Source organism: Bradyrhizobium uaiense, assembly GCF_010811875.1.
Taxonomy (GTDB): Bacteria; Pseudomonadota; Alphaproteobacteria; order Rhizobiales; family Xanthobacteraceae; genus Bradyrhizobium; species Bradyrhizobium uaiense.
Map to the genome: position 1 here is coordinate 1 of NZ_VKHP01000041.1, position 46,434 is coordinate 46,434.

The 46,434-nt window shown below is 64.5% G+C and carries 43 protein-coding genes, 1 tRNA gene and 1 pseudogene; 24 read left to right on the forward strand and 21 right to left on the reverse strand.

What is annotated here, in order from left to right:
• Positions 1-219: 219 nt before the first annotated feature.
• The 4 genes and pseudogenes from FNJ47_RS12780 to FNJ47_RS12795 all read left to right on the forward strand — a co-directional run.
• Positions 220-1,674: pseudogene (locus FNJ47_RS12780) on the forward strand (cisplatin damage response ATP-dependent DNA ligase); the annotation flags it as partial.
• A gap of 99 nt (positions 1,675-1,773) precedes the next feature.
• Positions 1,774-2,082, forward strand: a complete 309-nt coding sequence (locus FNJ47_RS12785; protein ID WP_163153500.1) for a DUF6460 domain-containing protein — start codon at positions 1,774-1,776, stop codon at positions 2,080-2,082.
• 22 nt (positions 2,083-2,104) lie between these two features.
• Positions 2,105-2,839 carry an MBL fold metallo-hydrolase gene (locus FNJ47_RS12790; RefSeq protein WP_163153502.1) on the forward strand — a complete coding sequence of 245 codons (735 nt, stop codon included), beginning with the start codon at positions 2,105-2,107 and terminating at the stop codon, positions 2,837-2,839.
• A 120-nt stretch (positions 2,840-2,959) separates the two neighbouring features.
• Positions 2,960-4,282, forward strand: coding sequence for an MATE family efflux transporter (locus FNJ47_RS12795; protein WP_163153504.1), 1,323 nt, complete (start codon positions 2,960-2,962; stop codon positions 4,280-4,282).
• A gap of 266 nt (positions 4,283-4,548) precedes the next feature.
• Here FNJ47_RS12795 and FNJ47_RS12800 read toward each other — a convergent pair whose 3' ends face one another.
• Positions 4,549-5,646, reverse strand: a complete 1,098-nt coding sequence (locus FNJ47_RS12800) for a quinone-dependent dihydroorotate dehydrogenase (RefSeq protein ID WP_163153506.1) — start codon at positions 5,644-5,646, stop codon at positions 4,549-4,551.
• Positions 5,643-5,987, reverse strand: coding sequence for a DUF952 domain-containing protein (locus tag FNJ47_RS12805; RefSeq protein ID WP_163153508.1), 345 nt, complete (start codon positions 5,985-5,987; stop codon positions 5,643-5,645). The genes FNJ47_RS12800 and FNJ47_RS12805 overlap by 4 nt, the downstream gene beginning before the upstream one ends.
• A 207-nt stretch (positions 5,988-6,194) precedes the next feature.
• On the opposite strand from FNJ47_RS12805, the gene FNJ47_RS12810 reads away from it, so the two are divergent.
• Positions 6,195-6,848: a S24 family peptidase gene (locus tag FNJ47_RS12810; protein WP_163153511.1), complete on the forward strand. Its 654-nt coding sequence runs from the start codon at positions 6,195-6,197 to the stop codon at positions 6,846-6,848.
• Positions 6,849-7,023: 175 nt separating this feature from the next.
• Here the strand turns inward: FNJ47_RS12810 and FNJ47_RS12815 are convergent, their stop codons facing one another.
• The 6 genes from FNJ47_RS12815 to FNJ47_RS12840 form a co-directional block, all read right to left on the reverse strand.
• Positions 7,024-7,809 carry a class II aldolase/adducin family protein gene (locus FNJ47_RS12815; RefSeq protein ID WP_235999851.1) on the reverse strand — a complete coding sequence of 262 codons (786 nt, stop codon included), beginning with the start codon at positions 7,807-7,809 and terminating at the stop codon, positions 7,024-7,026.
• Positions 7,810-7,966: 157 nt separating this feature from the next.
• Positions 7,967-9,607 carry a lysine--tRNA ligase gene (locus FNJ47_RS12820; RefSeq protein WP_163153514.1) on the reverse strand — a complete coding sequence of 547 codons (1,641 nt, stop codon included), beginning with the start codon at positions 9,605-9,607 and terminating at the stop codon, positions 7,967-7,969.
• A 239-nt stretch (positions 9,608-9,846) separates the two neighbouring features.
• The gene (locus FNJ47_RS12825) at positions 9,847-10,875 is read right to left on the reverse strand and encodes an ABC transporter substrate-binding protein (protein ID WP_163153516.1); all 1,029 of its coding nucleotides are present in this window, start codon (positions 10,873-10,875) and stop codon (positions 9,847-9,849) included.
• Between the two features lie 91 nt (positions 10,876-10,966).
• Positions 10,967-11,557: an SCO family protein gene (locus FNJ47_RS12830; protein WP_163153518.1), complete on the reverse strand. Its 591-nt coding sequence runs from the start codon at positions 11,555-11,557 to the stop codon at positions 10,967-10,969.
• Between the two features lie 18 nt (positions 11,558-11,575).
• Entirely contained in the window at positions 11,576-11,731 is a 156-nt protein-coding gene (locus FNJ47_RS12835) for a hypothetical protein (RefSeq protein WP_229186397.1), read from the reverse strand.
• Between the two features lie 182 nt (positions 11,732-11,913).
• Entirely contained in the window at positions 11,914-12,378 is a 465-nt protein-coding gene (locus FNJ47_RS12840; RefSeq protein ID WP_163153573.1) for a hypothetical protein, read from the reverse strand.
• 277 nt (positions 12,379-12,655) lie between these two features.
• Between FNJ47_RS12840 and FNJ47_RS12845 the strand changes: the two genes are divergently transcribed.
• The gene (locus FNJ47_RS12845; protein ID WP_163153522.1) at positions 12,656-14,314 is read left to right on the forward strand and encodes an FAD-binding dehydrogenase; all 1,659 of its coding nucleotides are present in this window, start codon (positions 12,656-12,658) and stop codon (positions 14,312-14,314) included.
• 77 nt (positions 14,315-14,391) lie between these two features.
• Here FNJ47_RS12845 and FNJ47_RS12850 read toward each other — a convergent pair whose 3' ends face one another.
• Positions 14,392-14,751: a hypothetical protein gene (locus tag FNJ47_RS12850; RefSeq protein WP_163153524.1), complete on the reverse strand. Its 360-nt coding sequence runs from the start codon at positions 14,749-14,751 to the stop codon at positions 14,392-14,394.
• Between the two features lie 1,316 nt (positions 14,752-16,067).
• On the opposite strand from FNJ47_RS12850, the gene FNJ47_RS12855 reads away from it, so the two are divergent.
• Together FNJ47_RS12855 and FNJ47_RS12860 are read left to right on the forward strand one after the other, a co-directional pair.
• Positions 16,068-17,189, forward strand: a complete 1,122-nt coding sequence (locus FNJ47_RS12855) for an efflux RND transporter periplasmic adaptor subunit (protein ID WP_163153526.1) — start codon at positions 16,068-16,070, stop codon at positions 17,187-17,189.
• Positions 17,190-17,191: 2 nt separating this feature from the next.
• Positions 17,192-20,341 (forward strand): efflux RND transporter permease subunit, encoded by a 3,150-nt coding sequence (locus FNJ47_RS12860; RefSeq protein WP_163153528.1) that lies wholly within the window; start codon positions 17,192-17,194, stop codon positions 20,339-20,341.
• On the opposite strand, the gene FNJ47_RS12865 is transcribed toward FNJ47_RS12860, so the two are convergent.
• The gene (locus FNJ47_RS12865) at positions 20,338-20,685 is read right to left on the reverse strand and encodes a winged helix-turn-helix transcriptional regulator (protein ID WP_163153530.1); all 348 of its coding nucleotides are present in this window, start codon (positions 20,683-20,685) and stop codon (positions 20,338-20,340) included. The genes FNJ47_RS12860 and FNJ47_RS12865 overlap by 4 nt on opposite strands.
• A 105-nt stretch (positions 20,686-20,790) precedes the next feature.
• On the opposite strand from FNJ47_RS12865, the gene FNJ47_RS12870 reads away from it, so the two are divergent.
• On the forward strand, positions 20,791-22,239 hold the full coding sequence (locus FNJ47_RS12870; protein ID WP_163153532.1) for a CDGSH iron-sulfur domain-containing protein: 1,449 nt from the start codon (positions 20,791-20,793) through the stop codon (positions 22,237-22,239).
• Positions 22,240-22,528: 289 nt separating this feature from the next.
• Complete coding sequence (locus FNJ47_RS12875) at positions 22,529-22,879, forward strand: RidA family protein (protein WP_163153534.1); 351 nt, start codon at positions 22,529-22,531, stop codon at positions 22,877-22,879.
• Positions 22,880-22,956: 77 nt separating this feature from the next.
• On the opposite strand, the gene FNJ47_RS12880 is transcribed toward FNJ47_RS12875, so the two are convergent.
• Both FNJ47_RS12880 and FNJ47_RS12885 read right to left on the reverse strand, forming a co-directional pair.
• Positions 22,957-23,952 (reverse strand): alpha/beta fold hydrolase, encoded by a 996-nt coding sequence (locus FNJ47_RS12880; RefSeq protein WP_163153575.1) that lies wholly within the window; start codon positions 23,950-23,952, stop codon positions 22,957-22,959.
• 350 nt (positions 23,953-24,302) lie between these two features.
• Positions 24,303-25,382: an aromatic ring-hydroxylating dioxygenase subunit alpha gene (locus FNJ47_RS12885; RefSeq protein ID WP_163153535.1), complete on the reverse strand. Its 1,080-nt coding sequence runs from the start codon at positions 25,380-25,382 to the stop codon at positions 24,303-24,305.
• A 67-nt stretch (positions 25,383-25,449) separates the two neighbouring features.
• On the opposite strand from FNJ47_RS12885, the gene FNJ47_RS12890 reads away from it, so the two are divergent.
• From FNJ47_RS12890 to FNJ47_RS12930, 9 genes are all read left to right on the forward strand, one after another.
• On the forward strand, positions 25,450-26,397 hold the full coding sequence (locus FNJ47_RS12890) for a LysR family transcriptional regulator (protein ID WP_235999853.1): 948 nt from the start codon (positions 25,450-25,452) through the stop codon (positions 26,395-26,397).
• A 109-nt stretch (positions 26,398-26,506) separates the two neighbouring features.
• Positions 26,507-26,869 (forward strand): nuclear transport factor 2 family protein, encoded by a 363-nt coding sequence (locus FNJ47_RS12895; RefSeq protein ID WP_163153537.1) that lies wholly within the window; start codon positions 26,507-26,509, stop codon positions 26,867-26,869.
• A 209-nt stretch (positions 26,870-27,078) separates the two neighbouring features.
• A complete protein-coding gene (locus FNJ47_RS12900; protein WP_163153539.1) occupies positions 27,079-27,876 on the forward strand; it encodes a helix-turn-helix transcriptional regulator in 798 nt (265 codons plus the stop codon).
• Positions 27,877-27,983: 107 nt separating this feature from the next.
• Positions 27,984-29,153 carry a cytochrome P450 gene (locus FNJ47_RS12905; protein ID WP_163153540.1) on the forward strand — a complete coding sequence of 390 codons (1,170 nt, stop codon included), beginning with the start codon at positions 27,984-27,986 and terminating at the stop codon, positions 29,151-29,153.
• Between the two features lie 269 nt (positions 29,154-29,422).
• Positions 29,423-29,818: a DUF5132 domain-containing protein gene (locus FNJ47_RS12910; RefSeq protein WP_163153541.1), complete on the forward strand. Its 396-nt coding sequence runs from the start codon at positions 29,423-29,425 to the stop codon at positions 29,816-29,818.
• A 148-nt stretch (positions 29,819-29,966) separates the two neighbouring features.
• Entirely contained in the window at positions 29,967-30,524 is a 558-nt protein-coding gene (locus tag FNJ47_RS12915; protein WP_163153542.1) for an HMA2 domain-containing protein, read from the forward strand.
• A gap of 26 nt (positions 30,525-30,550) precedes the next feature.
• Positions 30,551-32,668, forward strand: a complete 2,118-nt coding sequence (locus FNJ47_RS12920) for a heavy metal translocating P-type ATPase (protein ID WP_163153543.1) — start codon at positions 30,551-30,553, stop codon at positions 32,666-32,668.
• Positions 32,665-33,504: an EcsC family protein gene (locus FNJ47_RS12925; RefSeq protein WP_163153544.1), complete on the forward strand. Its 840-nt coding sequence runs from the start codon at positions 32,665-32,667 to the stop codon at positions 33,502-33,504. Before FNJ47_RS12920 ends, FNJ47_RS12925 begins: the two co-directional genes overlap by 4 nt.
• Positions 33,505-33,534: 30 nt before the next feature.
• Positions 33,535-34,767, forward strand: coding sequence for a DUF445 family protein (locus FNJ47_RS12930; protein ID WP_163153545.1), 1,233 nt, complete (start codon positions 33,535-33,537; stop codon positions 34,765-34,767).
• Between the two features lie 117 nt (positions 34,768-34,884).
• Here FNJ47_RS12930 and FNJ47_RS12935 read toward each other — a convergent pair whose 3' ends face one another.
• The 4 genes from FNJ47_RS12935 to FNJ47_RS12950 all read right to left on the reverse strand — a co-directional run bounded on the left by FNJ47_RS12935 (position 34,885) and on the right by FNJ47_RS12950 (position 37,546).
• Positions 34,885-35,085: a hypothetical protein gene (locus FNJ47_RS12935; protein WP_163153547.1), complete on the reverse strand. Its 201-nt coding sequence runs from the start codon at positions 35,083-35,085 to the stop codon at positions 34,885-34,887.
• Positions 35,085-35,300: a hypothetical protein gene (locus FNJ47_RS12940; RefSeq protein WP_163153549.1), complete on the reverse strand. Its 216-nt coding sequence runs from the start codon at positions 35,298-35,300 to the stop codon at positions 35,085-35,087. The genes FNJ47_RS12935 and FNJ47_RS12940 overlap by 1 nt, the downstream gene beginning before the upstream one ends.
• 113 nt (positions 35,301-35,413) lie before the next feature.
• Positions 35,414-36,343 carry a dihydrodipicolinate synthase family protein gene (locus tag FNJ47_RS12945; RefSeq protein WP_163153551.1) on the reverse strand — a complete coding sequence of 310 codons (930 nt, stop codon included), beginning with the start codon at positions 36,341-36,343 and terminating at the stop codon, positions 35,414-35,416.
• A gap of 36 nt (positions 36,344-36,379) precedes the next feature.
• The gene (locus FNJ47_RS12950; protein ID WP_163153553.1) at positions 36,380-37,546 is read right to left on the reverse strand and encodes an NADH:flavin oxidoreductase/NADH oxidase; all 1,167 of its coding nucleotides are present in this window, start codon (positions 37,544-37,546) and stop codon (positions 36,380-36,382) included.
• Between the two features lie 247 nt (positions 37,547-37,793).
• Here FNJ47_RS12950 and FNJ47_RS12955 point away from each other — a divergent pair, with 247 nt between their 5' ends.
• On the forward strand, positions 37,794-38,813 hold the full coding sequence (locus FNJ47_RS12955; protein WP_163153555.1) for an LLM class flavin-dependent oxidoreductase: 1,020 nt from the start codon (positions 37,794-37,796) through the stop codon (positions 38,811-38,813).
• A gap of 521 nt (positions 38,814-39,334) precedes the next feature.
• Here the strand turns inward: FNJ47_RS12955 and FNJ47_RS12960 are convergent.
• From FNJ47_RS12960 to FNJ47_RS12970, 3 genes are all read right to left on the reverse strand, one after another.
• On the reverse strand, positions 39,335-39,586 hold the full coding sequence (locus tag FNJ47_RS12960; RefSeq protein WP_163153557.1) for a DUF3551 domain-containing protein: 252 nt from the start codon (positions 39,584-39,586) through the stop codon (positions 39,335-39,337).
• A 44-nt stretch (positions 39,587-39,630) separates the two neighbouring features.
• A tRNA-Gly gene (locus FNJ47_RS12965) sits at positions 39,631-39,704 on the reverse strand.
• 109 nt (positions 39,705-39,813) lie between these two features.
• Positions 39,814-41,361 (reverse strand): glycosyltransferase family protein, encoded by a 1,548-nt coding sequence (locus FNJ47_RS12970; RefSeq protein ID WP_163153559.1) that lies wholly within the window; start codon positions 41,359-41,361, stop codon positions 39,814-39,816.
• 170 nt (positions 41,362-41,531) lie between these two features.
• Between FNJ47_RS12970 and FNJ47_RS12975 the strand changes: the two genes are divergently transcribed.
• The 4 genes from FNJ47_RS12975 to FNJ47_RS12990 all read left to right on the forward strand — a co-directional run bounded on the left by FNJ47_RS12975 (position 41,532) and on the right by FNJ47_RS12990 (position 43,957).
• Positions 41,532-42,110 carry a methylated-DNA--[protein]-cysteine S-methyltransferase gene (locus tag FNJ47_RS12975; protein WP_163153561.1) on the forward strand — a complete coding sequence of 193 codons (579 nt, stop codon included), beginning with the start codon at positions 41,532-41,534 and terminating at the stop codon, positions 42,108-42,110.
• Positions 42,111-42,120: 10 nt separating this feature from the next.
• Entirely contained in the window at positions 42,121-42,960 is an 840-nt protein-coding gene (locus tag FNJ47_RS12980) for a helix-turn-helix transcriptional regulator (protein ID WP_163153563.1), read from the forward strand.
• 57 nt (positions 42,961-43,017) lie between these two features.
• A complete protein-coding gene (locus tag FNJ47_RS12985; protein WP_163153565.1) occupies positions 43,018-43,377 on the forward strand; it encodes a VOC family protein in 360 nt (119 codons plus the stop codon).
• A gap of 163 nt (positions 43,378-43,540) precedes the next feature.
• On the forward strand, positions 43,541-43,957 hold the full coding sequence (locus tag FNJ47_RS12990) for an SRPBCC family protein (RefSeq protein WP_163153567.1): 417 nt from the start codon (positions 43,541-43,543) through the stop codon (positions 43,955-43,957).
• Between the two features lie 182 nt (positions 43,958-44,139).
• Here the strand turns inward: FNJ47_RS12990 and FNJ47_RS12995 are convergent, their stop codons facing one another.
• Both FNJ47_RS12995 and FNJ47_RS13000 read right to left on the reverse strand, forming a co-directional pair.
• The gene (locus FNJ47_RS12995) at positions 44,140-45,582 is read right to left on the reverse strand and encodes an MATE family efflux transporter (RefSeq protein WP_163153569.1); all 1,443 of its coding nucleotides are present in this window, start codon (positions 45,580-45,582) and stop codon (positions 44,140-44,142) included.
• Between the two features lie 130 nt (positions 45,583-45,712).
• Positions 45,713-46,434: hypothetical protein (locus tag FNJ47_RS13000; protein WP_163153571.1), on the reverse strand; the 722-nt coding region annotated here is incomplete at its 5' end.

The window sequence follows — 46,434 nt, forward strand, 5'->3', positions numbered from 1 at the left end:
CCGGGCTTTTGGCTTATGCTCTGTGCGCCGTCGGGCCGGGTCGGGGGCGTGGGTTGTGTGTGGAGAGTGTTGCGCTGTCGTGTGTTCTCACTTGCATCGCGCCCGCGGTACCCCTCTCCCTCACCCTCCCCCGCAAGGGGGGAGGGAACCCGTCCGCTTGTGCGTCCCTCACCGACATCAGTTACCTCAACATCGTTGTGAGGTGACCGCGGTGGTTGAGCTCCCTCCCCCCTTGCGGGGGAGGGTGAGGGAGAGGGGTACCGCGGGCGCGATGCAAGTGATGACCCACGCATGCGCAACACTCTCCACAACAACCCGCCTCCCCCGACCCTGACCGACGTCGTCACCACGCTGCGCACGCTCGGCAAGGCCGAGCTGCCGGCACAGCTGGCGCGCTGGCTGGACGAGCTCGACGAGACCGGACGCTGGGCGTTGCTGAAGCTCGTCACCGGCGCGATGCGGATCGGGATCTCGGCGCGGCTGGCGAAGACCGCAGCGGCCGCACTCGGCGACAAGGACCCGCACGAGATCGAGCTGATGTGGCCGGGGCTGTCGCCGCCCTATCTCGACCTGTTCGCCTGGCTCGAAGGCCGCGGCGACAAGCCTGTCAACAGCGACCCGACCCCATTCCGCCCGGTGATGCTGGCGCATGCGATCGAGGATGCGGACTTTGCCAATCTCGACGCCGCCGATTTCAGCGCGGAATGGAAATGGGACGGCATCCGCGTGCAGGCAGTCGCCGGTCGTGATGCGCGCGGCCACCTCCAGGCGCGGCTCTATTCGCGCACCGGCGAGGACATCACCGGCAGCTTCCCCGACCTGGTGCCGTCGCTGCATCTGCCCGGCGCGATCGACGGCGAATTGCTGGTGCTGCGCGACGGCCGCGTGCAGACCTTCAACGTCTTGCAGCAACGGCTGAACCGCAAAGTCGTCTCGCCGAAGCTGATCAAGGAATTCCCAATTCATCTGCGCGCCTACGACCTGCTCGGCGACGACGCGAACGATCTGCGCGAGCTGCCGTTCACCGAACGGCGTGCGCAGCTCGAAGCCTTCGTCGCCAGGCTGAACGATCCGCGCATCGACCTGTCGCCGACCGTGCCGTTCGCAAGCTGGGAAGAACTCGCCGCCGCGCGCGCCGATCCGAAGAGCGCAGGCGCCGGCGACGATGCGGACGCGGTCGAAGGCGTGATGCTGAAGCGGCGCGACGCACCCTATCTGCCTGGGAGGCCCAAAGGCCCGTGGTGGAAATGGAAGCGCGATCCGCAAATCATCGACGCGGTGCTCATGTATGCGCAGCGCGGCCACGGCAAGCGCTCGTCCTACTACTCCGACTATACGTTCGGGGTCTGGACCCGTGGCGAGGCCGGCGACGAGCTGGTGCCGGTCGGCAAGGCCTATTTCGGCTTCACCGACGAGGAGCTGCTGCAGATCGACCGCTTCGTCCGCCGCAACACCACCGAGAAGTTCGGGCCGGTGCGGCACGTCGTACATGAGCCGGATCAGGGGCTGGTGCTGGAAGTCGCCTTCGAGGGCCTGCAGCGCTCGCCGCGTCACAAATCCGGCGTCGCGATGCGCTTTCCCCGCATCAGCCGCCTGCGCTGGGACAAGCCTCCGCGCGAAGCCGACCGGCTGGAGACACTTGAACGGATGTTAATCTCCATGACAGGAAGTTAAACCCGCAAGCCGCATGGCAGCCATTGATCGCGCCCCGCGGGTTTCCCATGTGCACCGCCGTGACCTATAATGCGCGGGCGATTCCGCCAGGAGACAACGATGCCCAACGACGTCAGGGACTTGCCGGCCGGCGGCCAGAGCGACGGCCTGTACCGCTTTCTCGGCGGCTCGCCGCTCTCGGTGGCGTTCCGGTTGATCCTGCTCTCGATCCTGGTCGGCGTCGTGCTCGCCGCGATCGGCCTCGACCCGTGGAACATTCTCCATAGCATCCGCAGGCTGTTCCAGAGCCTTTGGGATTTCGGCTTCGACGCGATCAACTGGGCCTGGCGCTACTTCCTGCTCGGCGCCGTGATCGTGATCCCGATCTGGTTCCTGTCACGGCTGTTCGGCGCGCCACGCGGCCGCTGATCCCAGGGAAAGCTCGCAGCAGATGCAATTGCGATTTGTCGGCTGCGGCGATGCATTCGGCTCCGGCGGCCGCTTCAACACCTGCTTTCACGTCAGCGGCGCGCCGGCCAATTTCCTGATCGACTGCGGCGCTTCATCGCTTCCCGCGATGAAGCGGCTCGAGATCGACCGCGACGCCATCGACCTGATCCTGATCACGCATTTCCACGGCGACCATTTTGCCGGCCTGCCGTTCTTCCTGCTCGACGCGCAATTCTCGCGCCGCACCCGGCCGCTGGTGATCGCAGGTCCCGAAGGCATCGAGACGAAACTGCCCGAAGTGATGGAGGTGATGTTCGAGCACTCCTCCAAAACCAGACAGCGCTTCGATCTGTCCGTTGTCACGCTCACGCAGCGAGAGCGGCGCACCTTCGGCGAGGTGACCGTGACGCCCTACCCGGTGGTGCATGGCGAATCCGGCGGGCCGCACCTCGCCTATCGCGTCGAGGCGGAAGGCCGAATCGTCAGCTACAGCGCCGACACCGAGTGGACCGACGCGCTGATCCCGGCGGCGCGGGACGCCGATCTGTTCATCGCCGAAGCCTATACCTACGACAAGATGGTCAAGAACCATCTCAGCCTGAAAACACTGGAAGCGCATTTACCAGCGATCAACGCCAAACGCGTGGTGCTGACCCACATGAGCGACGACATGCTCGGCCGCGTCGACGAGCTGCCTTACACGGCAGCAAGCGACGGCATGGTCGTGGTGTTCTGACGATGCAATTGCTTCGCGGGCTGCCCAGCCCCCTCGCCACCGCATTGCTCTGAGAACAATTCGAGCATGGCCGCGCGGCGGACAAGGCGATAAAATTGGACGTTCCTCACAATTGTAGCCATGCACGCCCCCGTTCACCAGAAGATCACGAGCCGCCAGGTTTTCGCCATCGCCGGCCCCGCGATGGTCGCCAATTTGACCACGCCGCTGATCGGCATCGTCTCGACCACCGCGATCGGCCGGCTCGACGATGCCGCGCTGCTAGGCGGCGTGGCGATGGCCTCGGTGATCTTCGATTGCCTGTTCTGGCTGTTCGCCTTCCTGCGCATGAGCACGCTGGCCTTCACCGCGCAGGCGCAGGGTGCGGGCGAGCCACAGGAATATGCCGCGATCCTGGTGCGCGGCTTCATCGTCGCCGGCTTGATCGGCGCGGCGTTGATCGCGCTGCAGGTGCCGCTCGCCGCAGTCACATTCCAGCTGATGGGCGGCAGCGAGGGCGTCACGCGCGCGGCCAAGAGCTATTTCATGATCCGGATCTGGTCGGCGCCGCTGGCGCTCGCCAACTACGTCATCCTGGGCTGGCTGGTCGGCCAGGCGCGCGCCAATCTGGCGCTGGCGCTGCAGATCGTGATCAACATCATCAACATGATCGCAACCGTGCTGCTGGTGCAGGCCTATGGCGCCGGCATTGCCGGCGCCGCAATCGCCGCCGTGCTCGCCGAGACCACCGGTTTCGTTGCCGGCATCGTCGTGGCGTGGCGGATCTCGCAAGGCGGCTTTGCGGTTCCCGCGGCCACGCTGTTCGATCGCGCCAAGCTGACGCGCATGCTGGCGGTCAACCGCGACATCATGGTCCGCACCGCGGCGCTGATCGTCGTGTTCCTGTTCTTCACCGCAAAGGGCGCGCGCGAAGGCGACGTGACCCTGGCGGCGAATTCGGTGCTGAACAATTTCCTGCTGGTGAGTGCCTTCTTCCTCGACGGCCTCGCCAACGCCGCGCAGCAGCTGTGCGGCCGCGCTTTCGGCGCGCGCGACGGACGCGGCTTCGCCGATTCGACCCGGCTGGTACTGCTGTGGGGCACAGGCTTCGCGCTGGTGGTCTCGGTGCTGTTCGCGCTGTTCGGACCGGCGCTGATCAATTTGATGACGACCAGCGAGGACGTGCGCCGCTATGCGCGCGAGTTCCTGGTGTTCGTGATCCTGGCCCCTCTGCCCGGCGTGTTCGCGTTCGGCTTCGACGGCATCTATGTCGGCGCGACCTGGGCGCGCGAGATGCGCAATCTGATGCTGGCCTCGCTCGCGATCTTCCTCGCCGCCTGGTGGGTGCTGAGCGGATACGGCAACACCGGCCTGTGGATCGCGCTGCTCGGCTTCTACGTCGCGCGCGGCGGCTTGCAGGGCCTGCGCTATCCGGCGCTGCTGAAGAAGTCATTCAAATCGTAGATTCGTAGCCCGGATGGAGCGAAGCGAAATCCGGGGTCTCCGCCCTCGGCAAGACCTGGATTGCGCTGCGCTCCATCCGGGCTACGAAGTTCTCTTCCCCTTCCCCCTGAAAGGGGGAAGGTCGGGATGGGGGTCAGGCCACAGGCGACGCAGCTCATGGAGAGAGCTGATCCCCACCCGCTTTGCTCTGGCGAGCAAAGCGACCTCCCCTTTTCAAGGGGAGGTTAGGGCGCAGCCGGATTGCGCTCCATCCGGGCTACGGACACCTACCTCGCCGGCCAATCCTCGGCGGTGATGGTCGCAGCATCCGCGCCGACGATCTCCGACAGCGAGTCGCGCCCCGTCCGCAGCAAGGTCGAGGACAGATCGCGCTTGATGTCGTCGACCAGGCCGATGCCCTTGTAGACCAGCGAGGAATACAGCTGGATCAGGCTGGCCCCGGCGCGGATCTTGGTCAGCGCCGCACCGCCGGAATCGATACCACCGACGCCGATCAGCGGAAACGCGCCTTCGACGCGGACATAGGTCTCGGCCACCATCCGCGTCGACAGACGGTACAGCGGACGGCCCGACAGACCGCCCTGCTCCTTGGCGCGGTTGTCTTCGCGCAAGGTCGAGGGACGTGCCAGCGTGGTGTTGGCGACGATCATGCCGTCGACGCGCCGCGAGCGCGCGATGTGCACGACGTCGTCGAGCTCGGCGAGGCTCAGGTCCGGCGCGATCTTCAGCAGCACCGGGGAATCGCCGGCGTTCTTGCGCACGCGCTCGCGGGTATCGATCACCCGCGCCAGCAGATCGTCGAGCGCCGCCGATTGCTGCAGATTGCGCAGGCCCGGCGTATTCGGCGAGGAGACGTTGACGGTGAAATAGCTCGCGACCGGCGCGAACGTCTCGATCAGCTTCACATAGTCGGCGACGCGGTCGGCCGAATCCTTATTGGCCCCGACATTGACCCCGACGATGCCGGCGGCGCCGGCGCGCGCGGCAAGCCGGCGCAGCACGGCTTCCGCACCGTCATTGTTGAAGCCCATACGGTTGATGACGGCTTCGTCGCGCTCCAGGCGAAACAGCCGCGGCCGCGGATTGCCGGCCTGCGGCTTCGGCGTCACCGACCCGATCTCGACAAAGCCGAAGCCGAGCCGCAGCAGCGCGTCGGGCACCTCGGCGCTCTTGTCGAAACCCGCCGCCATGCCGATCGGGTTCGGGAAGTTCAGTCCGAAGGCGCGCACCGCGAGCTTGGGATCATCCACCCGTTGCCGGATCGGCGGCAACAGCTTGAGGCCCTGGATCGCCATGCGATGGGCATCTTCCGGATCGAACCAGCGCAGCAGCGGCAACGAGAAGGCGTCGAAGGCACGGATCACGGCTTGAGCTCCGGAACGTCGTGGCCACCGTCGGAGCGCGCGCGCAGGCTGAGGATTTCGGTGACCGCACCGAGGTCGAGTTCGCCATAGAGATGCGGGAACAGCTCGTCATTGCGCGACCGCTCCCAGCGCAGGGCGTCGCCCAGCGCATCGGCATCGACCGCGACCAGGAACAGGCCGGTTTGCCCGTGGTAGTGCTTGCGCGCGGTCTCGGCCACCTGGGCGGCGGTGGAAAAATGGATGAAGCCGTCGCGATTGTCGTCCGCACTGCCCCGGTACACGCCCTGCCGCTCGGCCTCGCGCCAGGCCGAAGCGGGGGTGATTTTGTAGATCATAGGCACGGCCCGGCCTTCCCTTTTGTCCTTGAGTCTCTTGGGGTTTTATCCGGATTTGAGGGGAAATGCCCCAGACGCCATGTGGCGAGCGAGGGACCGTATCGGCGGCAGCGGCGCAACTCAAGCCGTGCCGGGACAGATCCGGCGGCAGATTTGCGAAAATCCCAAGTTTCAGGCAATAATTCCTAGGATACCACCCGGGGGATGTCCTCGATGGCCAAGCAACCCAAAGCCGCCCGACCGCTGACCCACGCGCAGGTCTGGGCCGCACTCGATCGGCTCGCCGAACGCGCCGGCCTGTCACCGTCCGGTCTCGCCAAGCAGTCCGGTCTCGATCCCACCACCTTCAACAAGTCCAAGCGCGTGACCGGCGACGGCCGCGAGCGCTGGCCTTCGACCGAATCGCTCTCCAAGGCGCTGGCCGCGAGCAATGCCAGCATGGAGACGTTCGTGCAGCTGCTCGGCGACGGCCCGCGCGCCGGCCAATCAGTGCCGTTGCTCGGCTTCGCCCAAGCCGGCGCCGGCGGCTATTTCGACGACTCCGGCTTTCCCGCCGGCAAGGGCTGGGATGAAGTGGCGCTGCCGGCGACAACAGACGAGCACGCCTATGCGCTGGAGATCGAGGGCGACTCGATGAAGCCGGCCTATCGCGAAGGTGACATCATCGTGGTGTCACCGGCGACCGCGATCCGCCGCGGCGACCGCGTCGTGGTGCGCACCACCGGCGGCGAGGTGATGGTGAAGGAACTGAAGCGCCGCACCGGCAAGGTGCTGGAACTCGCCTCGCTCAATCCGGAGCATCCCGACCGCATGCTCGATGCCGAAGAGGTCACGTGGATCGCGCGCGTGGTGTGGGCGAGCCAGTAGCGATCATCGCAAGCCGCCACACCAACGGTGTCGTCCCGGCGAAGGCCGGGACCCATAACCACCACTCATTGCGCTTACGCACGCCGGGGCCGCGGCCTGTTCTAACAACCCAACCCTGTGGCAATAGGTCCCGGCCTTCGCCGGGACGACGATGAATTTGCCGCACTGGCTGCGCTTACGTCGCGTAGTCCGGCTCCTTGCGGTCCAGCATCCGCTTCAGCGCATCGAAATGCCGCTGCGCCGGGGACGGGCCGTTGTAGAGATGGTCGTCGCGGAAATCGCGCTTGGTCTTCTCCACCACATGCTGCGGCAATTGCTTCAGCGGCTGCCGGGTCCACATCGCATAGATCTGCACCTGCGCGGCGCGCTCGATGTAATAGAGCCGGTCATAGGCATCGGCGACGGTTTCGCCGACGGTCGAGATGCCGTGGTTGGCCATGAACAGGATGGTCTTGTTGCCGATCACCTTGGCGAGCCGTGCGCCTTCCTCGGGATCGAGCGCAGGGCCGGTGTAGAGATCGTCATAGGCGATCGCCTCCGACAGCCCGACCTCGGTCTGGCCGATCTCCTTGATGCGCGGATCCTCGAGCCGCGTCAGCGCGCTCGCATACGGCATGTGGGTGTGGAACACCGCCTTGGCCTGCGGCAACGCCTTGTGGATCGGCGCATGGATGCAGAAGCAGGAGCGCTCGACCTCACCCTCGCCGCGCTTCACCTCGGCATCGTCGATGCCGACCTCCATGAAGGACGACGCGGTTACTTCCGACCAGTGCATGCCGAACGGGATCTGGTAATAGCGATCGGTGCGGCCGGGCACCACGAAGGTGAGATGGTTGAAGATGCCTTCCGAAAAGCCGTGGATGTAGGCGAGCCGATGCGCCGCCGCGAGATCGACCCGCGCCTGCCATTCCTCGGCGCTCGAACTGTCCCGCAGCGATGTCGGCGAAACTCTGAACTGCATGCGCATGCTCCCATCTGTGCCGGCCTCTCTGCGGAGGCCGTGCTGATTTTATGGGAGCGAGTTTAGCGCAATCCCGCTCGAACCCTCGCTGAAATTGGGGCAGGACTGCCATCCGCTTTTGCGGCTCTTTGTCCCTCCCCTTGGGAGAGATCGAAGCCTACGACGAACGCGCCAGCGCGCCGTCGATCATGTTGACCGCATTCTGCACGCCGTAGACTGCGACGAAGGAGCCGAAGCGCGGGCCCTTCTCCTGACCGAGCAGCACCTGGTAGAGCATGTTGAACCAGTCGAGCGAGACACCGGGACGACCGTCCTTGCCCTTCTTGACCATGTCGAGGAACGGCTCGCGGCGGCCGATCTCGTAGACCACGTTCTGGATGTCTTCCGCGGTCGCACTTGCAGGCATGTTGGCGAGCGCATCGCGCAGATCCTGCAGCGCGGCACGCTCACCTTCGGTCGGCTCGCGGAACTGCTTGGTCGGCGCCACGAAGTCGCGATAGTAGTTGATGGCGTAGCCGACCATCGCGTCGAGCTTCGGATGGGTCTGTGGCGTCACGCCGGGCCGATAGCGGCCGATGAAGCCCCACAGCGTCTCGGCGTTCTCCGCGTTCGACGACGATACCAGCGTCAGCAAGAGCTGGAAGGTGACGGGCATGTCGGCCTGCGGCGGCTTGCCGGAATGGATGTGCCAGACCGGATTCTGCAGCTGCTGCCGCGCCTCCTGCCGCGTGAAGCCGTCGAGGAACTGCTGGTAGTCGTCGACATTGCGCGGGATGACGTCGAAATAGAGTCGCTTCGCCGCCTTCGGCTCGCGGTACATGAACAGCGACAGCGATTCCGGTGACGCGTAGCGCAGCCATTCATCGATGGTGAGCCCGTTGCCCTTCGACTTCGAAATCTTCTGGCCCTTCTCGTCGAGGAACAGCTCGTAGTTGAAGCCTTCGGGCGGCGTGCCGCCGAGCGCCGAGCAGATCTTGGCGGACAGCTTCACCGAGTCGATCAGGTCCTTGCCGGCCATTTCGTAGTCGACGCCGAGCGCGTACCAGCGCATCGCCCAATCCGGCTTCCATTGCAGCTTGCAGCGGCCGCCGGTGACGGGAACGGTGACGCTCTCCTTGGTGTCGGGATCCTCGTAAGAAATCGTACCGGCCTTGGCGTCGTGCGCCGTCACCGGCACGTAGAGCACGAGGCCGGTGCGCGGACAGATCGGCAGGAACGGCGAGTAGCTCGCCGCCCGCTCCTCGCGCAGCGACGGCAGCATGATCGCCATCACCTTCTCGATCCGCTCCAGCATGCGCAGCAGCGCGGCATCGAACCGGCCGGAGGTGTAATACTCGGTCGAGCTCGCGAATTCGTAGTCGAAGCCGAACTGATCGAGGAAGGCGCGCAGCCGCGCATTGTTGTGCTGGCCGAAGCTCGGATGGGTGCCGAACGGATCGGGCACCTTGGTCAGCGGCTTGCCGAGATGCTGCGCGAGCATCTCCTTGTTCGGCACGTTGTCCGGCACCTTGCGCAGACCGTCCATGTCGTCGGAGAAGGCGAGCAGGCGGGTCTTGATCTTGTCCTCGGTCAGCACGCGGAAGGCATGGCGCACCATCGTGGTGCGCGCGACCTCGCCGAACGTGCCGATATGCGGCAGGCCCGAGGGGCCGTAGCCGGTCTCGAACAGCACCTCGTCCTTCGGATTTTTCTTCAGCCGCGCCACAATCGCTTTCGCCTGCTCGAACGGCCAGGCGTTGGATTGTTCGGCGAGCGCCCGCAGGTCGCTCGGGCTGGCAGCAAGATCAATCACGGACATTCTTCAGGCTTTCTCCAAAAAGGCCGCGAAAACTAACGCTTTCGCGGCAAAATGCAAAACGACGGCAGCGGTGCCTGCTCCCTCGCCCCGCCCTTGCGGGGAGAGGGTTGGGGTGAGGGGCTCGATCCGCATCAACGGCAAGAGCCGGAATCGCGGTGAATCCCCCTCACCCGGAATTCAAGCTGCGCTTGAATTCCGACCTCTCCCCGCAGGCGGGGCGAGGTGAAGACACTCGTTCCTCAGAACGGGCTGATCGAGAAATAACGCAGCCACAGATCGGTGAAGCGGCCTTTTTCCCAGATCCGGAACAGCGCCCAGTTCAGCGACTGCCGAAGCAGGTCGTTGCCCTTGCGCACCGCGATGCCGACGCCCTCGCCGAAAAAGCGGCTCTCGACGAAGGGGCCGCCGGAAAACGCGCAGCATTCGGCGGAATCGGTGCCGTTGATCCAGAACGCGAGCGAGATCGCATCGCCGAAGATGAAGTCGACCTCGCCGCGGCGCAGTGCCGCGCGCAGCGCGTCGTTATCCGGATAGGAATGGATCTCGGCGTCGGTGAACATCGCCTTGAGGTAGGCCTCGTGCGAGGTGCCGGCGATGACACCGACCTTCTTGCCCTCGAGATACTCGGGACGGATTTCCGGCATCACGTTGTCGCGGCGCGACGCGAAGCGCGCCGGCGCACGGTAATAGGGATCGGTGAAATCGACCTTGGCGCGCAGCTGCGGCGTCACCGCCATCGAGGCGATGATGGCATCACCGCGGTTGGTGGCGAGCGCATCGATCAGGGTCTCGAAGCGCCGCATCTGGATGGTGCAGGTGACCTTGATCTCGTCGCAGAGCGCCCGCGCCAGGTCGACGTTGAAGCCGGCCGGATTGCCGTCCGGACCGGTGAAGTTGAAGGGCGGATAATCGGTCTCGGTCAGGAAGCGAATCACGGTAAGGCGCGACAGGTCGGGCCGGTCCGGTCGGCGCCGCGGGTCCCAGAAGCCGGGCACCGCCTGCGGCGCTGCTTCGGCAGCGGCCTTGGGCGGCAGGGTCGTGGCCGGCGGAGCGGCCGCCGCCGGGGGCGATGCGGGCACCGCCTGTGCAGGGGCCGCCTTGGTGGAGGGGGCCGGAGCCGGAGCGTTCTTTGCAGCCGGGGCCTGTGCCGGCGGCGTCTGCGCGACCGCAGGCCCCGCCATGACAAACACGACGGCCGCCATCATTCCCGCGGCCAGGCGAGACTGGCGCGAGCGGACGGCAAAGGGCTGGGCAGACAAATTTGGCATAACCGGCAATTTCAGGAAATTGAACGGCTTATAGACCATCCGGCGCCTGATGCGAGCGCCGATTGGGCTGTTTCTCAACCGGAAATAGCGATCAGAGATACCGTTTGAGATCGGTGGCCGCCTCTTCCGGCGTCCGTTTCAGATTGAACGGCGCGACGAAATGGCCGTCACGGTCCATCAAATAGATCAGCGCGGTGTGATCCATCGTGTAGTCGCCATCCTTCAGCGGCACTTTCTTGGCGTAGACGCGATAGCTCGACAGCACCTTGGCGATCGCGGCGGGATCGCCGGTCAGGCCCTTGAGGTGCGGATCGAAGCTCGAAAGGTAGTCCTTCATCGCCGTAGCGGTGTCGCGTTCCGGATCGACCGAGACGAAATAGGCATTCACGCGGTCGGCATCCTTACCCATCGCCTTCAGGACCTCGGAAATCTCGAACAGCGAGGTCGGGCAGATGTCCGGGCAATGGGTAAAGCCGAAGAAGATCAGCGTCGGCTTGCCCTGAAGGTTCTTGTCGGTGACGGTCTGGCCGACCTGGTCGGTCAGCTGGAACGGCCCGCCGATCGCGGCCGGCGCAGCGACGGTGCGCAAGCCGCCGACCGCCCACAGCATGAGGAACAGGCCGACCGCCAGACTGCCCGCGAAGGCAGCGAAGATCACCAATGGGCGCGTGGTCCGGGGCATGATGCGAGGGCGTCCTTGTCAGAAGCAGGCGGAGATGCCGGCCGTGATCATTTCGAAAAACACCGCGGTCCCGTAGTGGAACCAGAGCGCGGCAGCGGCAAGCAGGGCCAATCCGCCGATGCCGGCGGCGCCCCACAGGATCGCAGACGCCACCCGGCCCTGCGGAGCCGTCATGAGCTCGGATCGGGTGGAGATCGGCTGAACCATGGGGTTGAGATAGGCCGGGTTCCGGCAGGCAGCAAGCGCAATGGCGGTGGCAGACCGTCAAATGATAGCGAGGCGGTTTCCGGTGCTCGCCCCGCGATGCCGGGGTTGCCGGCCATGACGCGCGAGGACGCCAAACCGCGACCGGCAGATCAATGCACGGGCTTCGCCGAGGCCTGGGCGTTGAGATAACACGGCTTGTACAGCGCCTGCAGTTGTTTGCCCTGCAGGAAGATCATGCGCCGGGTCAGGCCACCGCGATTCGTGATCCATTTGCGTACCGCCGGCGGGTACATCAGGTACAGCATATGGGTGGCTTCGGGATTGGGGACCGGGCGGCCGTTGTCGCCGTAGTCCCAGGCCGCATGGAAGCCGAGACTGGCGTGTGAGGTCACACAGATCCGGTCGTGAGGAACCTTGCCGAGCACGATGGTGCAGGCCGAGGCGCACAGCCCGTCGATGATCACGGTCTCGCCCGACGTGCGCAGATCTTGATACCTGTCGACATAGACGCCGATCTTGCCGCCACGATCATCGGCGATCCTGACCACTGCTTGAGACGCCCCCATTCCCGCCAGCAGGAGAACCGCAGCGAGCAACCCCGTCATCAACTTCATTTTGGCCAGCCCCAGTCGAAACCGAATCTGTTTGGTCTGTGATGCAAGACAATCGTGAGCGTGTTGCGGCCGCGGAATTTTGTCCAGACGAGCGAAGCCGGTCAAAACAAATTCAAATTGGGTGTTGCGCCCACGCTGCAGTGGAGCGTGGAAAAGGTCCCAAACTGGAACAACTTGCCGCAACAACTTGGTGCCTCGCCGCCACAGGCAAGGTCCATTTGGCGTTGACCGCGCGCAACGACGCGGTCTTGAATTCCGGCGGACGGGGGAAATCAGAATGGCTGACGACGCAGATGTGATCGTGATTGGCGCCGGGCTTGCCGGTCTGGTCGCCGCAACCGAGATCGCCGACGCGGGCAAGCGCGTCATCGTGCTCGACCAGGAAGGGGAGCAGAGCATCGGCGGCCAGGCCTTCTGGTCGTTCGGCGGATTGTTCCTGGTCGATTCGCCGGAACAGCGCCGGCTCGGCATCAAGGATTCCGCCGAGCTCGCGCTGCAGGACTGGATGGGCACCGCGGGTTTCGATCGCGAAGAGGATCACTGGCCGCGCAAATGGGCCGAAGCCTATGTCGCCTTCGCCACCGGCGAGAAACGCGACTGGCTGCGCGCGATGGGCCATCGCATCTTCCCGGTGGTCGGCTGGGCCGAACGCGGCGGCTACGACGCCATGGGTCACGGCAATTCGGTGCCGCGCTTCCACGTCACCTGGGGTACCGGCCCCGGCATCGTCGAGCCGTTCGAACGGCGCGCGCGCGAGGCCGCGAAGAACGGACATCTGCTGTTCAAGTTCCGCCATCGCGTCGATGCGCTCAGCGTCACCAACGGTGCGGTCGACGGCGTGAGCGGCGCGATCCTCGAACCATCAGCCGTGGAGCGCGGCAAGAGCTCCTCGCGCACCGTCGTCGGCGATTTTTCGCTGCGTGCGCCGGCGGTGATCGTCGCCTCCGGCGGCATCGGCGGCAATCACGATCTGGTGCGGCAAAACTGGCCGCAGCGGCTCGGCGCACCGCCGAAGTTCATGATCTCCGGCGTGCCCGAACACGTCGACGGCCGCATGATCGGGATCACCGAGCACGCGGGCGGGAGGCTGATCAACCGCGATCGCATGTGGCACTACGTGGAGGGCATCCAGAACTGGAACCCGATCTGGCCGCGCCACGGTATCCGTATTCTTCCGGGACCATCGTCGATGTGGTTCGATGCGTCAGGCAAGCGGCTGCCGGCGCCGCTGTTCCCGGGCTCCGACACGCTCGGGCAGCTGCATTACATCATGGGCACGGGCTACGATTATTCGTGGTTCATCCTGACCCAGAGCATCATCAAGAAGGAATTCGCGCTGTCGGGCTCGGAGCAGAACCCGGACCTGACGGCAAAAAGCTGGCGCATGACGATCAAGCGCGCCACCAACAAGGGCGCGCCGGCGCCGGTGGAAGCGTTCAAGCAGCACGGCGCCGACTTCATCGTGCGCGACAATCTCGCCGACCTCGTCAGTGCCATGAACAAGCTCGTCGGCAATGACCTGTTGCAGCTCGACGCCATCAGGACGCAGATCGAGGCACGCGACCGCGAGATCACCAACCCCTATGTCAAGGACGCGCAGGTGATGAACCTGCACAATGCGCGGCGCTACATCGGCGACAGGCTGATCCGGACCGCGAAGCCGCATCGGATTCTCGATCCCGAGCACGGCCCGCTGATCGCGGTGAAGCTCAACATCCTGACCCGCAAGACGCTCGGCGGCTTCGAGACCGATCTCGATTCGCGCGTGTTCGGCAGGGATCACCAGATCATTCGCGGGCTCTACGCGGCCGGCGAGGCCGCGGGCTTCGGCGGCGGCGGCGTGCACGGCTATCGCTCGCTGGAGGGAACATTCCTCGGCGGCTGCCTGTTCTCGGGCCGCAACGCGGGGCGCGCGGCGGCGAAGGCGGTGAATTAGAAGCCCGCCGGGTTGAACCGGCGGGCTCTTATCATTGGGTCCGAATTTCCTCAGCTATCTTGGAGCGACCTTGGCGCTCACGCGAGCTTGGTGAAGAGCGTGAGGATGCCGTTGCTGAGATTGACAGCGACAACCTGTGCCGAGCTCAGTCCCTTCGCCTTGAGCGCGGATGTCGCTTCCGTGGAGGCGTCGATGGAACCCCGCAGGCTCTTCAGGTCTTCTTCGCTTGCCTTTGCGATGACAGCCTCGACCCTTGACCGGACTTCGGGCTTCAGCTCCTTCACGTCCACGACCTGTATGGTCTTGATCGTGGCGGGTTGGTCGGACTCGGCCTGCGACGGCGTGTTCGGTTGCGTTCCCGGCGCTTGCGCCCAGGCAGGTGTTCCAAGCGAGAGCGCCGCAACGATGATGGACGCCGTAGAGATGCGGATGCGCATGAGCATTCCTTGTGTTGATTGCCCCCAACACATCCCGCGACAACGAGCTTTCCTCGCTGATGGTTCCGGCCGAAATCCGCTCTCCAGACTAGTTCCGCAGGAAAGTCATGGAACCGTCGCAGGGGGCGCTGCCAAAATATCGAAAACAACCCCATGCAAAGTAGCCGGCGGTGGCCGCGTTCGACCAAGCGACGGGCAACTCAGGGACACACTTCCAATATTCCGAAATTGCGCAAGTATCCCTCGCCTCCAAGCATCGCTCGTCCGAAGGCTGTCGCATAAGCCGTTGCGGACTTCTACAACCGACGCTTTCCAGGTCGAAAAGCGTCGGTGCGCCCAGAACCTTACCGCTTTTGATCCGGAGCGGATGTGCCGCCGCTGGAGGTCTATCGGGAACGTGCAGGGAAGATTTTGGATGTGGAGGACACCCCTCGAGGTGTTTGGCATTACAACCTTCATGGCGATCAAGGACGCAAGCGCATTTCCATGACCCTGACGGAAAGAACATCGATGTAGTAGCGCTCAGCAGACTCGATGTACTGATCTGCAAAATTGGCGCCGTCGGTCTGTGTGACCGCCTTCAGAGCTTCCTTTTTTCATCATTACATGCGAGCGCTGCTAAGCGCGCCACTACCGGAGCGCTTTCCGAGCTCTTTGAATATCGCTCCGCCGCGGCGTCGGCACAGGCTCGCCATTTTTCCACGGTCGGCTTCCAATCTTGTGCGGACGCTAGAGTGGGGAGAATGCACCCGATGGCAACTAGCAACAGCTTGCGCATCTCGTTACTCCCAAGTGATCAGGACTTGCCGATTGTCTTTAGATCGCTTGTGAAAAAATGGATGACTAGTGGCTGGGTTGTATTGACGTAGATCAAGTGACCCGTTGCGATTGGCTCTCCTTCGAACGGAGAGCGCCTGTTAAACGCTGTCACCGCACTGTACGCGCCCGCCTTCGATCTTGCGTACCATGAACATCATGAGCATGCCGCCACTGATGCTCGTGATTCGAGCATAATGAAACCACCAAGAGGCACCCCGCGCCGCCTCCCCAAAGGGCGTTTTGACCGGCCAAGCCTCACTTGGGACATCGCCGGGCGAACACACTGAACCGCGGCCCGCGGCCCCTGCGCTTGTGATACCGGTTTCCCCTTTGCGGGGATGGCAGCGCCTGACGTGACGCTCGACCGAGCAAATAGCAATGAATGTCGGAAGCTGAGCGCGGATATCAAGCACACCTTGATCCAAATCAAGTGGCTAAAAAAAAGAGGGGCCACGTTAACAAGGGGTTGCTCGACATGTAACGCCCGGAGCTGGACCATGTATCCCTTCGCGTTTGCAGTTGCGCGGTACCTTTCAATCCTAGTCGTGTTTAGTTTCGTTGGGACGTGCGCCCTTGCACAGCAGGCCCCGCCTGCGGCGGTCGCCGTCGGCACGGTCGCAGCCGAGCGCAAGCCCATCGAGCGAAGCGGAACGCTTGTCGGGAGAATCGAGGCGGTTCAGCGCGTGGAGGTCCGGGCACGCGTGACCGGATATCTCGAAGAGGTTCTGTTCAAGGAAGGCGACCTGGTCAAGGAGGGAGCGCCCCTCTACCGCATCGAAAGGGGACTTTTCGAGGCCGCCGTAACGGCTGCCCAAGCCGCGCTTGATCGGAGCAAGGCCGCAAAGGTGCTGACAGAGATTCAGTTCAAGAGAGCTCAGGAATTGCTCGACAAGGCTACCGGAACCGCTGTCGCGCGAGATCAGGCGCTTGCTGCGGATCAACAGGCCGATGCGCAGATCCTGAGCGACCAGGCGAACCTTGAAACCGCAAAGATCAACCTCGGCTATACCGAAATAAATTCGCCTATCGCGGGAAAGATCGACAAGACCAACATCACTAAGGGCAACGTTGTCGGGCCCAACAGTGGCGTCCTGACGACCATTGTCAGCCAGGATCCGATGTATGTGAGTTTCCCCGTCAGTCAGCGGGATTATCTCGAGGCCCGCGAGCGAAGCGCCAAGTTCGGAAAGGTCAAGGTGAAGATCCGCTTCTCGGACGGAAAGACCTATGGACAGATTGGTGAAATCAACTTCGTGAGCGTCTCGGTCAGCCGGTCGACCGACACGATCCTTGCCCGCGCCACCATTCCGAATCCGGATGGGGTGCTGATCGATGGTCAGCTCGTGCAGGTGATCCTCGAAAGCGGTGAGCCCGAAGAGAAAGTCCTGGTCCCACAAGCCGCGCTGATCGCCGATCAGGCGGGCACTTACGTCTTCGTGGTCGAGGACGGCAAGGCTGTCGTGAAGCGTATCAAGATTGGAGCCGAGATCGGTGCGGATGTCGTCGTCGATCAGGGGCTGAAAGGTGGCGAGCAAGTCATTGTGCAAGGCATTCAGGCTGTTCGGGCTGGCGCGCCTGTGCAGGCTGCACCGTTGCCGAAGACAATCGACCGGAGCTGATCATGCTGTCCTCCGTTTTCGTCGATCGTCCGCGTCTGGCAATAGTGATCGCCGTCGTGACAACGATCGCGGGAATTTTGGCCCTCTTTACCATCCCCATCGCGCAATATCCGGATATCGTTCCTCCGCAGGTTTCCGTCACGACGTTCTATCCCGGCGCCAATTCCGCAGTTGTCGACGCGACGATCGCCCAGCCGATCGAGGCTCAGGTCGTGGGCGTCGACAAGATGATCTATATGAAGAGTGTCAGTGGCGACGACGGCAGCTATTCGCTGGTCGTGTCGTTCGAACTCGGAACTGATCCCGACATCAACACGGTGAACGTCAACAACCGCGTCCAGGTCGCTCTTTCGAGCCTCCCGCCCGAAGCGCAACGCCAGGGCATCGTCGTTAAGAAAAAATCTTCGGCCTTGCTTGGCGTCGTAGCCGTGTCCTCCCCGAAGCTCACGCATGATGCGCTCTATCTCTCGAACTACGTCACCATCAATCTTCTCGATCAGATCAAGAGCACGCCCGGTGTTGGTGACGCCTCGCTGTGGGGTCCACAGGACTACGCCATGCGCGCCTGGGTGGACACCGATCGTTTGACCGGGCTGAACCTGACGACGGGCGATATCATCAACGCGATCCAGCAACAGAACATTCAGGCGGCCGTGGGGCGGATCGGTGCGCGACCGATCTCAAATGATCAGCGGCTTCAGCTCAATATCCAGACCAAAGGTCGGCTCACGACACCTGATGAATTCGAGAAGATCGTGATTCGCACCAACGACGATGGCTCGATCCTGAGACTAGGAGATGTCGCAAGGATAGAGCTTGGCGCTGCAAATATGGATCGTGAGACACGCTTCAACGGAGTGCCGGCTGCAGCCATCGCGATCTACCAGTCTCCAGGGGCGAATGCAATCAAGACGCTCGATGCCGTGAAGGCGCAGCTTACAGAGCTTCAAAAAGACTTTCCGGAAGATCTGACATGGACCGTCACTTACGATCCGACGACTTTCGTCAAGGATACGATCCATGAGGTAGTAAAGACGCTCATCGAAGCCTTCGTTCTCGTCGTGATCGTCGTTTACCTTTTTCTTGGCAGCTTTCGCGCTACTCTCATTCCGACCTTGGCCGTTCCGGTCAGCTTGATCGGAACCTTCATCGTGATGCTTGCGGTCGGCTATTCCGCCAATACCGTGTCCCTGCTCGCAATTGTGCTCTCGATCGGCATCGTCGTCGATGATGCTATCGTCGTGGTCGAAAATGTCGAGCGGGTGATGGAAGAGCATCCGGAGCTTTCGCCCGCGGACGCGACCAAGCAGGCGATGAGCGAAATAACGGCTCCAATTATCGCGATCACGCTGGTGCTGCTGTCGGTTTTCGTTCCAGTCGCATTCATTCCCGGAATCTCCGGTGAGCTGTTCCGGCAATTTGCCGTCGCCGTTGCCGTCTCGATGTTCTTGTCGGCGATCAACGCGCTCACGCTCTCTCCGGCGCTATGCGGGGTGCTGCTGCGTCCACACCACGGTCCACGCCGCGGCCCCATTGGATACGTTATGCGGTCCATCGACTACGTGCGCGACGCCTATGGTGCGGCGGTCGCGCGCCTGGTGCGCATATCCGTGATCGGGATTGTGATGGTCGCGATTTCCGGCGCAGGTATACTTGCGCTGGAAAGGATCACGCCAACGGGCTTCTTGCCGGAAGACGATCAGGGCGGTCTGTTCGTGGTCGTTCAATTGCCGGGTGGGGCTTCGGTCGCAAGGACGGCGGAAATCGTCCACGGCGCAGAGGCAATTCTACGCGAGGACCCGGCGGTCGAAGACATCACATCCGTAATCGGCCTGAACTTTATCGATAGCTATTCGCAGCCGAACTCGGCATTCATCGTCGTTACCCTCAAGCCGTTCGAGCAACGCAAGGATAAGTCGCTTGGCGTACGCCAAATGATCGCGCGTCTGGTCCCGAAGTTCCGAAGCGTGCAAGGCGGTTCGATCGTGCCCATCCTGCCCCCGCCGATTCTTGGTCTCGGTAGCGGCGGCGGCTTCACCTATGTGCTGCGGGATCTCCGAGGTGGTGATCCAAAGGATATGGCACAGGTCGTGCGCGGCCTTACGGTCGCTGCGAACCAGGATACGAAGCTCAACAACGTGTTCACAACCTTTTCCGCCACGAATCCATCCGTCTATCTCGATATAGACCGGGACAAGGTCCAGATCCTCGGCCTCAAGCTGAGCGATGTATTCCAGGCACTGCAGGCTTCGTTGGGCGGTTACTTCGTCAACAACATGAACCTGTTCGGCCGAACATGGCAGGTGCAGGTCCAGGCCGACGCATCGGACCGAGCCAGGGTGGAGGATATTTTCCGGATCAATGTGAGGGACAAGGACGGCAACATGATCCCGCTGCGCAGCCTGGCGGAGGTCAAGGTCGTTGTCGGGCCGCCGGCGTTGATCCGCTACAACAACCGCAGGGCGGTCACGGTACAGGGCAGCCCGGCTGCGGGTGTTTCTTCGGGACAAGCGCTGAACGCGATGCAGGAAGTCGCTGCAAAGACATTGCCTGCGGGTTATGCGGGAGAATGGACTGACACCGCCTTCCAGGAGAAACGCGCCGAAGGCAAGACGGGCATCATTCTCGGCTTCGCACTTCTGTTCGCTTATCTCTTCCTAGTGGCGCTTTATGAAAGCTGGACCATTCCGGTGCCCGTCCTGCTCTCGGTCGCGGTCGGAATTCTCGGATCATTCGGCGCCATCGTACTGACGGGGCTGACGCTTGATCTGTACGGCCAGATCGGCACGGTCGTGCTCATCGGGCTTGCGGCAAAGAACGGCATCTTGATCGTGGAATTTGCCAAGGAGAAGCGGGAACAGGGAGTGCCCCTGCTCGAAGCCGCAGCCGAAGGTGCACGCCTGCGCTTCCGCCCGGTGATGATGACGTCATTCGCTTTCATCCTCGGGCTTCTACCGCTAGTCATAGCGTCGGGTGCCTCGGAACTAGCCCGGCGCGGCGTCGGAACGCCGGTGTTCGGCGGCATGATCCTGGCCTCGTTCATCGGCATCTTCGCGATCCCGCCACTTTACGTGATGTTCCAGGCCATTCGCGAGCGGCTGCGGCCTGGGGCCCGCCCGGCGAAAGAGCAGGTGATAAGCTCCAAGCCTTAATCCGCCTCCGCGCTGAGAAAGCGGACACCGAACGTATCGGCATTGGCCTCGCCCCAATCGTAGAGCGCCTGCAGCATCGGCTTCAGCATCTCGCCGCGCTTCGTCAGGCAGTAGCGCGAGGAGCCGCCGCCGCGTTCCTGCTTGACGAAACCCGAATTGCAGAGATCGCGCAGGCGCTCGGTCAACACCTTGTCGCTGAGCTGCGGAATGTCGTGACGCAATTCGCCGTAGCGCATCGGCCGCACCTTCAGCCGGCTCAGGATCACGGTCTTCCATTTGCCGCTGAGCTGATCGATCGAGAACTCGACCGGGCAACCATATTTGCGCTTGGTCTTGCGGATCATCGCAACTCTCCCGCGGCACTTTCCATCTGGTTCGTTGAGCGCCGCCGTCGATCCATCTAAGCACGCTTCGCACGGGTTGGGCGAGTTCAGGGATCACTGCACGGCATGACAGACGACAATTCCGTCCGAGGTGCGAGCGACAAGCAACATCAGCGCAAGCGCATTGTCGTCAGACGCAATGGGCCTTACGAACCCGAGCCCGGCATTGCGATCGTCGATCATCTGGGCGTACCGATCGCGGCCGAGGCGCCGGTGCGGCTGTGCCGCTGCGGACAATCGCAGACAAAGCCGTTCTGCGACGACAGCCATGTTGCGCGCGGCTTTGCCGACGGCAAGGATTCGCGGCGCGTGCCGGACAAGCTGGACGTCTATGCAGGGCAACAGGCCTATGTGTTCGACAATCGCGGCACCTGCGCACATTCCGGCTTCTGCACCGATCGGCTCAACTCCGTGTTCCATCTCGGCGAGGAGCCGTTCGTCGCGCCGAGCGGCGCACGTCTCGACGACCTCGTCAACGCGGTGCGCAGATGTCCATCCGGCGCGCTCGGCATCGGCATTGGCCCCGAGCGCAATACCGACTTGTCCGACGTCAGCCGGCCGCCGCAGATCGAAGTGTCGAAGGACGGGCCCTATCGCGTCACCGGCGATGTGGTGCTGGTCGACGAGGATGGCGCGCCGATCGCACAGAACGCCGGCGCGTCGCAGGAGCACGTCAGCCTGTGCCGCTGCGGCTCGTCGCTGAACAAGCCGTTCTGCAGCGGCATGCACTGCAACGTCGGCTTTCGCGACCCGGTCACCGATCCCTTGCGCGAGCCGACGCTGTTCGAATGGGCCGGCGGTTATCCGGCGCTGCTCGACATGACGCGCATCTTCTACAGCCGCTACGTGCCGGAAGATCCGCTGCTCGGCCCGCTGTTCGCCGAGATGTCGCCGGACCATCCGGAACGGGTGGCGGCCTGGCTCAGCGAAGTGTTCGGCGGCCCGAGATTCTACACCGAACGCTATGGCGGCTATCGGCGGATGGTGTCGCAGCATATCGGCAAGGAGATCCGGCCGGGGCAACGCGCGCTGTGGGCCACCTATATGGTGCAGAGCACCGACGATGCCGGGCTGCCATCCGATCCGGAATTCCGCGCCGCCTTCGTCGCCTATATCGAATGGGGCTCGCGGATCGCGGTGGAGAATTCCGGCCCTGACGCGAAGCCGCCGCCGAACATGCCGGTGCCGCGCTGGTGGTGGGTCTGCAACGCGACGCCGGCTGCGCGGCCGTCCGCCGGCGCAGGCAATGCGCAAGCCGCGAACGAGGTCAGCGTGGCGCTGCCCAGCCCTGACGAGGCCGTGCAGTTCGAACGGCACATTCGACCGCTGTTCCGGCCGATGGACCGCAACTCGATGCTGTTCGCCTTCGACCTCTGGAAGGAGGAGGATGTTGCCAGGCATGGCCGGCAGATTCTGGCGCGGCTCGAGGCCGGCACCATGCCGTGTGACGGCGCCTGGCCGACTGAGCGGATCGCGCTGTTCGCGCGCTGGGCGAATGCCGGATCGAATTCCTGAAAATTGTGATTGCGTCGAGGCAATCTCCGCTGTCGTCCCTGCGAAAGCAGGGACCCATAACCACCGCTCCAAATCGTTGAGTGCGCTGGGGCCACAATGTGCTTCACGGCTGATTTCCGTGGTTATGGGTCCCGGATCGCGCTTCGCTTGTCCGGGACGACACTGTGTTCGTGGTCGCCGCGATTTCGGTGCAACTTAAGCGATTTCCTTCAGCCGCGTTGCAAAATGCGCAGTGGCGCGGACCGGTCTGGCACGCTAGACAGTGCCCGCCATTCAAGTGGAGACCCAAATGAGCATTCAGCGTTTCGAAACCGGCCCGCGCATGAGCCAGGCCGTCGTGCACGGCAACACCGTCTATCTCGCCGGCGTCGTCGCCGGCAAGGCCGCGGGCGGCAGCGTCACCGACCAGACCAAGGACATCCTGTCGATCATCGACGGCCACCTCGCCAAGGCCGGCACCGACAAGTCGAAGCTGCTCAGCGCGACCATCTACATCACCGATATGAAGACGTTCCCCGAAATGAACGCGGCGTGGGACGCCTGGGTCTCGGAGGGTAACACCCCGGCCCGCGCCACCGTCGAGGCCAAGCTCGCGGCGCCGCAGTACAATGTCGAGATCATGGTCGTCGCGGCGAAGTAAGCACGACGCAGGTCATCGCAAGGATATCGGATGCCCCGGATTGCAAAATTGCAATTCGGGGCATTTTCATTTTTCACTCACGCGCTGATCCGCGATCGCTCGCTCGCGGTCTCACCGAGATCGGACTGCAGCCAGCGGGCAATCCGGCGCCACGGACCGGCCAGAGCCCTGCAGCCCATGAACAGGCCGAGATGACTACACGGCTCGGTGTCGCATTGCAGCCACGCGGGCCGCGTGCCCAACAGCCGCAACGTCGCAAATGCCTGATCGGCCGGAACGACGATGTCGTTCTCCGCCGCGAGCAGGAAGACGGGCAGCTTCACCGCAGCAAGATCAACCTTGCTGCCAAGCGCGACAAAGTCTCCAGCCGCAATCCGGTTCTGGCGAAAGATCCAGTCGGTCACTTCGAGATAGTAGGTGCCCGGCAAATCAAGCGTCTCGCTGTTCCAGCACGTGAAGCGGTCGAGCAGGACCCGCGCATCCTCCGACTTGCCGTCGAGGGGCCCCTGCAGCGCCGCCTCCACGTCAAGCAGGCTGAACGGAATGCTCCAGAGCTGCAGCATGTGCTTGCCGCTGACTATCCCTTCTCCCTGCCGCACCATTGCCTCGAAGCCTTGCTGCGGGAGCGAGGCGACCATCCTGGAAAGCTCCGACGGCACCGACACGTCGACCGGACTGCCCGCAAGCACCAGCCGCCGCACCTTGTCGGGAAAGCGCGCCGCATAGAGCAACGACAGCCAGCCGCCCTGACAGAGACCGGCAAGGTCGACCGGCGGCCCGATCGTGTCGACGGCCACGTTGAGATCGGACAGAAAGGTGTCGATCGAGAAATATCGCATCTCGGGTGCCGCCGAGCGCCAATCCGTGAGATAGAGACGCGCAACGCCGGCCTTCTGCAACGCCTCCATCAGGCTGTGGCCGGGGGCGATATCCGCAATCTGCGCGCGATGCAGCGCATAGGGCGCGCAGACCAGCAGCGGAGGGCCTTCGGGAGCTCTTGAGAAATCCAGCAGGCACATCGACGGCAGTTGAAGCGCGACCGAATGACCCGTCGTCCAGGGCAGCGCCGCCACTTCGCCCGACGAATCTGTCGGCTCGGGCGCACGATTGGGGTACCACTGCGAGTAGATGTCCAGCGCCAATCGCGCGGCTTCAAACGGCCATAACCAGGCGTCCTGCGCCCAGGTGCTCGCACTTCGATCCGATGGATCCGTCTTGTCGGGCAAGCTCGTACACCGATTGATCGCTAGCGGGATAGTTTGGCCAACGCGGGTCAAAACCTTGACCCTGATCAAGAACCGACAAATTCAGCCTGGATCAGTTTACGCCAAACCCGCTTGGACGGCAGCCACGCCGGGACGTCACGATCTCGCGATCCCGGCGCGGCTTGCTGTCAAGCAGCCACAGCCGTCGTTTGAGCGGACTAGGCGGCGCGTGCCGTGCCCTTCTCCGCCTCGAGCCGGCGCGCGAACAGCCAGCGGAAATAGGTCAGCGGCGCATCGGCGCCGATCGCAAGCAGCTGATAATCCGGATCGGCATCGAGCACCTTCTGCTGCGCCTCGATGAAGTCCTTGTCCTCGTTGAAGGCTTCCTCGAGGGAATGCCGCAGCGACAGCGAAATGTTCGGATTGCCGGTGTCGAAATCGTGCAAATAGTTCCAGAAGAAGTGCGTCGACGAGCGCGTCTCCGGCGTCATGAACTGCGCATTGCGGTATTGCCGGGTGCCCGGAACCTGAACGCCCTTCTCCGCGCCCTGCCCGGCCGGCGCAAACATCGTATCGAGCGTGAAGATGCCCGGCACGATCATGCGGCCGACATTGCGGCGATCGACCATATCGGCTTTGTTCGGGATCACCTTCTTGTGGTAGGGCGGCGCATCGGCGCCCATGTGCCAGCGCTCGACGCGGAAACCGTCGTCCAGCTTCTCGATCGCGACCGGCTTGGTCTTGTAGGCGTATTCCTCGGAACCGCCGAGCGTGTTGGTGTGCACGAAGGCGAGATGCGCGAAGTCGCTGAGGTTGTCGACGATCAGGAGCCAGTTGGCCTTGTAGTGCATGTAGCCCGGCAGGCCCCGCCATTTGGGATCTTCGAGCGGCGGATAGTCGAGGATCAGCTTCGGGTCGGCCTTTTCGGGATCGCCGGTCCAGATGAAGATCATGTTGTAGCGTTCGACCACGGGATAGCTGCGCACGCCGAGCTTGGCGGGGATCGCGTCCTGACCGGGAATCTGGATGCACTTGCCGTCGGCCGCGAACTTCATGCCGTGATACATGCAGCGGATGTCGTCGCCCTCGACGCGCCCCATCGAGAGCGGTGCGGCGCGATGGCAGCAGCGATCGTCGAGCGCGACCACCTTTCCGCTGGCGCCGCGATAGATCACGATCGGCCGCTCCAGAATGGTGCGCGCCAGCTTCTTGCCGTCGATCAGCTCGTGGTTCAGCGCCGCCACATACCAGGCGTTGCGCAGGAAAATTCCGTCGTCGTCAGCCAAGTGAACTGCCATGTCACCCTCCCGATGCAATGTTGCTTGCAATCAGGTTAGGTGATCCCGGCCATCGGGATAATCCGATTTGGCTGGACACACTGTACCGGTGGATGGACAATCGGCCATGGAGTGGCGCGACTGGGAGCTGTTTTGCGAGGTTGTCGAGCATGGCGGCTTCACTGCGGCCGCGCGCGTGCTCGGACATCCCAAATCGAGCCTCAGTGCTGCGGTGCAACGCCTCGAGGCCAATCTCGGGCTGCGGCTGATCGAACGGACCACGCGGCACCTTCGGCTGACCGATTCCGGCGAGACCATCTACCGCAAGGTGCGCCCGCTGTTCGCGGCACTGCACGACACCCATAGCGAGGCGCTGGCGATGTCGAGCGCGGTCGCGGGCACCCTGCGCATCAAGGCGCCGTACGAATTCGGCGCGCATCACGCGGGGCCGGTCGCCTGCGCGGTGATGGGCCGCTATCCGGAGCTCGCGATCCGGATCGATGTCGAGCACGACATCGTCAACCCGATCGCCGAGAACTACGACATCGTATTCGCGATGCTGGAGGCGCCGCTGCCGTCGGCCGGCATCGTGATCCGCCGCGTCTTCACCCTCGAGCGCGGCCTGTTCGCGGCACCGGCGCTGCTGGAGAAATTCGGCGAGCCGCGCACGCTGGACGAGTTGAGACAGCTGCCGCTGCTGACCGGCCCCAGCGATCCGCCATGGGCGATCACCGCGCCCGGCGGCGCGGTCGAGCACCTTGCGGTGGATCGCGCCCGCCTCACCAGCTCGAATGCCCATGTCCGTTTGCAGGCGGCGCTCGCCGGCCACGGCGTGCTGCGGGTCACCGCGAGCTACACCCGCGCCGCGGTCGCGGCCGGCGAGTTGCGGCGGCTGTTGCCGGACCATGCCTGCGAGCCGCTCAACGTGCACGCGCTGCTGCCCGCGCGTCAATTCGTCCCGGCCAAGGTGCGCTGCTTCCTCGACGCGATGGAGGCGCACGCGCGCGGCGACCCGGAGGCCTATATCAGGCCGTAGCCGGCGGCACCGTTCCGCACACGATGACGTCAGAGGTAATCGATCGGCGCAAGCAAACCTTCGATAGTCCGGACAGCCGCACAGTCCGGCAGATCAGAAGGAGAGCACCATGACCGATCACGCCACCATCGCCCGCCGTTATATCGAGCTCTGGAACGAGCGGACGCCGAGCCGGCGCCGCGAGATGCTGAGCGAGAACTGGACTGCCGACGCACGCTATATCGATCCGATGATGAGCGGCGACGGCCACGAGGGGGTCGACGCGCTGATCGCGGGCGTGCAGCAGAAGTTTCCGGACTTCTCGTTCAAGCTGATCGGCGAGCCGAACGGCTTCGGCGACCATGTCCGCTTCTCCTGGGGCCTCGGGCCCGACGGCGTCGACAGCCCGATCAAGGGCACCGACTTCGCCATGCTGAAGGACGGCCGGATCAGGAGCATCACCGGCTTCCTCGACCAAGTGCCGGGCGCTTAACCAGTTCCGTCATTCCGGGGCAGCCCGAAGGGCTGAGCCCGGAATCCATTCAACCGCGGCGCTTGCGGTCCGATGGATTCCGGGCTCTCGCTTCGCGAGCCCCGGAATGACGAGGGGATAGAGCCGCTCCCACCTCAATGGCCGCGGACGTCGCCGCTTCCACGCCCGCCACGTCGCTGATAGTCTTCCCGAAACACAGGGAGGACGCCATGAAGGCAGATTTCGCCTTCAAAAGCTCTGTTATCAGCGACATCACGCCGGCGCTGCTGGCGATCGGCCGCGACGGCTTTCCGCAGGCGCTGATCGGCACGCTGCGCCGCGTCGCCGGTGTCGGGCACTGCATGGTGTTCTCGTTCACGGGCCCGCGATCCGCCGCGTGCCTGCTCGACGTCGGCAACATTCCGACCGGGCGCGATCTCGGCATCGCCTATTCCGAACATTTCCATCAGGCCGACCCGAACCGCGATGCGGTGTTCGAAGGGCAGGCGCAGGCCGTGCCGATCGTGCTGCCGACCTTTGCCCGCCGCATGTACAGCGACGGCTACCGTAAGATCTTCTTCGACGATTCCGACATCGTCGACAAATTCGCCTCCGCGATCTGGACCGGCGACACCTGCTTCTACGTCAATTTCTACCAGATCACCGAGCAGGGCCGCTTCAGCCGCGAGCAGATCGCGCGGCTCGCCGCGGTCGCGCCGGCGTTGACGGCGGCCGTGGCGCGGCACTTCCGGCACGATACGGCTGCGGACGTTGACCCGATCGAACGGCTGAAGACCCTGTTTGCGACCACTGAGCCGCTGGCAAGACTGACCGGGCGCGAGCAGGAAGTCTGCCTGCGCATCCTCTCGGGCCTCAGCTCGGAAGCGATCGCGGCCGATCTCGGCATCGGGCTGCATTCCGCCCTCACCTATCGCAAGCGGGCCTATGACAAGCTCGGCATCTCCTCGCAGAACGAGCTGTTCGCGATCGCGCTGCGGCTGATGGCGTCGGGACGCCGGCTGAATTGAGGGTGCCTTGAGCGGTGGGCCTCTCTGTCCCAAACGATAGGGACAGACCGGCGACACCTGGGCGCCTATGCTTGGTCCGAAACCCGAGGCCACCCCGAGATCGCGCCGTGAGCACCGCACCCCATTTCGACATCGACGTCCCTGCCTTCTGGCAGGACCCCTATCCGACGCTCGCACGCATGCGCAAGGAGGCGCCGATCGCCTTCGTGCCGCAGCTGGGCAGCACGCTGCTGTGCAACCGCGACGATATCTTCGTCTCCGAAAAGCAGATCGACGTGTTCTCATCGCACCAGCCCGAAGGGCTGATGAACAAATTGATGGGCCACAACATGATGCGCAAGGACGGCGATGCGCACATGAACGAGCGCAAGGCGATCTTCCCGGCGATCTCGCCGAAGACCGTCAGATCGCACTGGACCGCGCAATTCGCCGGACACGCAACCCGCATCCTCGACGAGTTGAAGCCGGATGGGGTGGTCGATTTCGTGCAGGCCTTCGCGCTGCCGTTCTCGGCCGAATGCCTGAAATCGATCACCGGCCTCACCAACATGCGCTTCCAGGACATGAACGCCTGGTCCCAGGGCATGATCGACGGCATCGCCAACTACGTCGGCGATCCCGCGATCGAGGCGCGCTGCCATGCCGCAACCTCGGGCATCGACGCTGCGATCGACGACATGGTGCCCAGGCTGCGCAAGACGCCCGACCTCAGCCTGCTCGGCGTGCTGCTGCAAACCGACATGCCGATGGAGAGCGTGCGCGCCAACATCAAGCTTGCGATCTCGGGTGGCCAGAACGAGCCGCGCGACGCGATCGCCGGCACGGTATGGGCGCTCTTGACCCATCCCGACCAGCTCGCGCTGGCGACCGGCGGCACGGTCCCATGGTTGCAGGTGTTCGAGGAATATGCGCGCTGGATCTCGCCGATCGGGATGTCGCCGCGGCGGATCGCAAAGCCGTGGACGATCCGGGACATCGCGTTCGAACCCAATGAACGCGTGTTCCTGATGTTCGGCTCGGCGAACCGCGACGAGAAGCATTTCAGCGAGCCCGACAGGTTCGACGTCCGCCGCGACGCCAGCAAGAGCATCGCGTTCGGCGCCGGTCCGCATTTCTGCGCCGGCGCCTGGGCCTCACGCGCCATGGTCGCCGACGTCGCACTGCCCGCGATCTTCAACCGGCTGACGAATCTGCGCCTGATCGAGGGCCAGCCGGCCCGGGTCGGCGGCTGGGCGTTCCGCGGCCTGCTGGACTTGCCGGTGACGTGGGACCGCTAGGCAAGCGCCGCCGAGTCCTGGAAAGCGCAGGGTCCGGCTCGCGCCGGATCTGTGCAAGCACAGCAATACAGACACATCGAAACATGAATTCCGGCGGGTTCCACCGCCGGTGCGGGCGCGGCCGCGATCGGCAAATCCGCGTCCTGCCGCGCTGCGTCACCGTGCCGCCGCAACCGGTCGGACGGCTGTTATCACACTGTCATGAATCCATTTCAATCCGCCGTTATTGATGAAACTGCAGTCAGTTGAGCGGTCATAAGGGATTTCAGATGAACCCGAATACCAATGGTAGCAGCCACGATACCGCCTTCCACCATGACGCCCCCGAACAGGATTCCGAGGAAGGCGGCGGCATCAACAAGACGGTTGCGGTTGTCGCGGTGGTGGCTGTGGGCGCTGCCGTGTTCGAAGCTGCCCTGCTGCCGGGACTTGCACTCGGCGTTGCCGCAGTCGCGGCGCCGAAATATCTGCCGAAGCTGGCCGGTGCGCTCAACCCGCTCTTCAAATCCACGGTTCGCGGCACCTACAAGTTTGCGCAGAAGTCGCGCGAGATGTTTGCCGAAGCGCATGAGCAGGTGAACGACATCGTCGCGGAAGTGAAGGCCGAAGGCCAGGCGCGGGAAAAGGCGGCGGCGACAGAGGGCCGGACCCACTCCGCGGCCTGAGCTGGGCGTCAAACGCTCAGGATACGAGGCGACGACACGTGCCGGCGACCGTCCGTGCGATGGTGAGACCGGCGCTGCAGGCAATCGTGTTTGACGACGGCATCATGCACGTCCCGCGCCGGCGTTCGAATGCTGTTAGAGGACTACGATGACCAAGATGAAGCTGCAGATTGCGCATCAGGTTCCGGGCCGGATTCGCATGAAGGTGCCGTCGGCCAAGGAAAACCCCGAGCTTCTCGAACAGATCAAGCAGACCTTCAGCGTCATTCCCGGCATCGAGCAGGTCATCGTCAACCCGGCGACGGGGAGCATCGTGCTGCACTACGACACCGACCGGCACAACGAATTTCACGGCCGGCTGGAGCATCACACCGGCGGCCACTTCAAGCCACCGGCCAATGAAATTGACGCGCTGGCGACCAAGATCGGGCAGGAAGCCGAGTACCTCGCCGAGCATTCGCATACGGCCAGGGTCGTCGTCGACTTCTTCAAGGACTTCGACAACGGGATCAAGGTCGCCACCGGAAACGTGGTCGATCTGAAGATCCTGCTCGCCGCGGGCATTGCCGGCTTCACCATCTTCGAGGTCGGCGCCAATGCGGCGACGCCGGTTTGGGTCACGCTGGCGATCTTTGCACTCAACCACATGATTCAGGCCAACATGCGCGACGCGGAAGACGCGGAGCCGGAAGGCGCGAAGGCCTGACCCGCCGGGGGCGAGAGTGCAAATTCATGGACTTCCGCTTCTGCCACTCCATGCCAGGGCGCATTCGTCTCAGCATTCCCGCGCTCGGGCAAAATCACAAGCTCGGTGAGAGCTGCCTCCGGTGGCTGAGGGCGCAGGACGGCATCAGGACCGCGCGGATCAATTACGACTGCGCGAGCCTCGTGCTGGAATACGATCCGGCCCACGAGCAACGGCTGCTCATGCTGCTCAACAGCTTCAAGTGCATGAGCCTGGCCGACCTCAAGGCGCTCTGCGCAAGCGCCGTGCAGGATGCGGGTCCGCCACGCGCCAGCGTACCTGAGGTCTCCAGGCGCTCGCCTTTGGCGCTGCCGACGCTGTCGCTGTTCATGGCGTTCAGCGCCAATCCGGTGATCGCGGCGATCAACATGCCGCTGATGCTCTGGAACGCGATCCCGATCGCCAAGCGCGCTTGGAAGGTCTGGGCGAACGAGAGCCGGCTGAACATCGATGTGCTCGATACGCTCGCGATCAGCGCGTCGGTGGTCCAGGGTAACCCGCTGGCCGGCTGCATCGTCACCTGGCTGATCAAGCTCGGCGACTGGATCCGCGACCTGACCGCCGCGGGCTCGCGGCGGGCGATCAACGAGCTGCTCGAATTCCAGTCGAAGACGGCCTGGCTGCTGCGCGACGGCGAGGTGGTGTCGATCCCCGCAGCCGAACTGCAGAACGGCGACATCGTCGTGGTGTATCCCGGCGAGATGATCCCGGTCGACGGCGAGATCATCGACGGCTCCGCCACCATCGACCAGAAGACCATCACGGGCGAAGGCCTGCCGGTGCATCGCGGCAAGGGCGAAGCCGCCTTTGCTGCCACCGTGATCCGCGAAGGCCAGATCACGCTGCGTGCGCTGCGCGTCGGGACCGCGACCACCGCGGGCCAGATCGTGCGGCTGATCGAATCCGCGCCGATCGGCGACACCCGCATGCAGAACCATGCCGAACGCTTCGCCGATCGGCTGGTGACGCCGACGCTGGCGCTTGCCACCGGCACCGCGATGGTTTCGGGCGACTTCAACCGCTTCCTGTCGCTCGTCATCGTCGACTACGGCACCGGCATCCGGGTCGCGGCGCCAACCTCGGTGTTGTCCTCGATGACCCTGGCCGCCCGCACCGGCATGATCATCAAGAGCGGCGGCCACATGGAGAAGCTCGCCGGGATCGACACCATGGTGTTCGACAAGACCGGCACCCTCACCCACGGCACGCCAGCCGTCATCGACGTGATCTCCTATCAGAGGCAAATCACGCCGAACCATCTGCTCGGGCTCGCCGCAGCCGCCGAGACCAAGCTGCAACATCCGGTCGCCGAAGCGTTGCGCACGCGGGCCCGGCAGCTCGCGGTGAACATTCCGCCGTGCAACGAGACCACCTACCGCCTCGGCCTCGGTGTCGAGGGCCAGGTCAACGGCTACTACGTCCATGTCGGCAACCAGCGCTTCATGCGCCAGAGCGAGATCGCGGTCGACGCCTCGGTGCTCGATCGCGCGGCACTCGACGAGCGCGGCTATTCGAGCCTCTATATCGCGGTGGACGGCAAGCTCCCGGGCCTCGTGCCCTATTCAGACGAGATTCGCGAGGAGAGCCGTTCGGTGATCCAGCGGCTGCATGCGCTGGGCGTCAAGAACAGCATCATGCTGACCGGCGACAACGCAGTCGTGGCGCGCGCCGTCTGCGAGAATCTGGGGTTGACCGAGCACTTCGCCGACATGCTGCCGGCCGACAAGGCCGGTGTCATCCAGGAGCTGCAGCGCCAGGGGCGCAGGGTCGCGATGGTCGGCGACGGCATCAACGATTCCCCGGCGCTCAGCTTCGCCGATGTCGGCATCGCCATGAAGCATGGCGCCGAGGTCACCCACGAATCCGCCGACGTCATCCTGATGGAGGATTCGCTCTGGAAGCTCGTCAAGGCGGTCGAGATCTCGCAAGGCGCCGTCAGCCTGATCAAGCAGAACTATGCCATCGTCGCCGCGCTCAACACGCTGGCGCTCGGCCTCGCTTTGCCCGGCGGCCTGATCACGCCCGAGGTCACAGCGCTGATTAGCAACGGCTCGGCGATCCTGGCGAGCTTCAACGGCATACGGCCAATTCTTAGGTATCAATGAGCCAGGATGTCACCCAGCTCGTTGTTCTCCCTCCCGGCGATCACGCCGCGCTACAAGCCGCAGTCAAGACGCTGGAGGGCTCCAACCTCGCGGCAAGGATCGCCGACTATGCGGGCATCCCCGTCAATCGCGTCCTCAATCTCTTGCCGAAGGCCGCCAACCGCCAGCTCAGCGGGCTGGTGCGCACGGCAGTGATGAAGGGACTGGAAGTTGCCGTCGACACGCTCGACGAGAAGCCGCCCCCCACACCCGCGATCACCTTTTCGTCGTTTCTCGCCGGCGTAACCGGAGGCGTCAGCGGCCTGTTCGGCTTCGGTGCGCTGGCGGTCGAACTTCCCCTGACGACGACATTGATGCTGCGCGCGATTGCCGAAATCGCAAGGCACCAGGGTGAAGATCTCTCCAGGATCGAGGCAAGGCTCGCCTGTCTCGAAGTGTTCGCCTATGGCACCAAGCGGACGGACGACAGCATCGACGTCGGCTATTACGCCGCCCGCGCCCTGATCAGCAAATACACCAGCGACGCCGCCGCCTATATCCTGGAGCGCGGCGCGGTCGATGCCTCCGCCCCCGTGATCTCCAACCTGGTCAGCGAAATCGTCTCCCGGTTCGGGCTGGTGGTCTCGGACAAGGCCGCGGCCGGCGCGGTCCCGATCATCGGCGCGGCGTTCGGCGCGACCGTCAACGTCATCTTCATGGACCATTTCCAGAAGATCGCGAAGGGACACTTCACCGTGCGCCGGCTGGAGCGGGTCCATGGCAGCGCCGGTGTTCGGCAACATTATGCGGCGATCGCGGCCGGGCTCGCGCCGCGGCGCGGCGTCGCGACGGCATGAGGCTTTTAGCAGCAATTGGACATCGGCGCCGTGCTTCCGCCTGAGGACACCAGGCTGCGCGACCTCCGTCGCATGCGGGCGCTGGCCACAGCGCTGCTCGTGCTCATGCTGCTGGTTTTTCTCGCGACCTCGATGGCCCAGCCGCACTGGCCGTGGCTGGCCTATCCGCGCGCCTTCGCCGAGGCCGGCATGATCGGCGCCTGCGCCGACTGGTTCGCCGTCGTCGCGCTGTTCCGACATCCGCTCGGCATCCCGATTCCGCACACTGCGATCGTGCCGCAGAGCAAGCAGCGCATCGCGGACGCGCTGGGCCGCTTCATCGCCAACAACTTCCTGTCGCCCCGCGTGGTCGGCGATCGCATCCGCGACGTCGACATCGCCGGCTGGGCGGCGCAATGGATCGAGCGGCCGTCGCACGCCCGCAGCGCGGCACAGCGCACGGTCTCGGCGGTCCATCAGGCGCTGCAGGCCACGCCGAGCGCCGACCTCAACGCCTTCCTGACCTGCCGGACACGGCAAGGGATCGCTGCCGTTCCCGCAGCGCCGCTGGCGTCGCGCGTGCTGGCGCTGTTGTGGGCGCATGGTGACGCACAGGCGCTCGTCGAGCGCCTGATCGCATCCGGGAGCATAGCGCTTGCCAACAACAAGGAAACCATCCGCAAGAAGGTCTCGCAGCGTTCCTACCGCTTCGTGCCGAAATGGGTCGATGGCATCGTCGCCGACCGCGTCATCTCGGGCATCAGCCAGACCCTCGACGAGATGCGCGAGCCGAACCATCCCTGGCGGGTCGAACTCAAGGCCGAGATCGAGCGCCTGATCGATCGGCTCGCCACCGATCCCGAATACCTCGCCAAAGGCGAGCAGCTGAAGCAGAACATGCTGGGTAATCCCGCGGTAATCCGGCAGATCGACGCGATGTGGCAAGCCATCGAAACGCGGCTGAACTCCGCGGCGACCACGGCCGCAATCGCGGACACGATCGAAACCGGCCTGATCTCGGTCGCCGCGCGGGTCCGTGACGATGCCGACATGCGCGACCGCATCAACCGCTGGCTTCGCGTTGCGGCACTGCGCGCCGTCGCATCGCGGCGACAGGAGATCGCGGCCTTCATCCGCAAGGTGGTCGAGAACTGGGACACCGAAACGCTGATCATGCGGATCGAACTGCAGGTCGGACGCGACCTGCAGTTCATCCGGATCAACGGAACCGTCGTCGGAGGGCTCGTCGGCCTCGTGATCTTCTCCGCCTCGCGCTGGCTCTAAAGCGGGATAACGTTTCTGCGAATCGTCATCCCGCTTTAGCTCTTTGATTTGAGCATGATCTTATCGGAAAACCGCTGCACACTTTTCCGGATCATGCTGTAACGCGTTCGCCCTGAATCAGGGAAAGCGAATCCGCAGCAGTGGCAACTGCTGGAGCTTGTCGAGCAGGCGCACGATCTGGCCTGCCGCCATGCCGAGGCAGGCGAGGATGAAGTGGCGGCGGGTCAAGCCGCGCTCGCGGTCCACGAATTGCTGGCGCTGAAGACGCGGTTCGGGAGGAGCTTGCGTACGCAGGGCAGGAAGCGTCGTCATCTGCATCAGCCGATCGGAATGCGGATTTCCGGCGCCGCGGTCATCTGCTCGATCGTGGTGTCGAACGACAGGCAATCCGGATTCTCGCCCGGCGTCCGGCGCAGGGTCTCGGCCAATTGCTCCTGCTCCAGCAGGAACGAGCGGCCGTCGCGCAGGCGGGCGTAGGCGGCCCACGGCACGAATTTGGTGAACGGAAACCGGAAGCCCTCGCGCGGCGACACGTCGATGTTCAGGCCGGAGACGAACAGGACATTCTTGGTCGCTCCCGATACCGGTCGGGAACGGTAGATGCCGTTGTTGACGGTTATGTGAATGCGGCAGCCGGGTGGAGAGCTCAGCGTCCCCAGCGCAGCACCACCGGATCGAGCGTGCGCGCGATCTCGATCAGGCCTGCGCGCGTCGCCGGATGCAGCGGCTGCAACGGGTGGCGCACTGCGTCCGACTTGATGACGCCGCCCTCGCGCATCAGCACCTTGCAGGCGCTGAGCCCGCATTGCCGGTTCTCGTAATTGATCAGCGGCAGCCAGCGCGCATAGGCCTGCACGGCCTCGTCGCGGCGGCCGGCGAGGAACGGATCCATGATCTGGCGAATGCCGTCGGGATAGCCGCCGCCGGTCATCGCCCCGGTGGCGCCGGCATCGAGATCGGCCATCAGCGTGATCGCCTCCTCGCCGTCCCACGGCCCCTCGATCACGCTGCCGCCCTTCTCGATCAGGCCGCGCAGCTTGTTGGCGGCCATCGGCACCTCGATCTTGAAATACCTGACATTGGCAAGCTCCTTCGCCATCCGCGCCAGGAAATCGACCGACAGCGGCGTGCCGGCGACCGGCGCGTCCTGGATCATGATCGGGATACGAATCGCGTCGGAGACCACGCGATAGAACTCATAGATCGCCGGCTCGCCGACGCGGAAGGTCGCACCGTGATAGGGCGGCATGATCATCACCATCGCGGCGCCGGCCGCCTCCGCCTCGCGGCTGCGCGCGGCACACACCGCCGAGGAGAAATGCGTCGTGGTGACGATCACGGGGATGCGGCCCGCGACGTGCTCGAGCACGGCATGCATCACACTTTCGCGCTCGGCATCGGCCAGCACGAACTGCTCGGAGAAATTGGCGAGGGTGCAGATGCCTTGCGAGCCGGCATCGATCATGAAATCGACGCAGCGCCGCTGCCCATCGAGGTCGAGATTGCCGCTGGCATCGAAGATGGTCGGTGCGACCGGGAAGACGCCGCGATAGGGACGCTTTGCGATTGTTGCCATATGACGACCTCCCAGGTTTCTTGTCAGCTGTTCTCGTTAAACGCTGCGGAACGGCAGCGGCGGGCCTTCGAGCTTGCGCAGGCCCGGCTCGCGCCGCTCCAGCCACCAGCCATACTGCTTCGGCCAGGACGCGAACACTTCGCCGCTTCCGCCGCCAAGCGCAAGCTCGGCATGCAGCGGCCAGTTCGGATCGAACAACGCCTCGCGGCCGATCGCGACCAGGTCGGCCTGGCCGTTGGCCAGAACATCCTCCGCCTGCTGCGGATGCAGGATCAGGCCGACCGCGATGGTGGCGACCTCGGCGGCACGGCGGATTTCATCCGCATAACGCACCTGGAAGCTGTAGCCGCGGGGGATCCGCGCCGCGGTCGCCGAGCCGAGCAGGCCGCCCGACGAGCAATCGATCAGATCGGCTCCCCGCGCCTTGGCTGCCCTGGCAAACGCGATCTGGTCCTCGAGCGTCAGGCCGCCGTCGACACCATCGACCGACGAGATCCGCACCGACAGCGGCCGCTCGGCGGGCCAGGCGGCGCGCACGGTCTCGATGATCTCGAGCGGATAGCGCATCCGCCCGGCGCGATCGCCGCCATAGGCGTCGTTGCGCCGGTTCGACAATGGCGAGAGGAATTCGTGCAGCAGATAGCCATGCGCGCAGTGCACCTCGACGAACTCGAAGCCGGCCTCCACCGCGCGCAGCGTGGCGCGCCGCCATTGCTCGCGCAACGCTGCGAGCTCATCGACCTCGAGCGCGTGCGGCATCAGCCAGCCTTCCTCCATCGGGATCGCGCTCGGCGCCACCGTCCGCCACGGCAGATCGCCGCGGGCGTGGTCGGCCTCGTCGAGTGCGGCATTGCCGTACCAGGGTCGCTGCATGCTGGCCTTGCGGCCGGCATGCGCGAGCTGGATCGCGGGCACGGCTCCGTTGTCCTTCAGGAAGGCGGCGATACGCTCGAGCGGCGCGATCTGCTCGTCGTTCCAGATGCCGACATCGCCATGGGTGATGCGGCCCTCGGCGGCAACCGCCGCGGCCTCGACCATCACGAGCCCGGCGCCGCCCTGGGCAAATTTGCCGAGATGAACAAGGTGCCAATCATTGGCGAGGCCGTCTGTCGCCGAATACTGGCACATCGGTGAAATCAGGATGCGGTTTCGGGAGGTCACGCCGCGAAGCGTGATCGGCTGAAACAGAAGCGGCTGCGACATCGGGACCTGCGGGAGCGTGTTGGCTGGAGAAATCGTGGCGGAAAGCTAGGCGGCGCGCCGGGGGATCGCAAGTCACACCGCGACGCAGGCGGCAAGACCTGCGCGCATGCGGCACGCACGCAGTGGCGCGATCGGCGAAACCCGCAACATTTGCTGCAGAAAATCACCGCGGCTGGTAAACACTTTCCGCCACCGTGGGGTCGAGCCACGGTTCGCAATTCGCACTGGACATGCCTACATAGCCGTCATGAAGAAAATCGGATTCCTCTCGTTCGGGCACTGGACGCCCTCGCCGCAATCCCAGGCCCGCTCGGCCGCAGATGTGCTCCTGCAATCGATCGACCTCGCGGTCGCCGCCGAAGAGCTGGGCGCGGATGGCGCGTATTTTCGCGTCCATCATTTCGCACGCCAGCTCGCCTCGCCCTTCCCGCTGCTGGCGGCGGTCGGCGCCAAGACCAGCCGGATCGAGATCGGCACCGCCGTGATCGATATGCGCTACGAAAATCCGATGTACATGATCGAGGACGCCGGCGCCGCCGACCTGATCGCGAGGGGGCGCCTGCAACTCGGCATCAGCCGTGGCTCGCCCGAGCAGGTGATCGATGGCTGGCGCTATTTCGGCTATCAGCCCGGCGAAGGCGAGACCGACGCCGACATGGGCCGCCGTCATGCCGAGATCTTCCTCGATATGCTGCGCGGACAAGGTTTTGCGCAGCCGAATCCGCGGCCGATGTTTCCCAATCCGCCCGGGCTGCTGCGGCTCGAGCCGCTCTCGGAAGGTCTGCGCGAACGAATCTGGTGGGGCGCCGGCTCCAACGCCACCGCGGTCTGGGCGGCGAAGCTCGGGATGAACCTGCAAAGCTCGACGCTGAAGAGCGACGAGACCGGCGAAGCCTTCCATGTCCAGCAGGCCGCGCAGATCCGCGCCTACCGTGCTGCCTGGAAGGAAGCGGGTCACACCCGCGAGCCGCGGGTCTCGGTGAGCCGCAGCATCTTCGCACTGGTCGACGATCGCGATCGCGCCTATTTCGGCAACGGGCAGGAGGAGGACCAGATCGGCTTCATCGACGAGCGAACGCGCGCGATCTTCGGCCGCGGCTACGCCGCCGACCCGGAGAAGCTGATCGAGCAGCTGAAAACGGACGAGGCGATCGCGGAGGCCGACACCCTGCTCCTGACCGTCCCCAATCAGCTCGGCGTCGCCTACAACGCGCATGTGATCGAGAGCATTTTGACACACGTCGCACCCGCCATGGGATGGCGGTGAGTTGCGCGGTCAGCACCCGCGGCGGCCGTCTTTCCAGGGGGTGGTTGAAAGCGGACGACCAGCCGCGGGCTTGAACCGACCGTTCTCTACCGGAGGCTGGCCGGTTCTACAGGGCCAATGCCGGAACCCGCGAGATCGTTCCGGCGGAACTCCGTTCTCAAACGCGGAGAACTACGGAAACATAACTGCGCGTTGTGAGAAGAACAGGTTGAGTACAGTTCGTTAGGCGCGCACGTTGCGTGAACAGATCGCCGTAATATCCCGGACCAATCGCGGGAAGCCGGTCCGACGATGTGCCCGAGTCAGGAATCCTGATCGCGATCACGGCGAGCGAGATCGTCGCGGAGGCGATCGACGCGCTCATCGAGCCGCCGGTTCAGTTCCTCATCCTCTTGCGAATTGCTGCCGCGACGGGCGCGTATGACAAATACGCATCCGACCAGAACGATCGCAAGGAGTGCGAAGTACCACCATTCCATGCATTGATCTCAACTGGGCGCTCGCGATCGCGAGCGCAAAAGTTATCGTTCAAGCCTGTAACGGCGCGCCGACCTTGGCGCGTAGTAGGGGTTGACCAGACAGGTCGCCGGCAGCCCGTTAGCGCCGGCCCGGCACGCATCCAGAGACGTGAAGACGCAGTCCATCCGCTCGCCGATCAACGCACCGTAAACGTGCATGCAGACCGGGTAGCGCGGATCGTAGGTCTGTGCAGATGCCGGCCTTGTCATCCAAAGCACGCTCAGCGCAAGCAACAGCGCTCCCAGCAACTTCACGTCAGGTCTCCTGCGATTGCCCGTAAAATACTGCGCCCAGAGACTGGAGCGGGCGAAGGGAATCGAACCCTCGTATGCAGCTTGGGAAGCTGCCGTTCTACCATTGAACTACGCCCGCGATCTCAATTGCTTGAGGTCGACCCGCTCGGATACGACCTGCCGGACCATAGCCCGGGCGGAGGCAGAGGATCAAGCGTACATTCCAGCGGATCGCCTTGCTATCGCCGCTAGTGGCCCATTCTCACGAGCGCGTCATTGATGACGAAGGGTGCAGCGGCAGACGCGTCGCAACTACCGCTACGCGCGTAGATGCAGGCATCGGCGATGCCGACATGGGCGCAGCTCTGCCGTGAAAAGTCCGCCGGCAAGTCACCCGCCGCCTCGGGCCGCGCAAGGATGCGGTTGAAGGCCGGCTTGGTCGCCTGCAACAGCGGCGGCAGGATGAGCTCGGCGAGCGGATCGGCCGGCGCAAGCACATAGAGCGGCACCGGGCCGACCAATCGTTCCCGCCCCGGCAACAGCTGGAAACGAACGTTGTAGAGCGCAAGGCCGCACATCTGCGGATCGCTGCGCAATTTGGCGGCGAGCTCCGCCGCGCCGACGCCGCGCGCCCAATAGTCGCGCATCTCCTCGCTGGCGCCGGCGAGCGCCACCGAGAGCAGCGCCCAGCCGCCCAGGACGACCGGCAACGCCCCGCGGCGCCATTTGTCGTTGGTGCGCAGCGATTGCACCCAATCCGCCGACCCCAGCGCCGCGACGATGATGAACAGCGCCACCGACAGGAAGACGAAGCGGTCTTCCTTGTGCGCGATCAGGCTGTGGAAGACGAGGTTGGCGAGCGCTGTCGCCAGCAGCAGCGGTGCGTGCCGCCAGCCGCGCCAGATCGCCGCGAGCGGCAGCACGATCGCAGCCGACCATACGATCAGGAAATTGATGAGATACGCCGCAGGCGGGGTCACGCCGAATCCGGTGGCGCGATCATGCACAAGGTTTTCCTTGATATTCGCGATCAACCAGGCGAACGGCACCGCACCGTGGGCAAGATCGATTGCGGCGGCGAGCAACAGCGCAACGAGCCCGCCGGCGACCAGCGGAATCAGGTTTCGCCAACGCGTCCAGCAGGCGCCGACGGCAAGCACGGCGATCGCGGGCGCATGTTGAAAACGGCAGACAAAGGCGAACGCAAGCAAGGCACCGCCGATTGCAAGGCGCCGCTGCGACGGATGATCGGTGACCAACAACGCCGCCGGCACGATCAGCGCTGTCGCCAACGGCTCGCCCAGCGTGTGCGGCGCGAACATGATCAATTCGAACCAGACCGCAGCGGCGAAGCCTGCGACGACGGCATGGGTTCGCGAGACCCGCGCGCCGAAGAACCAGGCGCTGACGACGATCGATAGCGACGCACACGCGGCGACCAGACGCGGCACCAGAAAGGCACCAGCACCATGAGGCGCAATCGCATCACCAAGGGCGACCGGCCCGGTCAGCAATGTCGGCAGGAACCAGCCGCGAATGCCGTCGCGCCATTCCCACGTCAGGATGCCGTCATGGCCAAGCATCCGCCACGCCGGCTCGAGATACTGAAAGATCTCGTCGGGATACATCACGTTGGGCCAGGCCGCGGCCGCAACGCGTATGACCAGCGCCAATAACAGCACCGCAACGAGCGGGTGAACACGCCCGCTCGCGCGCCCGACCATTCCCGCGCTGCCGGGCGCTGGCTCGACGCTCGTGCCCGTCATCGTTCCGCCGATCGTCTTTTGGAGCAGCATGCTGGCGTCCAGATAGCGGGCAAAGCCTTTAAGATGCGTGACTGGAGGATGCGTGACTGGACGTCGGCGGGGTCACACAGGCCGGCCGCAACATGCTTAACTAAACGTCAAGATTCCAGATGCGCTGGACCGCGGCGCTGTTATGATCGCGCGTGGGGGTTGGTGGCGTCATGGCGGTGCGTGGGTACACCATTTTCGACACGGCAATCGGCCGATGCGGCATCGCATGGGGCGAAGGTGGCGTCGCCGGTGTCCAGCTTCCCGAGCTCCGCGAAATCGAAACCCGCAAGCGGCTATTCCAGCTCTACCCCGATGCCCGCGAGATGCGGCCTCCCGAGGAGGTCGATGTCGCGATCGAGGGCATCGCGGCCACCTTGCGCGGCGGCAATGGCGATCTCGGCGGCGTTGCGCTCGACATGAGCGGCGTCTCCGCCTTCGACCAGCGCGTCTATCAGACTGTCCGCGCCATTCCCCGCGGCGAGACCCGGACCTATGACGAGGTCGCGAGCGCCCTGCGCGCGTCCCGCGCGGTCTATTCGGTGGCGCAGGCGCTCGGCCGCAACCCCTTCATGATCATCGTGCCCTGCCACCGTGTGCTCGAGGCCGGCCACTATGCCGACCGGATCTCGCCGAACGGCGGCAGCGTCTCCAAGCGGCGGCTACTCTCGATCGAAGGCGCCCAGCCGACCACCAGCAAGACCCTGTTTGACGTGCTGCTGCCCGTTGCGCGGCCCCGCCCGCAAGCCTAGATCACAGGGCATGACCCACACCACGCTGTTGCAGCGCGATCGCATCACGGTGAACGAATTTCGCTGCACGGCAGAGCCCGGCGACAAGCCGTTCGCCGAGCAATTCGCCTGCCATTCCGTGTCCTATGTGCGCAGCGGCAGCTTCGGCTGCCATTGCCGCGGCCGCTTCCACGAGCTGGTGGCAGGCTCGATCCTGGTCGGCCATCCCGGCGACGAATACACCTGCACGCACGACCATGTGGTCGGCGACGAATGCCTGTCGTTCTTCCTGGAGCCGGAGCTGGTCGAGACGATCGGCGACCATGCGGCGGTCTGGCAGGTCGGCTCGGTGCCGCCGCTGCCCGAATTAATGGTGATCGGAGAGCTCGCCCAAACGGCGGCAGGTGGCAACAGCGATGTCGGGCTCGACGAGGTCGGTCACCTCCTCGCCAGCCGCCTTGTCGCACTGGTGTCCGACCGCAAGGCAAGGCCCCTCACCGCGAGCCTGCGCGATCGCCGCCGGGCCGTCGAGGCCGCGTTGTGGATCGACGGCAATTCGCATCATCAGATCGATCTCGACGATGCCGCCGAGCAGGTGGGCTTAAGCACATTCCATTTCCTGCGGCTGTTCTCCGCGGTGCTCGGCGTCACTCCGCATCAATATCTCGTGCGCTCGCGGCTGCGCCATGCGGCGCGGCGGCTGGTCGACGACGACAGCCCGATCACCGACATCGCCTATGACGTCGGCTTCGGCGATCTCTCCAATTTCGTGCGCAGCTTCCACCGCGCCGCCGGTGCCTCGCCGCTGAAATTCCGCCAGGCCTCGCGCGGCGACCGCAAGATTCTCCAAGAACGTCTTGCGCTGCAATAGCTAGGGTTCGTCCGGTCCGCGCGTCGATCGACGCGCCCAACGACTGGAGATCCCATCATGTACGACCACATCGGATTGCGCGTTAGCGACCTCGACGCCAGCGTGCGCTTCTACACTGCGGTGCTGGCGCCGCTCGGCTTCGTGCTCTGCTCGCGTGACGACAGCGGCGCGGGTTTCGGCCCAAAGGGCGAGCCCGCGCTCTGGCTGCATCTGCACAAGGGCAAGAGCCAAGGCGGCGCGCATATCGCGTTCCGCGCACCGAGCCACGACGCCATCAAGACTTTCCATACCGAGGGCCTCAAGACCGGCGGCAAGGACAACGGCGCGGCGGGCCATCGCAAGGATTACAGCCCGACCTACTACGCGGCGTTCCTGCTCGACCCCGACGGCAACAATGTCGAGGCGGTGAGCACCTAGCACCCCACAAACTCCGCCGTCATTGCGAGCGGAGCGAAGCAATCCATAGCGCCGCATGCGAGGAAGCATGGATTGCTTCCGCCTTCGCCAAGGCTTCGGCGGACAAGTCGTCGCTTCGCTCCTCGCAATGACAGATTCACCATTTATCGAAGGACCCAACTCCATGGCTTCCATCCACAAGGACATCCCGATCGACGCGCCGGCCGACCAGGTCTGGGACGCACTGCGCGATTTCGGCGCGCTGCATACCCGGCTGGTGCCGGGCTTCGTCACCGACACGCAGCTCGACGGCGACGTCCGCACCGTCACTTTCAGCAACGGCTCCGTGGCGCGCGAAACGCTGGTCGATTGCGACGACAAGCGGCGACGGCTGGTCTACGCGATCACCAGCGAGCGGCTGAAGCAGCATTCCGCCTCGGTGCAGGTGTTCGCCGAGGGCGAAACACGCTGTCGGGTGGTGTGGATCGCCGACGTGCTGCCGCACGAGATCGCGCCCTACATGGACGCGCAGATGGACCTCGGCGCGGCCGCGATGCAGGCCGCGCAGGCCCGGTCGGCCAGGGGAGAGGACGCGGCGTAAGCTGTTGGGTTGCACGACCGGCCACGCAATCAGACCGTGCCCGTCACCCTGAGGAGGCCGCGAAGCGGCCGTCTCGAAGGGCGACAGCCCGGCTGCTTCCAGGAGCGAGCGCCGAAGCAGCGGGGCCGTCGATCCTTCGAGACGCCGCTTCGCGGCTCCTCAGGATGACGGATCTAATAGGCTCACGACAGCGCCGGCTGCACTTCTGCGACCGGTGCTGACTTGCCCCAGCGCGTCAGGATCACGCTGAGGCAGGACAGCACGCCGAGCACACCCATCGAGGCGGCGGCGAGTGTGAAGAAGTTTTGCGCACTCGCCTCATGCGTCGAGAGCCACCAGCCGCCGGTGCCGATGAAGATCAGCCGCGCGGTCTGCGCCAGCACCGGACCCAGCACCTTCGCCGCGCCCTGCGAGGAGAAATACATCGACATCGCAAGGCCGATGAAAGCGTACATCGGCGCAGCAGTCGACAGGTACTGATGGCTGGTCGCCCGCACATGCGGATCGCTGGTGAACAGATTGACCCAGAGGTCGGGGAACACGGCGATGAAGCTGCCGACGATGCCGACCGAAAGGAACGACAGCGTACCCGCAGTCCAGGCGATGCGCCGGGCACGCGCGACGCGGTCGGCGCCGACCGCCATGCCGATCATCGGCACCGAGGCGATGCCGACCGCGAACGCGACCGAGGTCAGCATGAATTCGAGCCGCGCGCCGATGCCGTAGCCCGCGAGCACCGCGGTGCCGAACTGCGCCAGCATGTGGGTGAAGATCGAGATCGTCAAAACCGATTGCAGCGGCGAGAAGCAGGAGACCGCGCCGACCCTGAGGATGTCGATGAACATCGCCCATTGCACGCGCAGCCCCTTCAACTTCGGCTTCACGCGGGCGCGGCCCGAGAACAGATACCAGCCCATCACGCTGATGCTGATCGAATAGGCGATCAGCGAACCCGCGGCGACGCCGCGCATGCCGAACTGCGGCACCGGCCCGAGACCGAGCCCGAGCGTGCCGCCGAGAATGATCTGGCACACCGCCGAGGACAGGATCATGGTCGACGGCAGCTTCATGTTGCCGGTGCCGCGTAGGATGCCGGCCATCGTGTTCATCAGCCACGGCAGGATCGCCCCGCCGAAGAAGATCTGCGAATAGGCGATCGCCTGTGCCAGCACGTTGCCGCGGCCGCCGAGCAATTCGAGCAGGCGCGGACCGAAGATCAGCATGCCGAACATGAACGTCAAACCGAAGGTCAGGCCGATCATCAGCGCATGCATGGCGAGCGTCGAGGCACGCTCGATCTCGCCGGCACCGAGCGCACGCGCGATCGCGGATGCGACGCCGCCGCCCATCGCGCCGCCCGACATCGTCATGGTCAGGATCACGCAAGGAAACAGCAGCGCCATCGCCGCGAGCGACTCGACGCCGAGCCGGCCGATATAGGACGTCTCCGCGATCACCACGCAGGTGCCGGCGGACAGCGCGATCACGTTCGGCCACGCCAGCCACAACAGCGTGCGCAGGATCGGCCCGTCGAGCAGCGCGTTGCGCGCCGGTCTGGTGACCGGCGGCGGCAGCGGCCGCTCTTGTTCGTCGACAGGTATTTCGGCGAGGCCGAGGTCGGACATTTCTACTCCCACGCGCGCAGTCTGGGAGCCGCGCCATGGTGTTTCCCTACCATGGCAGCGGCGAAATCCACGTGCGCGGGACGCAAGGGGGGCCTGCGCGATTGCAGGTGAACCCAGATGAACCTCTGATCTAGCCGACCGACCAGACGAACGGCGCGCCGGCGCTGCTATTCGGCTTCAGATACACCGGAATGTGCCGTCCGCAGCCGGCCGCCAGCCCTTCAAGCAGACCTGTCAGCACGCTGGCGCAGGCCGGATGATAATCGGCGACATCGGCCATCAGCTTCCAGCCCTGCTGGCGGATTTCGAACTGGCCCTCGGATTCGCTGATCTCGGCGACGTCGTCCTGTGACTCGAACAGAGTGCGCAGGAATGCGGCAAATTCCGTGGCGCGGCCACGGCTGCCGCCGAGCGACTGCGCGACCTCGTCGAAATACTGCATGCCAATCAGCTTGCCGGTGAGATGCAGCAGATAGCTCGCATCCTCGGGCCCGAACACCTGCACGATGACGGGCGCGGCCGTCTTCACATATTCCATCGCGTAGTTGCGATAGGCCTTCTCCAGCCGCGGCTTCGGCCAGCTGTCGACCGGCAACGCCGGCGCGGTCTTCGAATCGAACAGCGGCGCCTCGAGATGGCGCGCGAACACAAGGCGCTGGTCGAGCTCGAGCGGATGATCGTATTGGTAGTAATAGCCCTCGAGCCCGTCCTGGCCGTCGACGCTCTGCTTGGTGCAGACGAAGCCGAGCCTGAGATCGCCGAGGGCTGCGCCATTGTTGGCGTGCCAGCCGCGCAGCATCGCGCGCGAGACCTCGCCGGGCACCCCGCAGATCGCCGTGCCCTTCCAGATCC

Coding starts and splice junctions, on each gene's coding strand:
- FNJ47_RS12915 (WP_163153542.1), top strand. CDS start 29,967: ATGACCAAGATGAAGCTGCAGATTGCGCATCAGGTTCCGGGCCGGATT.
- FNJ47_RS12865 (WP_163153530.1), bottom strand. CDS start 20,685: ATGATCCGCAAGACCAAGCGCAAATATGGTTGCCCGGTCGAGTTCTCG.
- FNJ47_RS12990 (WP_163153567.1), top strand. CDS start 43,541: ATGGCTTCCATCCACAAGGACATCCCGATCGACGCGCCGGCCGACCAG.
- FNJ47_RS12845 (WP_163153522.1), top strand. CDS start 12,656: ATGGCTGACGACGCAGATGTGATCGTGATTGGCGCCGGGCTTGCCGGT.
- FNJ47_RS12825 (WP_163153516.1), bottom strand. CDS start 10,875: ATGCCAAATTTGTCTGCCCAGCCCTTTGCCGTCCGCTCGCGCCAGTCT.
- FNJ47_RS12970 (WP_163153559.1), bottom strand. CDS start 41,361: ATGCTGCTCCAAAAGACGATCGGCGGAACGATGACGGGCACGAGCGTC.
- FNJ47_RS12795 (WP_163153504.1), top strand. CDS start 2,960: ATGCACGCCCCCGTTCACCAGAAGATCACGAGCCGCCAGGTTTTCGCC.
- FNJ47_RS12815 (WP_235999851.1), bottom strand. CDS start 7,809: ATGCAGTTCAGAGTTTCGCCGACATCGCTGCGGGACAGTTCGAGCGCC.
- FNJ47_RS12945 (WP_163153551.1), bottom strand. CDS start 36,343: ATGGCAACAATCGCAAAGCGTCCCTATCGCGGCGTCTTCCCGGTCGCA.
- FNJ47_RS12920 (WP_163153543.1), top strand. CDS start 30,551: ATGGACTTCCGCTTCTGCCACTCCATGCCAGGGCGCATTCGTCTCAGC.
- FNJ47_RS12950 (WP_163153553.1), bottom strand. CDS start 37,546: ATGTCGCAGCCGCTTCTGTTTCAGCCGATCACGCTTCGCGGCGTGACC.
- FNJ47_RS12875 (WP_163153534.1), top strand. CDS start 22,529: ATGAGCATTCAGCGTTTCGAAACCGGCCCGCGCATGAGCCAGGCCGTC.
- FNJ47_RS12975 (WP_163153561.1), top strand. CDS start 41,532: ATGGCGGTGCGTGGGTACACCATTTTCGACACGGCAATCGGCCGATGC.
- FNJ47_RS12980 (WP_163153563.1), top strand. CDS start 42,121: ATGACCCACACCACGCTGTTGCAGCGCGATCGCATCACGGTGAACGAA.
- FNJ47_RS12955 (WP_163153555.1), top strand. CDS start 37,794: ATGAAGAAAATCGGATTCCTCTCGTTCGGGCACTGGACGCCCTCGCCG.
- FNJ47_RS12860 (WP_163153528.1), top strand. CDS start 17,192: ATGCTGTCCTCCGTTTTCGTCGATCGTCCGCGTCTGGCAATAGTGATC.
- FNJ47_RS12995 (WP_163153569.1), bottom strand. CDS start 45,582: ATGTCCGACCTCGGCCTCGCCGAAATACCTGTCGACGAACAAGAGCGG.
- FNJ47_RS12810 (WP_163153511.1), top strand. CDS start 6,195: ATGGCCAAGCAACCCAAAGCCGCCCGACCGCTGACCCACGCGCAGGTC.
- FNJ47_RS12925 (WP_163153544.1), top strand. CDS start 32,665: ATGAGCCAGGATGTCACCCAGCTCGTTGTTCTCCCTCCCGGCGATCAC.
- FNJ47_RS12985 (WP_163153565.1), top strand. CDS start 43,018: ATGTACGACCACATCGGATTGCGCGTTAGCGACCTCGACGCCAGCGTG.
- FNJ47_RS12850 (WP_163153524.1), bottom strand. CDS start 14,751: ATGCGCATCCGCATCTCTACGGCGTCCATCATCGTTGCGGCGCTCTCG.
- FNJ47_RS12835 (WP_229186397.1), bottom strand. CDS start 11,731: ATGACGGCTCCGCAGGGCCGGGTGGCGTCTGCGATCCTGTGGGGCGCC.
- FNJ47_RS12895 (WP_163153537.1), top strand. CDS start 26,507: ATGACCGATCACGCCACCATCGCCCGCCGTTATATCGAGCTCTGGAAC.
- FNJ47_RS12885 (WP_163153535.1), bottom strand. CDS start 25,382: ATGGCAGTTCACTTGGCTGACGACGACGGAATTTTCCTGCGCAACGCC.
- FNJ47_RS12870 (WP_163153532.1), top strand. CDS start 20,791: ATGACAGACGACAATTCCGTCCGAGGTGCGAGCGACAAGCAACATCAG.
- FNJ47_RS12785 (WP_163153500.1), top strand. CDS start 1,774: ATGCCCAACGACGTCAGGGACTTGCCGGCCGGCGGCCAGAGCGACGGC.
- FNJ47_RS12910 (WP_163153541.1), top strand. CDS start 29,423: ATGAACCCGAATACCAATGGTAGCAGCCACGATACCGCCTTCCACCAT.
- FNJ47_RS12840 (WP_163153573.1), bottom strand. CDS start 12,378: ATGAAGTTGATGACGGGGTTGCTCGCTGCGGTTCTCCTGCTGGCGGGA.
- FNJ47_RS12790 (WP_163153502.1), top strand. CDS start 2,105: ATGCAATTGCGATTTGTCGGCTGCGGCGATGCATTCGGCTCCGGCGGC.
- FNJ47_RS12830 (WP_163153518.1), bottom strand. CDS start 11,557: ATGCCCCGGACCACGCGCCCATTGGTGATCTTCGCTGCCTTCGCGGGC.
- FNJ47_RS12900 (WP_163153539.1), top strand. CDS start 27,079: ATGAAGGCAGATTTCGCCTTCAAAAGCTCTGTTATCAGCGACATCACG.
- FNJ47_RS12935 (WP_163153547.1), bottom strand. CDS start 35,085: ATGCAGATGACGACGCTTCCTGCCCTGCGTACGCAAGCTCCTCCCGAA.
- FNJ47_RS12855 (WP_163153526.1), top strand. CDS start 16,068: ATGTATCCCTTCGCGTTTGCAGTTGCGCGGTACCTTTCAATCCTAGTC.
- FNJ47_RS12820 (WP_163153514.1), bottom strand. CDS start 9,607: ATGTCCGTGATTGATCTTGCTGCCAGCCCGAGCGACCTGCGGGCGCTC.